The 54,850-nt window shown below is 65.3% G+C and carries 58 protein-coding genes and 1 pseudogene (1 of these 59 cut by a window edge); 38 read left to right on the top strand and 21 right to left on the bottom strand.

From position 1 onward, the window contains the following. Positions 1-828, top strand: the 3' portion of a protein-coding gene (locus tag CK228_RS09110; RefSeq protein ID WP_095787625.1) for a PLP-dependent aminotransferase family protein. 618 nt of this gene lie to the left of the window's left edge; 828 of the gene's 1,446 nt are visible here — the last part of the coding sequence; its start codon lies off the left edge, out of view; it ends in the stop codon at positions 826-828. A gap of 214 nt (positions 829-1,042) precedes the next feature. On the opposite strand, the gene CK228_RS09105 is transcribed toward CK228_RS09110, so the two are convergent. Beyond that, on the bottom strand, positions 1,043-1,501 hold the full coding sequence (locus CK228_RS09105) for a hypothetical protein (RefSeq protein ID WP_245437998.1): 459 nt from the start codon (positions 1,499-1,501) through the stop codon (positions 1,043-1,045). Between the two features lie 141 nt (positions 1,502-1,642). Here CK228_RS09105 and CK228_RS09100 point away from each other — a divergent pair, with 141 nt between their 5' ends. Further along, positions 1,643-2,236, top strand: coding sequence for a DUF922 domain-containing protein (locus CK228_RS09100; protein WP_095787822.1), 594 nt, complete (start codon positions 1,643-1,645; stop codon positions 2,234-2,236). Between the two features lie 6 nt (positions 2,237-2,242). Here the strand turns inward: CK228_RS09100 and CK228_RS09095 are convergent, their stop codons facing one another. Continuing rightward, positions 2,243-2,776, bottom strand: a complete 534-nt coding sequence (locus CK228_RS09095; protein ID WP_095787624.1) for an alpha/beta hydrolase — start codon at positions 2,774-2,776, stop codon at positions 2,243-2,245. 108 nt (positions 2,777-2,884) lie between these two features. On the opposite strand from CK228_RS09095, the gene CK228_RS09090 reads away from it, so the two are divergent. From CK228_RS09090 to CK228_RS09080, 3 genes are all read left to right on the top strand, one after another. Beyond that, entirely contained in the window at positions 2,885-3,367 is a 483-nt protein-coding gene (locus tag CK228_RS09090; protein ID WP_095774013.1) for an Lrp/AsnC family transcriptional regulator, read from the top strand. Positions 3,368-3,434: 67 nt separating this feature from the next. Continuing rightward, the gene (locus tag CK228_RS09085; protein ID WP_095787821.1) at positions 3,435-4,715 is read left to right on the top strand and encodes a cytochrome-c peroxidase; all 1,281 of its coding nucleotides are present in this window, start codon (positions 3,435-3,437) and stop codon (positions 4,713-4,715) included. Positions 4,716-4,878: 163 nt separating this feature from the next. Beyond that, positions 4,879-7,314, top strand: coding sequence for an EAL domain-containing protein (locus CK228_RS09080; protein ID WP_245437997.1), 2,436 nt, complete (start codon positions 4,879-4,881; stop codon positions 7,312-7,314). A gap of 38 nt (positions 7,315-7,352) precedes the next feature. On the opposite strand, the gene add is transcribed toward CK228_RS09080, so the two are convergent. Both add and CK228_RS09070 read right to left on the bottom strand, forming a co-directional pair. After that, a complete protein-coding gene (add, locus tag CK228_RS09075; protein ID WP_095787623.1) occupies positions 7,353-8,345 on the bottom strand; it encodes an adenosine deaminase in 993 nt (330 codons plus the stop codon). A 167-nt stretch (positions 8,346-8,512) separates the two neighbouring features. After that, positions 8,513-9,217, bottom strand: coding sequence for an SDR family oxidoreductase (locus tag CK228_RS09070; protein WP_095787622.1), 705 nt, complete (start codon positions 9,215-9,217; stop codon positions 8,513-8,515). Between the two features lie 127 nt (positions 9,218-9,344). Here CK228_RS09070 and gcvA point away from each other — a divergent pair, with 127 nt between their 5' ends. Together gcvA and CK228_RS09060 are read left to right on the top strand one after the other, a co-directional pair. After that, positions 9,345-10,244 (top strand): transcriptional regulator GcvA, encoded by a 900-nt coding sequence (gene gcvA / locus CK228_RS09065; RefSeq protein WP_095787621.1) that lies wholly within the window; start codon positions 9,345-9,347, stop codon positions 10,242-10,244. Positions 10,245-10,409: 165 nt separating this feature from the next. Next, positions 10,410-10,919: a DUF2867 domain-containing protein gene (locus CK228_RS09060; RefSeq protein ID WP_095773767.1), complete on the top strand. Its 510-nt coding sequence runs from the start codon at positions 10,410-10,412 to the stop codon at positions 10,917-10,919. Between the two features lie 89 nt (positions 10,920-11,008). Here CK228_RS09060 and CK228_RS09055 read toward each other — a convergent pair whose 3' ends face one another. After that, on the bottom strand, positions 11,009-11,470 hold the full coding sequence (locus tag CK228_RS09055; protein ID WP_095787620.1) for an Lrp/AsnC ligand binding domain-containing protein: 462 nt from the start codon (positions 11,468-11,470) through the stop codon (positions 11,009-11,011). A 128-nt stretch (positions 11,471-11,598) separates the two neighbouring features. Between CK228_RS09055 and CK228_RS09050 the strand changes: the two genes are divergently transcribed. From CK228_RS09050 to CK228_RS09040, 3 genes and pseudogenes are all read left to right on the top strand, one after another. Then, positions 11,599-12,594, top strand: a complete 996-nt coding sequence (locus CK228_RS09050; protein ID WP_179295859.1) for an ornithine cyclodeaminase family protein — start codon at positions 11,599-11,601, stop codon at positions 12,592-12,594. Positions 12,595-12,742: 148 nt separating this feature from the next. Continuing rightward, on the top strand, positions 12,743-13,876 hold the full coding sequence (locus CK228_RS09045; protein WP_095787619.1) for an FAD-binding oxidoreductase: 1,134 nt from the start codon (positions 12,743-12,745) through the stop codon (positions 13,874-13,876). Continuing rightward, positions 13,873-14,555: pseudogene (locus CK228_RS09040) on the top strand (YoaK family protein). Before CK228_RS09045 ends, CK228_RS09040 begins: the two are co-directional and overlap by 4 nt. Before the next feature lie 7 nt (positions 14,556-14,562). Here CK228_RS09040 and CK228_RS09035 read toward each other — a convergent pair. Further along, the gene (locus CK228_RS09035; RefSeq protein ID WP_095787618.1) at positions 14,563-15,027 is read right to left on the bottom strand and encodes a MarR family transcriptional regulator; all 465 of its coding nucleotides are present in this window, start codon (positions 15,025-15,027) and stop codon (positions 14,563-14,565) included. 122 nt (positions 15,028-15,149) lie between these two features. Here CK228_RS09035 and CK228_RS09030 point away from each other — a divergent pair, with 122 nt between their 5' ends. Together CK228_RS09030 and CK228_RS09025 are read left to right on the top strand one after the other, a co-directional pair. After that, positions 15,150-15,965 (top strand): p-hydroxycinnamoyl CoA hydratase/lyase, encoded by an 816-nt coding sequence (locus CK228_RS09030; RefSeq protein ID WP_095773762.1) that lies wholly within the window; start codon positions 15,150-15,152, stop codon positions 15,963-15,965. 38 nt (positions 15,966-16,003) lie between these two features. Continuing rightward, complete coding sequence (locus tag CK228_RS09025; protein WP_245437996.1) at positions 16,004-17,518, top strand: AMP-binding protein; 1,515 nt, start codon at positions 16,004-16,006, stop codon at positions 17,516-17,518. Between the two features lie 13 nt (positions 17,519-17,531). Here the strand turns inward: CK228_RS09025 and CK228_RS09020 are convergent, their stop codons facing one another. Then, complete coding sequence (locus CK228_RS09020) at positions 17,532-18,257, bottom strand: 3-keto-5-aminohexanoate cleavage protein (protein ID WP_095787616.1); 726 nt, start codon at positions 18,255-18,257, stop codon at positions 17,532-17,534. 189 nt (positions 18,258-18,446) lie between these two features. Here CK228_RS09020 and CK228_RS09015 point away from each other — a divergent pair, with 189 nt between their 5' ends. Next, a complete protein-coding gene (locus CK228_RS09015; protein ID WP_179295858.1) occupies positions 18,447-18,638 on the top strand; it encodes a hypothetical protein in 192 nt (63 codons plus the stop codon). On the opposite strand, the gene CK228_RS09010 is transcribed toward CK228_RS09015, so the two are convergent. Then, positions 18,639-20,738: an EAL domain-containing protein gene (locus CK228_RS09010; RefSeq protein ID WP_095787615.1), complete on the bottom strand. Its 2,100-nt coding sequence runs from the start codon at positions 20,736-20,738 to the stop codon at positions 18,639-18,641. Positions 20,739-20,967: 229 nt separating this feature from the next. Here CK228_RS09010 and CK228_RS09005 point away from each other — a divergent pair, with 229 nt between their 5' ends. Both CK228_RS09005 and CK228_RS09000 read left to right on the top strand, forming a co-directional pair. Continuing rightward, complete coding sequence (locus CK228_RS09005) at positions 20,968-21,417, top strand: ester cyclase (RefSeq protein WP_095773758.1); 450 nt, start codon at positions 20,968-20,970, stop codon at positions 21,415-21,417. Positions 21,418-21,769: 352 nt separating this feature from the next. Then, entirely contained in the window at positions 21,770-22,753 is a 984-nt protein-coding gene (locus tag CK228_RS09000; protein WP_245437995.1) for a phosphatase PAP2 family protein, read from the top strand. Between the two features lie 83 nt (positions 22,754-22,836). On the opposite strand, the gene CK228_RS08995 is transcribed toward CK228_RS09000, so the two are convergent. Then, a complete protein-coding gene (locus CK228_RS08995) occupies positions 22,837-23,373 on the bottom strand; it encodes a hypothetical protein (protein WP_179295857.1) in 537 nt (178 codons plus the stop codon). 121 nt (positions 23,374-23,494) lie between these two features. Continuing rightward, on the bottom strand, positions 23,495-23,821 hold the full coding sequence (locus CK228_RS08990) for a DUF1330 domain-containing protein (protein WP_095774007.1): 327 nt from the start codon (positions 23,819-23,821) through the stop codon (positions 23,495-23,497). A 175-nt stretch (positions 23,822-23,996) separates the two neighbouring features. On the opposite strand from CK228_RS08990, the gene CK228_RS08985 reads away from it, so the two are divergent. After that, positions 23,997-24,689 carry a helix-turn-helix domain-containing protein gene (locus CK228_RS08985; protein WP_095773756.1) on the top strand — a complete coding sequence of 231 codons (693 nt, stop codon included), beginning with the start codon at positions 23,997-23,999 and terminating at the stop codon, positions 24,687-24,689. Between the two features lie 65 nt (positions 24,690-24,754). Here CK228_RS08985 and CK228_RS08980 read toward each other — a convergent pair whose 3' ends face one another. Then, the gene (locus tag CK228_RS08980) at positions 24,755-24,976 is read right to left on the bottom strand and encodes a transcriptional regulator (RefSeq protein WP_095773755.1); all 222 of its coding nucleotides are present in this window, start codon (positions 24,974-24,976) and stop codon (positions 24,755-24,757) included. 85 nt (positions 24,977-25,061) lie between these two features. Between CK228_RS08980 and ada the strand changes: the two genes are divergently transcribed. The 4 genes from ada (at position 25,062) to CK228_RS08960 (ending at position 27,854) form a co-directional block, all read left to right on the top strand. Next, positions 25,062-26,189: a bifunctional DNA-binding transcriptional regulator/O6-methylguanine-DNA methyltransferase Ada gene (ada, locus tag CK228_RS08975; protein ID WP_095787614.1), complete on the top strand. Its 1,128-nt coding sequence runs from the start codon at positions 25,062-25,064 to the stop codon at positions 26,187-26,189. Positions 26,190-26,207: 18 nt separating this feature from the next. Then, on the top strand, positions 26,208-26,417 hold the full coding sequence (locus CK228_RS08970; RefSeq protein WP_245437606.1) for a hypothetical protein: 210 nt from the start codon (positions 26,208-26,210) through the stop codon (positions 26,415-26,417). A gap of 145 nt (positions 26,418-26,562) precedes the next feature. Then, positions 26,563-27,114, top strand: a complete 552-nt coding sequence (locus CK228_RS08965; protein WP_095787612.1) for a methylated-DNA--[protein]-cysteine S-methyltransferase — start codon at positions 26,563-26,565, stop codon at positions 27,112-27,114. Continuing rightward, complete coding sequence (locus CK228_RS08960) at positions 27,111-27,854, top strand: 2OG-Fe(II) oxygenase (RefSeq protein WP_095787611.1); 744 nt, start codon at positions 27,111-27,113, stop codon at positions 27,852-27,854. Before CK228_RS08965 ends, CK228_RS08960 begins: the two co-directional genes overlap by 4 nt. Before the next feature lie 9 nt (positions 27,855-27,863). On the opposite strand, the gene CK228_RS08955 is transcribed toward CK228_RS08960, so the two are convergent. Next, entirely contained in the window at positions 27,864-28,766 is a 903-nt protein-coding gene (locus tag CK228_RS08955) for a LysR family transcriptional regulator (RefSeq protein WP_095787610.1), read from the bottom strand. Between the two features lie 120 nt (positions 28,767-28,886). Here CK228_RS08955 and CK228_RS08950 point away from each other — a divergent pair, with 120 nt between their 5' ends. Then, positions 28,887-29,801 (top strand): alpha/beta hydrolase, encoded by a 915-nt coding sequence (locus CK228_RS08950; protein WP_095787609.1) that lies wholly within the window; start codon positions 28,887-28,889, stop codon positions 29,799-29,801. A 107-nt stretch (positions 29,802-29,908) separates the two neighbouring features. After that, the gene (locus CK228_RS08945) at positions 29,909-30,670 is read left to right on the top strand and encodes an alpha/beta hydrolase (protein WP_095787608.1); all 762 of its coding nucleotides are present in this window, start codon (positions 29,909-29,911) and stop codon (positions 30,668-30,670) included. Positions 30,671-30,715: 45 nt separating this feature from the next. On the opposite strand, the gene CK228_RS08940 is transcribed toward CK228_RS08945, so the two are convergent. The 5 genes from CK228_RS08940 to CK228_RS08920 all read right to left on the bottom strand — a co-directional run bounded on the left by CK228_RS08940 (position 30,716) and on the right by CK228_RS08920 (position 34,804). Then, the gene (locus CK228_RS08940) at positions 30,716-31,645 is read right to left on the bottom strand and encodes a sigma-70 family RNA polymerase sigma factor (protein WP_095787607.1); all 930 of its coding nucleotides are present in this window, start codon (positions 31,643-31,645) and stop codon (positions 30,716-30,718) included. Next, positions 31,642-32,172 (bottom strand): dihydrofolate reductase family protein, encoded by a 531-nt coding sequence (locus CK228_RS08935; protein ID WP_095773747.1) that lies wholly within the window; start codon positions 32,170-32,172, stop codon positions 31,642-31,644. Before CK228_RS08935 ends, CK228_RS08940 begins: the two co-directional genes overlap by 4 nt. Before the next feature lie 2 nt (positions 32,173-32,174). Then, positions 32,175-33,107: an alpha/beta hydrolase gene (locus tag CK228_RS08930; RefSeq protein ID WP_095787606.1), complete on the bottom strand. Its 933-nt coding sequence runs from the start codon at positions 33,105-33,107 to the stop codon at positions 32,175-32,177. Positions 33,108-33,212: 105 nt separating this feature from the next. Further along, positions 33,213-34,094, bottom strand: coding sequence for an SDR family oxidoreductase (locus CK228_RS08925; RefSeq protein ID WP_095787817.1), 882 nt, complete (start codon positions 34,092-34,094; stop codon positions 33,213-33,215). A 122-nt stretch (positions 34,095-34,216) separates the two neighbouring features. Beyond that, positions 34,217-34,804 carry a dihydrofolate reductase family protein gene (locus CK228_RS08920; RefSeq protein WP_095787605.1) on the bottom strand — a complete coding sequence of 196 codons (588 nt, stop codon included), beginning with the start codon at positions 34,802-34,804 and terminating at the stop codon, positions 34,217-34,219. A gap of 110 nt (positions 34,805-34,914) precedes the next feature. Between CK228_RS08920 and CK228_RS08915 the strand changes: the two genes are divergently transcribed. Continuing rightward, positions 34,915-35,337: a helix-turn-helix domain-containing protein gene (locus CK228_RS08915; RefSeq protein ID WP_095787604.1), complete on the top strand. Its 423-nt coding sequence runs from the start codon at positions 34,915-34,917 to the stop codon at positions 35,335-35,337. 67 nt (positions 35,338-35,404) lie between these two features. Here the strand turns inward: CK228_RS08915 and CK228_RS08910 are convergent, their stop codons facing one another. Further along, a complete protein-coding gene (locus tag CK228_RS08910; RefSeq protein WP_179295856.1) occupies positions 35,405-36,118 on the bottom strand; it encodes a thioredoxin family protein in 714 nt (237 codons plus the stop codon). Positions 36,119-36,326: 208 nt separating this feature from the next. On the opposite strand from CK228_RS08910, the gene dinB reads away from it, so the two are divergent. Then, entirely contained in the window at positions 36,327-37,574 is a 1,248-nt protein-coding gene (dinB, locus tag CK228_RS08905; RefSeq protein WP_095787602.1) for a DNA polymerase IV, read from the top strand. A gap of 1 nt (position 37,575) precedes the next feature. Here the strand turns inward: dinB and CK228_RS08900 are convergent, their stop codons facing one another. Further along, positions 37,576-37,908, bottom strand: a complete 333-nt coding sequence (locus CK228_RS08900) for an excalibur calcium-binding domain-containing protein (RefSeq protein WP_095787601.1) — start codon at positions 37,906-37,908, stop codon at positions 37,576-37,578. Positions 37,909-38,091: 183 nt separating this feature from the next. Between CK228_RS08900 and rsgA the strand changes: the two genes are divergently transcribed. After that, positions 38,092-39,132: a ribosome small subunit-dependent GTPase A gene (gene rsgA / locus CK228_RS08895; protein ID WP_095787600.1), complete on the top strand. Its 1,041-nt coding sequence runs from the start codon at positions 38,092-38,094 to the stop codon at positions 39,130-39,132. Between the two features lie 18 nt (positions 39,133-39,150). Here the strand turns inward: rsgA and CK228_RS08890 are convergent, their stop codons facing one another. Further along, positions 39,151-39,681 carry a sterol desaturase family protein gene (locus CK228_RS08890; RefSeq protein ID WP_095776186.1) on the bottom strand — a complete coding sequence of 177 codons (531 nt, stop codon included), beginning with the start codon at positions 39,679-39,681 and terminating at the stop codon, positions 39,151-39,153. A 186-nt stretch (positions 39,682-39,867) separates the two neighbouring features. Here CK228_RS08890 and CK228_RS08885 point away from each other — a divergent pair, with 186 nt between their 5' ends. Beyond that, positions 39,868-40,338: an NUDIX domain-containing protein gene (locus CK228_RS08885; RefSeq protein ID WP_095787816.1), complete on the top strand. Its 471-nt coding sequence runs from the start codon at positions 39,868-39,870 to the stop codon at positions 40,336-40,338. A gap of 45 nt (positions 40,339-40,383) precedes the next feature. Here the strand turns inward: CK228_RS08885 and CK228_RS08880 are convergent, their stop codons facing one another. After that, a complete protein-coding gene (locus CK228_RS08880) occupies positions 40,384-41,571 on the bottom strand; it encodes a Gfo/Idh/MocA family oxidoreductase (RefSeq protein ID WP_095787599.1) in 1,188 nt (395 codons plus the stop codon). A 118-nt stretch (positions 41,572-41,689) separates the two neighbouring features. Between CK228_RS08880 and CK228_RS08875 the strand changes: the two genes are divergently transcribed. From CK228_RS08875 to CK228_RS08820, 12 genes are all read left to right on the top strand, one after another. Further along, complete coding sequence (locus CK228_RS08875; protein ID WP_095787598.1) at positions 41,690-42,583, top strand: MurR/RpiR family transcriptional regulator; 894 nt, start codon at positions 41,690-41,692, stop codon at positions 42,581-42,583. A gap of 78 nt (positions 42,584-42,661) precedes the next feature. Continuing rightward, a complete protein-coding gene (locus CK228_RS08870) occupies positions 42,662-43,444 on the top strand; it encodes an SDR family oxidoreductase (protein WP_095776184.1) in 783 nt (260 codons plus the stop codon). Then, the gene (locus tag CK228_RS08865; protein WP_095787597.1) at positions 43,441-44,976 is read left to right on the top strand and encodes a mannitol dehydrogenase family protein; all 1,536 of its coding nucleotides are present in this window, start codon (positions 43,441-43,443) and stop codon (positions 44,974-44,976) included. Before CK228_RS08870 ends, CK228_RS08865 begins: the two co-directional genes overlap by 4 nt. Before the next feature lie 140 nt (positions 44,977-45,116). Further along, positions 45,117-46,031: a sugar phosphate isomerase/epimerase gene (locus tag CK228_RS08860; RefSeq protein WP_095787815.1), complete on the top strand. Its 915-nt coding sequence runs from the start codon at positions 45,117-45,119 to the stop codon at positions 46,029-46,031. Between the two features lie 128 nt (positions 46,032-46,159). After that, entirely contained in the window at positions 46,160-47,194 is a 1,035-nt protein-coding gene (locus CK228_RS08855) for an ABC transporter substrate-binding protein (RefSeq protein ID WP_044548142.1), read from the top strand. 248 nt (positions 47,195-47,442) lie between these two features. Beyond that, positions 47,443-49,002, top strand: coding sequence for a sugar ABC transporter ATP-binding protein (locus tag CK228_RS08850; RefSeq protein WP_095787596.1), 1,560 nt, complete (start codon positions 47,443-47,445; stop codon positions 49,000-49,002). Continuing rightward, positions 48,999-49,967: an ABC transporter permease gene (locus CK228_RS08845; protein WP_095787595.1), complete on the top strand. Its 969-nt coding sequence runs from the start codon at positions 48,999-49,001 to the stop codon at positions 49,965-49,967. The genes CK228_RS08850 and CK228_RS08845 overlap by 4 nt, the downstream gene beginning before the upstream one ends. Positions 49,968-50,055: 88 nt before the next feature. Then, entirely contained in the window at positions 50,056-51,036 is a 981-nt protein-coding gene (locus tag CK228_RS08840) for an ABC transporter permease (protein ID WP_095787594.1), read from the top strand. Positions 51,037-51,272: 236 nt separating this feature from the next. Then, positions 51,273-52,277, top strand: a complete 1,005-nt coding sequence (locus tag CK228_RS08835; protein ID WP_095776194.1) for a LacI family DNA-binding transcriptional regulator — start codon at positions 51,273-51,275, stop codon at positions 52,275-52,277. Positions 52,278-52,350: 73 nt separating this feature from the next. Beyond that, positions 52,351-53,142, top strand: coding sequence for a 3-methyl-2-oxobutanoate hydroxymethyltransferase (locus tag CK228_RS08830; protein WP_095776195.1), 792 nt, complete (start codon positions 52,351-52,353; stop codon positions 53,140-53,142). Positions 53,143-53,150: 8 nt separating this feature from the next. Further along, positions 53,151-54,161 carry a sterol desaturase family protein gene (locus CK228_RS08825; RefSeq protein WP_095787814.1) on the top strand — a complete coding sequence of 337 codons (1,011 nt, stop codon included), beginning with the start codon at positions 53,151-53,153 and terminating at the stop codon, positions 54,159-54,161. Positions 54,162-54,338: 177 nt separating this feature from the next. Beyond that, entirely contained in the window at positions 54,339-54,665 is a 327-nt protein-coding gene (locus CK228_RS08820; protein WP_095776197.1) for a MocE family 2Fe-2S type ferredoxin, read from the top strand. The last annotated feature ends 185 nt before the right edge of the window (positions 54,666-54,850 follow it).

Raw genomic sequence — 54,850 nt, 5'->3', positions numbered from 1 at the left:
CCCGGCGATGCCGTGTGGCTGGAAAACCCCTGCTATCCCATGGCGCACGCCGCGCTGGCCGGCAGCGGCGCCAGCATCGTCGCCGTGCCGGTCGACGCCGAAGGGCTCGATCCCGAGATCGGCGAACGTCTCTGCCCAAAGGCACGCGCGGCCTATGTCACGCCCTCGCACCAATATCCGCTCGGCGTGACCATGACGATGCGCCGTCGCCTCGCCTTGCTCGACTGGGCGCGGCGCAACGATGCCTGGATCATCGAGGACGACTATGACAGCGAGTTCCGCTATGCCGGCCCGCCGCTGACCTCGCTGCAAGGCATGGATGGCGCGGGCCGCGTCGCCTATCTCGGCACCTTCTCCAAGGTCCTCTTCCCCGGCCTGCGCATCGGCTATGTCGTGGTGCCGGAACCGTTGCTCGATGCCGTCATGGCGATCAGGGCGCGCTCGGACCGTTACCCTTCGACGCTGGCCGAGGGCGCGCTGACCGACCTGTTGAACGAAGGCCACTTCGCCGCGCATCTCAGGCGCGTGCGCCGCCGCGTGCAAGCCGCGCGCGACGTGCTGGTGGCGGGGCTACAGGCGCATTGCGGCGACAGGCTCGATGTGACGGTGCCCGAACAGGGGCTGCACCTGATGGCGATGCTCAGGGGCAACGGGCCGGACACGGCGATCGTCGAGGCGGCGAAGGCGGTGGGCGTCGGCGCGCGAGCGCTGTCCGCGATGTTCATCGACGGCGCGCCGAAGCATGGGCTGGTGCTGGGTTTTTCCGGGTTTTCGGATGAGGAGTTGACGGGAGCGACGGCGAGGCTGGGCGGGGTGATGCGGCATTGAGTGATAACAGGCGAGCACAGTGCTGCCCCTCATCCGCCTGCCGGCACCTTCTCCCGTATAGTGACGGGGAGAAGGATGCTGTCACGGCCCTACGCGCCTTTTCAGCAACGCCGACAATTTGGCGAAATCATTCGTCGGAGCGTCTTTCTCCCCGTCTCTATACGGGGAGAAATGTCCGGCAGGACAATGAGGGGCCGGCGCAACCCTTTGAGGTTTAATCCGCATCAGCGGCAGGCTTCGCCTTCCCGCACTGCGCCAGCACCTTGCCGATGGCTCCCTTCGAACCTTTCAGCGGAAAACTGCTCGAACCATATTTGGCCGAACTGACAGACACATCCCCCTTCCCCCGCAGCAGATCGAGCAGCGGATCGGCTTTGGCCAGGTCCACCACGAAGTAATTGTACATGGCCTCCAGCTGCAGCGTCCTGGTCACCGTCTTGCCGTCGGCCTTGAAGTCGAACGCGCCGCTGATGCCGGGCTCGAGTTGCTGGCCGCTGGCACCGAGGTCTAAGCTCAGCACCGGCTTGTCGAAACAGGCCAGCATCAGATGCGCGTCGCCTTTTGGTCCGCCGCAGACCGAGGCGGTCAGCACGCTGCCGCCCTCGTCCTCCTCCATCTTGGCGCCCCAGCCGCTGCACGACGCGGCAAAAGCCGGCTGCGCGGCCTGCAGCATAGCCACGGCACCGGCGACGACGAGATATCCAGCTCTCATGAGTTCCCCCTGACAATTGCGGCGTCCGCCGGCAGCATATAGGAAAAGCGAGCCGGTGGCATTGCCCGTTGTGGCAAGGTCGGTCCCGCCTTGGAGAGCGTTGTGTTGAGAGTTCGCCTGTGTCTTCTGCTGGCCGCATTGGTGGCCTTGCCTGTCACCGCCCATGCGCAGTGGAAGCCGGTCGAGAAGGTCGAGACCTACGCCATTTCGGGCCAGTCCGGGCCGGAACTCTATCGCTCGATCGGCGAGAACGGGCCGAATGTCGGCGTCGCCCGCGCCATCGCCCACACCAATTTCAAGCTCACCTGGACCAGGGACTATCAGGCGCGGGCCGGAGCCTGCGTGCTGGTGTCGGCGAAGCCGAAATTGATCATCACCTACACCTTGCCCAGCCCCTCCGCGCCGCTGCCGCCTGCCATCCAGAAGAACTGGGAGGTTTTCCTCGCCGGCGTCAGCGCCCATGAGAAGGTGCATGGCGCCACCATTGTCGACATGGTGCGCAAGATCGAGGCCGCGACCGTCGGCCTGACGGTCGCCGACGACGCCAAATGCAGCAAGATCCGCGCCGAGATGACCAAGCGCCTGTCCGCGCTCTCGCAGGCGCAGCGCCAGGCCAGCCGCGATTTCGACCGTGTCGAACTCGGCCCGGGCGGCAATCTGCAGAAGCTTATCCTTGCCTTGGTGAATGGCGGCTGAGCGCCCTCAAGCCTCGCAAACCAGACCGTCGAGAAGTTTGAGACCTTCCGGCCAGTCGCCCAGGCCGCTTTCGGCATTGATGTGGCCGAGCGGCCCGATCACGGCCAGGCGGCTGCCCCATTGCGTCGCCCGCGCCTCGGCATACTCCTGCGAGCCATAGGGGTCGTTGGTGCTGGTCACCACCAGCGAGGCAAAGCGCAGCCTGCCCTGCGGAATCCGCGCGAAGGCCATGCCATATCCGGGAAAGACCGCCGACGCCGGATCGGGAACGCCGACCAGCAAGGTCGCCTTCACGGGCCTTTGCGAAATCTTCTGCCAATGCGCGACAAGCAGGCAGGACAGGCTGTGCGCGACCAAGACAGGTGGCTCGGGCGCCGCGATCACGGCAGCCTCCAGCGCCGCCAGCCAGTCGGTGAAATCGGGCAGGTCCCAGCTTGAGGGCTGGAAGCGCCGCATCGCCGGATCGGCGTCTTCCCAGCGCGATTGCCAATGCGCCGGGCCGGAACCGCCGCTGCCCGGCAGGATGATGAAATACGTCATGTCGCCTTGCTCCTATCGATTGCGGCTGCATGGTGGCGGCTTGCGCTGGCATCGGGAATGGGAAATCATCGGAAAAGTCATTTCCTCGCCGATGGATTCAAGGTGACCATGAAGACCAGCGATGAGCGCGCGCCGCTCGACCCGACCGACATCGCCATCATCGAGGCCATGCAGGAGAACGGCCGCATCGGCATATCCGAGCTCGGCCGCCGGGTCGGCCTGTCGCAGCCTGCAACCTCCGAGCGCGTGAAACGGCTGGAGGAGCGCGGCGTCATTGCCGGCTACACCGCGGTGATCGATCCGGCGGCCCTTGGCCTCGGCATGATGGCCATCATCCGCGTGCGCACCACGCATGAGCACATCCGTCCCTGCCTGAAGCAGTTCGCCGAAATGCCCGAGATTACCGAGGTGCACCGCCTGACCGGCGAGGACTGCTTCATCCTGAAAGTGGTGGTGCCCTCGCCCGCCCACCTTGAAACCATCGTCGACGCCGTGGCGCGCCATGGCGCCGTCACCACGGCGCTGGTGCTGCGCAGCGAGACGCCAAAGCCGATCGGCCGCGAGCTGATCCGCGCGAACACGGTTTCGTGAGGGCCGAACCAGTCATCAATCCGTTGCAGTGCGAACCTAACTGCCGAGCGAAATGGACCTGGAATTCATGACGACAGGACGAGGCAAACGCCTGATGATCGCGGCCGCCGCCGCATCGTTGTTCGGCCTTGCCATCGCTTTGCCGGCAAGCCTTGTCCGCGCCGGACCAGGCAGCGTCCACCCCGGCCCGCTATCGCGCGCCGACGCCTTCGCCCGAGCCGAGGCGCTGACCGCGCTTGGCCGGAAGATGTTCTTCGACCCCGCTCTCTCGGCCTCCGGCAGGCAGGCCTGCTCGTCCTGCCATGACCCGCGCCATGCCTTCGGTCCGGCGTCTGCGGCACCCGTCGAGATGGGCGGTCCAAACCTCGACCGGCCGGGCGTGCGCGCCGTGCCGTCGCTGCGCTATCTCCAGGCGGCGCCAGCCTTCACCGAGCATTTCTACGATTCCGAGGATGAGGGCGACGAGAGCGTCGACAATGGCCCGACCGGCGGCCTGACCTGGGACGGCCGCGCCGACCACGGCAAGGACCAGGCGAAAATCCCCCTGCTCTCGCCCTTCGAGATGGCCAACAAGGATGAGGCCGCCGTCGCCGCGGCCTTGCGCAAGGCGGCCTATGCCGGCGACTTCAAGGCGGCCTTCGGCGACGACGTGTTCGACCGCGCGCGCGATGCCTTCGACGCCGCCGCCGAGGCGCTCGGCACCTTCGAGCAGAGCGCTGCCGATTTCTATCCCTATTCCAGCCGCTACGACGCCTTCCTCGCCGGCAAGGCTGAACTGACGGTGCAGGAACTGCGTGGCCGGACGCTGTTCGAGGACGAGACCAAGGGCAATTGCGCAAGCTGCCACTTGAGCGAACCGGCCAAAGACGGCGAGCCGCCGCAATTCACCGATTTCGGCCTGATCGCCATCGCCGTGCCGCGCAACGCCGCCATTCCGGCCAATGCCGACCCGGCCTATGCCGATCTCGGCCTGTGCGGCCCGCTGCGCACCGACTTCAAGGCGCGGACGGAATATTGCGGCCTGTTCAGGACGCCGACCCTGCGCAACGTCGCGCTGCGCAAGAGCTTCTTTCACAATGGCGCCTTCCACACGCTGCGCGACGCGGTCGCCTTCTACGCCAGCCGCGACACCGATCCCGGCCATTGGTACCCCAGGAACGTCGACGGCACGGTCAGGAAATATGACGATCTGCCAAAGGCTTACTGGGGAAACTTGAATCAGGATCCGCCCTTCGACGGCAAAAAGCCCGGCGACAGACCGGCGCTCAACGACGCCGAGATCGACGACATCGTCGCCTTCCTGGGCACGCTCACCGACGCCGACCAGCGGGCGGGGCCAGCGAACTGAACCGCCTTGCCCGGTTTGGCCTGTACGCCGGTGAAAAGAAGGTGCCTCGATCTTGCCGGATTGGATGCGCCGCAATGCCTGGGACCGCTAAAGAAAGACACATCCCATTAGCGCTTCCTAAACCGCCTTGCGGTATTCCTCATCACTCGATGGTGGGACGCAGATGAACGCATTCAGGCGAGCGGCCGGATTTGTTGTGATCCTGTTGACCGGGGCGGCGACGCTGGCGGCGTTGCACATCGATGCCCAGAGAAACTTCGCGCTGGCCAAGGAGCGCTATGTCGAGAACTCCCAGGCAGCTTCCAGAGCGGCCGCCAAGACCGTCGAAGACGCCTTGCGGGCCGTCTACGAGAATGTGCGCACCCTGAGCTATCTGCCGAGCGTGCGGAACCTCGACCGGCATGGCACGAACCTTGGCGATGAGGGCCGCGCGACGATCCAGCAGATTTACAACAACCTCGCCAACAACGTCTCGATTTCCGAGGTCTACTTCCTGCCGCTGGATTTCGATCCGGACCGCTTCGATGCCGCGACCGGCAAGCCCGAGGAGCCGATCCTCCAGTTCGACCAGTTGATCGTGAATGCCAAGGCGAGATCTGATGCCGCTGGCGGCGCCAAACAGGCGAAGCTGGACGAGAATGCCCTGATCCGCCCCCCGGAAGAGGTCGAGACCTATGAATACCATGAGCTGGCCAAACAGCTCGCCTGGCTGAAGACGAACTATCCGAATTCGAGCGCCATCGACGGGTTGAACGTGCCGATCATCGGCACGAAGGAGCTCATCACCTGCGACAACACCGATTTCATCCACACCGGCAATGATGCCGACCGCTCAGGCTTCATCCTTTCGGTCCCTGTCTTCGGCCAGGATGGCAGCCTGCGCGGCTCCGTTTCGGCGATCATGCTTACCTCGGCGCTGCGGAAACTATTGCCGGGCAGTGACTATGTCATCGTCAATTCAGGCTACGGCTTTGAATCCGACCAGCACAAGATGTCGACAGCCCTGGCGGCGGATTCCCGTGCCTTCACGGCGGCCGACCCCAATCTGATCTATTCCGAAGTCATCCCGCTCTCGCTCAACGATCCCAGGAGCGCATGGCGTCTTTGGGCCGGGTTCCCCAACAGCCGCTTCGACGACAACCTGGACGTCCAGTCCGTGCGTGAATTCGAGCTGGCCGGTTATGCGGCGGTCGCGGTGGTCACGCTGCTGGCGCTGGCCTGCTGGTACGCGATCGGGCGCACGATGACGATGCAGGTCGAGGCCGCCGAGACCCTTGAGCGTCGGGTCGAGCAACGCACCGCCCAGATTCAGCATCTCGCCACGCACGATATTCTCACCGGCCTGCCCAACCGGGGCCTCCTGGCCGACACGATGGACGAGGCATTGCGAAGCCTCAGGGACGACGAGAAGCTGGCCGTCCATTGCGTCGATCTCGACCGTTTCAAGCCGGTCAACGACACGCTCGGCCATCCGGTCGGCGACGAGCTGCTCGGGGCGGTAGCGAAGCGGTTGAAACACCATGCCGGCGAAACCGCCATGGTGGCCAGAATTGGCGGGGACGAGTTCGTCATCCTTCAGCTCCTGCTCGACGGCAACGACGAGGCCGGCGTGCTGGCAAGCCGCGTCATTCATGCCCTGTCCGACGAATTCTCCATCCAGGGCCACAAGATCAACATCGGCGGCAGCATCGGCATCGCCGTTTTTCCCGACGACGGGCGAAATTCGGAAACCCTTATCCGCAATGCCGACCTTGCCTTGTACAAGGCCAAGATGGAGGGCCGCGGCACCTGCAGGTCGTTCGAGCCGGGAATGGACGCGAGACTGCAGGAGCGGCGCCAACTCGAATCCGAACTGTCGCTCGGCGTGAAGAAGGAACAGTTCGTCCTGCATTATCAACCGCTGCACGACGCAAAGACCTCGCAGCTCACCGGCTTCGAAGCGCTGGTGCGATGGAACCATCCGCGCCTCGGCCTGCTGGCGCCGTCGGAGTTCGTCCAATTGGCCGAGGAGACAGGCGCCATCGACGCGCTTGGCGAGTGGATCTTGCGGCGTGCCTGCGCCGACGCCGCGAAATGGCCCCAGCCCGTCAAGGTTGCGGTCAATCTTTCGCCGGCCCAGTTCAAACAGCAGGGGCTGTCGCTTCAGGTTGCCGCGGCGCTCGCCGCGTCAGGCCTGCTGCCGTCACGGCTCGAACTGGAGATCACCGAGTCGGTGCTGTTGGCCAACAACGAAAACACTCTGAACACGCTACACAGCCTGCGCGACCTCGGCATCTCCATCGCCATGGACGATTTCGGCACCGGCTACTCCTCATTGAGCTATCTCAGATCGTTCCCGTTCAACCGCATCAAGATCGACCGCAGCTTCGTCAGCCTGATGTGCGAGAGCAGCGAAAGCCGGGCGATCGTCAAGGCCGTCGCCGAACTCGGCACAACGCTCGGCATGACGACGACCGCCGAAGGCGTCGAGACCGAGGACCAGTACAGGCTGGTCAAGGAGAATGGCTGCACGGATGTCCAGGGCTGGTATTTTGGCCGCCCTATGCCGGTCTCCGAGCTTCATGCGCTTTTCGACCAGCCGGAAGCCCTGACCGCGTAATTTGCCAGACGGCACGATGGCGAAATCGGCAGCGGCCCCTAGCTCCGCCAGGCCGCCAGATCGGTCAGGATCCGCGCCTTGAGCGCCGGGTCGGCATAGCTCGCCTGCACCGATGTCGCGGCGAGCTGGCGGATGGTTTCGTCGTCCCAGGCGAAAGCCTCTGCACAGGCCGCGTAGGAGGCTTCGAGCGTGGTGCCGAGCAGCGACGGATCGTCGGTGTTGATCGAGACCGGGACACCGGCCTTGCGCAAGGCATCGATCGGATGTTGCGCAAGCGAGGGATAGACGCCGAGCGCCAGATTGGAGACCGGACAGATGCCCAGCGGAATCTGCCTCTGCGCCAGCAAGTCGATGAGTTCCGGGTCCTCGATCGCCCGCACCCCATGGTCGATGCGGTCGGCGCCCAGCAGATCGATGGCGTCGCGAACACCTTCCGGGCCGCTCGACTCACCGGCATGAACGGTGCGCCGCAAACCCGCCGCGCCGGCCCGGCGAAACGCCTCGGCAAAGCGCGGGCCGGTGCGGCCGGCAGCCGCTTCGTTGCCGTCGATCGACAGGGCGACGACGCGCCTGTGCCTGATCCTGCTCAGCAGCTCCACCAGCTCGATCGCCTCCGCCGCCGACTGGGTGCGAAGCAGGCTGACGCAAAGCCCGACCGGCGGGTGCCCATCCTGTTCGGCGGCCGCGAAACCGGCGTCGAACGCGTCGATCATCCCCGCAATGTCCTTGTGCCAGTGCGGCCAGTGCGTCGGATTGACGATGACGTCGGCGTAGCGCACGCCGCTTCGGCCCATGCGCTGCGCGAACTTGTAGGCCGTGGTGGCGAGCTGCTCGCGCGTACGAAAAGTCCCGCACAGCCAGTCGAGCATCTCGAGGAAGCTCTTGAGATCATGGGCTTCGAAAAGCTTGTCGCGCGGCGCGCGCAGCGGAATGCCGGCTTGCTGGCAGTTCCTGATCACATCGTCGGCCTCGAAACAGCCCTCGATGTGGATGTGCACCTCGGCTTTCGGCAGTCCGATGAAGTCGGTCAATGACGCCTCCCCCTCTTGGCCGGATCATCAAACCATGAAACGGCTGGTGCCGGCTTCAAGAAATGATTGAAAGAATTGCGCATCGGCCGCGAGAGTGGCAGCGCCTCCCCGAACCTGGTTCCTCGCCCACTTCCGTGGGGGCGAGGAACCCAAGCCCGGTCGACGCTTCACAGCGCCCGGATAACACCGCCATCGACGCGGATGTTCTGGCCGGTGATATAGCCCGCCCCCTCCGACGCCAGGAACGCAATCGTCGCGGCGACCTCCTCCATCGTGCCGTAGCGCTGCATCGGCACGCTGTCGCGGCGCTCTTCGACGGTCGGCAGGCTGTCGATCCAGCCGGGCAGCACATTGTTCATGCGCACATTGTCGGATGCATAAGTGTTGGCGAAGATCTTGGTGTAGGCGGTCACTCCGGCGCGGAACACGGCCGAAGTCGGGAACATCGCGTTCGGCTCGGCGACCCAGGCCGTCGAGATGTTGATGATAGCGCCGCCCTTCTGCTTGACCATTTGCGGCGCCACGATGCGCACCGGCCGGATGACGTTCATCAGATAGACGTCCATGCCGGTGCGCCACTGCTCGTCCGTGATCTCCAGGATCGGCGCGCGCGGCCCGTGGCCGCCGCTGTTGACCAGCACGTCGATGCGGCCAAAATGCTCCAGCGTCAGGTCGACGAGGCGCTGCAGGTCGTCATTCGACTGGTTGGAGCCGGTGACGCCGAGCCCGCCCAACTCGTTGGCCAGCGCCTCGCCCTTGCCCGAGGAGGACAGGATGGCGACCTTGAACCCATCCGCCGCCAGGCGCTTGGCCGCCGCCGCCCCCATGCCGCTGCCGCCGGCCACGACAACAGCCACTTTTTCTACACTCATCGGATTTTCCTCTCAGGGTTGGCAGGCACCGCAACCGGTGTTTTCGGGATTTGAACGGTGATATAGCTGGTTCTGCCGCTCGGTTCGAACCAGAATGCCTGAAATCAACCAGTAGAAAAACTCCTGCATGCCTGAAGCCTTCCTGAGCCTGCCGCCGCTGAATGCGTTGCGCGCCTTCGAGGCCTCGGCGCGCCATCTCAACTTCCGCGTCGCCGCCGAGGAGTTGAACGTGACCCAAGGCGCGGTGGCCCAGCATATTCGCGGCCTGGAGACCCATCTCGGCACGAAACTGTTCGAGCGGCTGCCGCGCGGCCTGGCGCTGACCGATCAGGGCCGCGCCTATGTGCCCAACATCCGCCGCGCCTTCGACCTGATCTCGGAGGCAACCTTGCTGCTGCGTCCCGCGCCGGCACGCCTGACGATCAGCGTGACGCCGAGTTTCGCCACCAAATGGCTGATCCCAAGGCTGCAGGATTTCATGGCCGACAATCCGCTGGTCGACCTGCGCGTGCTGGCCAGCGAGAGCCTGTCGAGTTTCCAGTCCGACGGCGTCGACATCGCGGTGCGGCAAGGCCGCCCGCCCTTCGGCGCCGGCTTGATCGTCGACCTGTTGTTTCCCCAGCAGATCGTGGCAATCTGCAGCCCGGCCCTGCTGCCGGCCGGCGCAACCGAAATCGCCGCGGCCGAAATCCAGCATCATGTCCTGCTGCACGACGCGCACAATCTGTGGCCCGAATTCATGGAAAAGGCAGTCGGCCTGAAGATGACGGCCGAGCTCAAGCGCATGCGCTTCAACCAGACCAGCCTCGCCATCGACGCGGCCATCGCCGGCCAGGGCATAGCACTGGCCAGCCGCTTCCTCGTCGCCGCCGACCTCGCCGCCGGCCGCCTGGTCCAGCCGGTCAGCTGCGAAATGCGCGGCACGCAGGATTTTCATATCGTGATGCCGCGAAAGCAGCGCCACCCCGAACCGACACAGGCCGTGCGGCAATGGCTGCTGGACGCGGGGGAACGGCCGCCGGTCTAGGGCGTGTACTCACTTAGCAGCTTGCCGACCGCGGAAGAGCGGACGTTGCCCGAGGTCGCGGAAGGGTCAACAGCAGAAGTTCCTTGATACGTTTGATGGAGAGCCCGTTCGTGCTATTGCAGTGCACCACCTCTTCGCTTCCATTCAGTCCGGAGCGGACCATCCATGACGCGCGTTGCTCGAGTCGATTTGCCGCAACATTCCGCGCTTAGGCCGCTCTATGCCGAGGCAGGCTTCGCTGACGCATTCGCGATCGATCTGCCGAGCCATGCGACGGGCGACGCCGAACGCCTCGCCGCCCATATGCTGATGGGTCAGGCGCGGTGGGTTGGCTGGCTGATAGCTCTCAGGGACACTTTGGTTGCGGGGTTTGGTCTTAAGACATCGTCTGAGTTGCGCGATGACGTTGCGACCGACAGGATTGATTTCTTTCGGGTCTACGATCGGCGGCGTCATGAGATTATTCTTGGCGAGGATGATCGCCATCTCGACTTCCGTTTGTCCGTCTTGGTTGAAGAGTCCGCTTTGTGCCGCCGGCTTGTCGCCACAACGGTCGTGACCTTCAATCATTTGGGAGGGCGGGCCTATATCGCGGGAATTGCGCCTTTCCATCGCCTGATCGTAAAATCGTCCTTGCGTCGAGCCGAGCGATCGGGCTGGCCAGCCGAGCTGTGAGGTCGCGCCGCCGGCCGGACCAGATTCGCTACGTCTGCTTTCGGGCGTATGGCGTCCAGGCTACGGTTCGGCGCCAATAAGTCCACGTCCTAGATCGGCAGCAACGCGTCCGGCTTCACATTGGCGATCGAGGCGTAGGTGTGCGTCTCCCTGACGCCGGGCAGCGGCAGGATCACCCGCTGCAGGAAATCCTGGAACATCGCCATATCGGCGATGCGCGCCTTGACCAGATAATCGAAGCCGCCGACCACCATGTGGCATTCGATGATCTCGGGCGCCCGCATGACCGCCTCGGCGAAACGGTCGAAGACATGCGGCGCCGTATGATCGAGCCGCACTTCGATGAAGACGAGTTGTGCCTGCCCGATCCGGGCCGGGTCGAGAACGGCCCGAACCGCCCGGATGAAGCCTTCGGCGAACAGCCGCTTGATGCGTTGCGCCGCCCCGGTCGGCGACAGGCCGACGCGGCGGGCCAGATCGAGCGTCGTGCGACGGCCATCCTCCTGCAGCAAGCGCAACAGCGAGCGGTCGATGCGGTCGAGATCGTCCATTTGAATTCACACTTTCTGACCACAGATAGCGCGATTATCACGCAAAAATCGCGAAAACAGCATATTTCATCGCACTATCGAGTGGCAATACCGTTGGCGGGCAACGCAACCCGACCAAGGCAAATCCCATGACATCGACCATACGGACCTCCCGCAATGCCCTTACCAAGGGCGACACGGCCGTGCTCATCCTGAGCGAAGGCGAGGTGAGAACATGCATCGACCTGCGTCGGCTTCTCGAGGCGTTGGCGGAGGGCTTCAAGGCATTGTCCCGCGGCGAGATCGTCAATCCGGCGCGGCCACAGCTCGACATTCCGCGGGCCGGCTATTCGCTGGCGATGCCGGCCTGGATGGCGGGCATGCATCTGTCCGTGAAGATCGTCAACGTCTTCGAAGGCAACATAGCCCGGGCGATCCCCAGCCATCTCGCCACCATCCATCTGTTCGACCCGGAAACGGGCATGCCGGTCTGTGTCATGGACGGCACCTATATCACCGCCGTGCGCACCTCCGGCTCCGCCGTGCTCTCGGTGCGGGAACTGGCCCGCCGCGACGCCAGGGTCGCGACGGTGGTCGGCGCCGGCGTGCAGGCCGGCCAGCACTTGCACCTTCTGCCGCTGGTGCGGGACTTCACCGAGATCCGCGTCGCCTCGAAGGAGTTCGCGGACGCGCGGGCGCTGGCAGCGCAGCATCCGGGCGTCGTCGCCGTCAGCGATCTCGAGGCAGCGGTGCGCTCGTCCGATGTCGTGTGCCTGGCAACGCATTCCTACCAGCCGGTGATCTCGGCCGAATGGCTGCGCCCCGGCACGCATGTCTCGTCGGTGGGCGTGGCACCACCCGGCGGCGAGCTGCCGGTCGAGCTTGTCGGCCGGGCCAGCCTGTTCGTCGAGACCAGGGACGCCTTCGCGCCTACTCCGGTCGGCTCTTGCGAACTCGATGGCATCGATCCGCAAACCGGAACCGAGCTTGGCGAGATGCTGCTTGGACTGCGGCCGGGAAGGATAAGCGCCGACCAGATCACCGTCTACAAGGCCATGGGTGTCGCCATGGAGGATCTGGTGGCGGCGGATCTCGCTTATCGCGAGGCGGTGCGGCGAGGACTGGGGCGGACTGTGACCTTGTAGAGGACGCTGTCGATCGTCGGAGCTGGCGCTGCCCTCATTGCCCCACCGGCCATTTCTCCCCCGTAGAACAGGAAGAAATGGCTGCGCGAACGACCGAGGGAAAGTCGCGCCGTTTGACTGGATACGAAATCATTTTTACGACTGCTTGATGCAGTCGAATCCTCCCAGAAAAATTGTCGTCATCGGTGGTGGCATTGCCGGCCTGTCGCTTGCGGCGGCCGTGCGGGATTGGGCCTCCGTTACCGTCCTCGAGCGCGAGCCGCATCTTGGCTACCACGCCAGCGGCCGCTCCGCCGCTTTGTTCACCGAGACCTACGGCAACCGGCTGGTGCGCGCGCTGACGCTGGCCAGCCGGCAGCAAATCGTCGAGGGCGGCTTCGTCGCCCATCGGCGCGGCGCGCTGCATGTCGGCTGGAAAGGCGACGGCGCCGCGATCGACAAGCTGGCCGATGAATTGCAGGCGCTGGTGCCCAGCGTGCGTCGCCTGTCGGCGGCCGAGCTCCACGCGCTGGTTCCCGCCATCGCCACTGAAGCCACTTGCGGCGGCGTCTATGAGCCGGACGCCGTGGATATCGACACCGGCAAGATGCTGGCGGCCTGCGCCTCGGCGCTGAAGGCCGGCGGCGGCGCAATTCGCACCGGCGAGGAGGTGCGCGCCATTTCGCAAGACGGCGGCGGCCTGCGCGTGCAGACAAGCGCCGGTGTCTATCCAGCCGACATCGTCGTCAACGCCGCCGGCGCCTGGGTCGATGTCGTCGCTGGCTTGGCCGGGGTCTCCGGCCTCGGCTTCCAGCCGAAACGCCGCACCGCTTTCCTGTTCGATCCACCCGCCGGCACCGACATCGCCAGCTGGCCGCTGGTGGTCGACCTGCACGAACAATTCTATTTCAAGCCCGATGCCGGCAGGCTGATCGGCTCGCTCGCCGACGAGACCGATTCCGAGCCTTGCGACGCCTGGCCGGAAGACATCGATGTCGCCATCGCCGTCGACCGCATCGAGCAGGCGACGTCGATGCGCATCGGCCGTCCGTCGACGCCATGGGCGGGCCTGCGCACCTTCGCGCCGGACCGCACGCCGGTCGCCGGCTTCGACCCCCGCCTGCCTGGCTTCTTCTGGCTCGGCGGCCAGGGCGGCTATGGTTTCCAGGTGTCGCTGACCTTGGCCAGGCTGGGCGCGGCGCTGATGCGCGGCGAGCCCCTGCCGGAGGATGTCACGGCACTCGGCGTCACCGCCGCGGCGCTGGCGCCCGACCGTTTCCTGGTCCCGGCGACGACGCCATGAAACCAGCACTGCCGCTGCTGCTGAGCCTCAATGGCGGCTATGTCGACACGGCCGGCTTCCTGGCGCTGCAGGGCCTGTTCACCGCGCACGTGACCGGGAATTTCGTCACCCTCGGCGCCTCGCTGGTGCTCGGCATTTCGGGCGTGCTGGCAAAGCTGCTGGCGCTCCCGGTGTTCTGCATCGTCGTCATCCTGACCCGGCTGGCCGGCGAGCATTTGCGCCGGCGCGGACATCAGGCGCTCGGAGTGCTGCTGGCGACCAAACTGGCGCTGCTCGTCGTCGGCGCCGCCTTGGCGATCCGCTTTGGTCCCTTCGCCAGTGTGACGGCGCGGCCGCCATCGTCACCGGCATGGTGCTGGTCGCCGCCATGGCGATCCAGAACGCGGTGCACCGGGTCCATCTGGCGGCCGCCCCGCCTTCGACGCTGATGACCGGCACCACCACCCAGATCATGATCGACCTCGCCGATCTCATCGGCGGCACGGCCCCGGAAGCCCGCCCGGCGCTCATTGCCCGCCTGCGGCGCATGGCGGCGGCGGTCGCCGTCTTCGCCGCCGGCTGCGCGGCAGCCGCCCTCGGCTTTGCCTATGCCAATGTCTGGTGCTTCATCGTCCCGCCGGTGATCGCGCTGCTCGCCCTCTTGCTGCGGCTTTCCGCGCCGGACGGCGAAGCCAAATAGGCAGCCCTCAACCTTCGTCCGTCCAGATCAGGCGCAGCAGGCGCAGCAGCGTCGCCCGCTCCTTCTTCGTCAGCCTTTGCAGAAACCTGTCTTCGTGCCGGCAAACCTGTCGCCGCCAGCCCGGCATCGCCTGTCTGGCCGCCGGCGTCAGGGTCAGCATCCGCACGCGCCTGTCCTCGGCATGGTCGTCGCGCTCGACCAGCCCGCGCTCTTCCAGTTCGGCCAGCAGCGGCGCCATGTTGGCGCTCCTCATGCCCAGGAGACGGCACAGTTCCGCGGCGCGGATGCCTGGCCGCTCATCGATCAGCGCAAGCATGCCATAGGTGACCGGGCGCAGGCCCGCTTCGGTCAGCTCCACCGCGAAATCATTGAGCGCGAAAGCCGAGGCGCGCTTGAGATTGTAGCCGATCTGCGCATCGAGCGCGTCGTCGGACATCATTCCTGGCACGGTGTGAGGCTGGTTTTCGTCCATGCCAACCGATCGCCGCGATGCCGGCTCTTGTCAAGCGAAAAAGACTATGCGACATAGCAATCAATATAGCTATGCCCCATAGCAATTTTCCATAGCAGTGGTGGAACGGGAGGAGACCGACCATGACCGATGAGACCGTTGCCTTCGACGTCGAGAACGGCATCGCCTGGGTGCGCTTCAACCGGCCGGACAAGCGCAATTGCATGAACCCGACGCTCAACCGGCGCATGATGGAGGTTCTCGACGAACTCGAATACCGCGACGATGTCGGCGTGCTGGTGCTGTCGGGCGAAGGCAGCGCCTGGTCGGCGGGCATGGACCTCAAGGAGTATTTCCGCGAGACCGAAGCCAAGGGGCTCGGCGCCGTCCGCAAGGCGCAATCCGAAGCCTATGGCTGGTGGCGGCGCCTGCGGTGGTACGGCAAGCCGACCATCGCCATGGTCAATGGCTGGTGCTTCGGCGGCGGCTATGGCCCGCTCTTCGCCTGCGATCTCGCCTTCGCCGCCGACGAGGCGCAGTTCGCCCTGTCCGAGATCAACTGGGGCATCCTGCCCGGCGGCGGCGCCACCAAGGTGGTTGTCGACCTGCTGTCGATGCGTGACGCCATGTATCACGCACTGACCGGCGAACTGATCGACGGCAGGAAGGCCGCCGCCTGGAAGCTGGTCAATGAAAGCCTGCCGCTGGCTGAGTTGAAGACACGGGTCACCGAGGTTGCCAACATCCTTCTGAAGAAGAACCCGATCGCGCTGAAGGCAACCAAGGACGCCATCCGCCGCGTGAGCGAAATGACCTACGACAATGCCGAGGACTATCTGGTCCGCGCCCAGGAGGCGGCCAACTCCCACGACAATGAGGGCCGCAAGGAAGGCATCCGCCAGTTCATCGACGAAAAGAGCTACAAGCCCGGCCTCGGCGCTTACGACAAGGCCAGATGACGCGATAAGCCAACGATGCAATCTGGGAGGAGATGCGCATGCCGGCCTTGACGATTTCAGACCCCGTGGCCCTGCATGCCGGCGCGCAGCCGGATCGTGTTGCCTGCGTCGACCTGGCCTCCGGCCGGCGCTGGACCTATGCCGCGCTTGACGAAGCCATCCAGCGCACTGGGCGCGTTCTCGAAACCGGCTACGGCGTCAAGCCCGGACAACGGATCGCCACGCTTGCCCGCAACAGCGCCGATCTCCTGATCCTGCAGCAGGCCGCAATGCGGCTCGGCGCCATCTTCGTGCCGGTCAACTGGCGGCTTGCCAGTGCCGAACAGCAGACAATCCTTGCCGATTGCGATCCGGTGCTGCTGTTGCATGACGCCGTCCTGCAGGCAGCATTGCCCGGGCGCTGCATCCCTGTCGATGTCGCCGCCTTCGCGATGGCGGTCGAGGCAGAGACGCCGGCGCCGCGCCGTCCCCTGCCCGCTGACGATGCGCCCTCGGTCATCCTCTACACGTCGGGCACGTCGGGCCGGCCAAAGGGCGTCATCGTCACCGAGCGCAACGCTTTCGCCACGGCGGTCAATTTCGGCGTGCTGGGCCGCGTCGGCAATGCCAGCGTCTTCCTCTGCGACGCGCCGATGTTTCATGTCATCGGCCTCATCACCAGCCTGCGTCCGACGCTGCTTCAGGGTGGCACCGTGCTGATCTCCCCCGGCTTCGATGCCGGCGCCACCAATCGCCGCCTCGCCGATCCGGCTCTTGGCGTCACCCATTATTTCTGCGTGCCGCAGATGGCCAGGATGCTGCGTGAACATCCCGACTTCACGCCGTCGCGCTGGACCGCGCTCACCGCCATCTTCACCGGCGGCGCGCCCAACCCGGCCACGGATATCAGATGGTGGCTGGCCCAGGGCGTGCGCATGGCCGACGGCTTCGGCATGACCGAGGCAGGCACGGTGCTTGGCATGCCGGTCGAGGCCGACCGCATCGCCGGCAAGGCAGGCTCGTCCGGCCTGCCGGCGCCGACGATCGGCCTGCGCCTCGTCGACGACGATGGCCGCGACGTCGCGGCCGGCGAGCCCGGCGAGATATGGCTTTCCGGCCCCTCGATCACGCCAGGCTATTGGAACCGGCCGGAAGAGACGGAGCGCGCCTTCACCGCCGATGGCTGGTTCCGCACCGGCGACATCGCGCGGCGCGACGAGGAAGGCTTCGTCACCCTCGTCGACCGTCGCAAGGACATGTTCATTTCCGGCGGCGAAAACATCTATCCCGTCGAAATCGAAACCGTGTTGCTCGACCATCCCGGCATCGCCGAAGCCGCCGTGATCGGCGTCGCTGACGCGCGCTGGGGCGAAGTCGGGCGCGCCTTCGTCGTGGTGAAACCCGGATGCGTCGTCGATCCGGCCGATCTGGCAAACCATTGCGGCGCGCGCATCGCCCGCTTCAAGGTGCCGAAAGAGTTCCTGCTCACCGATACGCTGCCGCGCACCGCATCCGGCAAGATCCAGAAACACATTTTGCGCGCGTGGACGGCACCGGCCCGCCGGCAGAGCTGAGGCAGACCGCGGGTCAGCTGGCGGACGCGGAGCGGAAAACCGCCACCGCCGCCGCGACGATTTCCGCATTGTCCTTGGCCACGGTTCCATCGGCGAGCGTCTTGCCGTCTTCCAGCCCGACCCTCGTCGACCACCGCTTTTGGCGCGCCAGCTCGACGAATGGCCAGACGGTGGCGTCCACGCCATGCAGCAGGATCGGCCGCCGCACTTCGGCGTGCTCAAGCACGGCGGCGATGCCGTTTGCCTCGGCGAGTGACGCTACAAGGTCCGGTATGTCGATTTCGATCAGGATGCGCAGCACCCGGTCGTGATCGGCGAGCGCCACGAACCGCTCGGCGTCTTCTATCGTGGCGAGCCCGGCCTCGATGCCGACGCCGCGCTGGCGCAGCAGCTCCATCACGGCGGGCGCGTCGGCCTCGGAGAGATTGACCGAGGCATAGTCGGGCAGCTCGCGCCAGCCGGCGATCGCCGCGCGGGTGCGCGCGACATCGTTCTCGATCCACGCGCCGGTCGACACACCGACCAGCGTGCCTGGGCAGGCTCCGCGCACGGCCAGCACCGTCGCATCGACGGCGGCCAGGCTTTCGTGCCCGTCGGCGCCCCGCGGATGGATGTGCAGTTCGCCGGCACCGGCCGCGACGCAGGCAGCCGCATCGCTGGCCATGGCCTGCGCCGTCATCGGCAGCTTCGGATGAAAGTCGCGCGGACGCGCGCCGTTGATGCAGGCCTGGACGATCATCAATACCACCTCGGACAAGGAGGTGGCAGTCTAGCCGCCCGACAAGGCAGGGCAAAGCGCTGCGCGCTGCCTCTCCTGACAGCGCGGCCAAGATCAATCGGCATTTGAATAAAAACCGCCTGTGGATATTTACCCCACATTCCGCCGGGCCGGCCAAGATAAATTAGGGCGGGATCATGGAGGGAACCATTGACCAGCGATTTTTCAGCCGCCCGCATCCATCTCGAACGCGCTTATCATTATCTGCGCGGCAATGACGAGACGAGCCGCTCGGCATGCGAGGCCCTCGACCTCCTGATCGAGACGGTGGCGGAAGCCCAGCACAGGCGACCCGAGACCGCTGTGCTGGAATTTCCGCAAGCGATGGTGCGGCAAATCTGATTAGGACGCCTTGCGGGCCGGTGCTGCGGTTACCGGCCCGATGGCGGGCGCGACGATCCGCTCCAGCGGCTCGGGCCGGTGCAGCAGGAAACCCTGGCCGAAATCGACGCCCATCGCCTGCAGCATGACGAGCGTCTCGGCTTGCTCGATCTTCTCGGCCACGACGGCGCAGCCGACGCTGCGGGCAATGCCTGATATGGCCGAGACGATCTCGCGATCGAAGCGGCTCTCGGCCATGTGCTCGATGAAGGAGCCATCGATCTTGATGGCATCGACCGGAAAGCGCCTGAGATATTCGAACGAACTCATGCCAGCGCCGAAATCGTCGAGGCTGACCTTGCAGCGCCGCTCGCGCGCCTTGCGCACGAACGTCTCGGCGGCATCGAAATTGGTGACGGCGGCGGTTTCGGTGATCTCGAAGCCGATACCGGAATGCGGCGCCCCAGTCTCCTCGATGATGCTGTCGACGAAGTCCCACAGTCCCGGATCGCTCAGCGTCTGCGCCGACAGGTTGAAGCCGAGCGCGATCGCGCCGGACTTCATCGCCGCGCCATGCCGCGACAGCGCGGTGCGGATAATCCAGCGATCGAGCCTGGCGGCTATGCCGAAACGCTCCGCCGCCGGGATGAATTCGCTAGGCGGAATCAGCTTGCCGCCGCGCCCGACAAGCCGCGCCAGCACCTCGACATGGCGGTTTTCCTGCCAGGGCCGGCCCAGCCGGTGGATCTCCTGGCCGAACAGTTTCAGCCTTCCGTCCTCCATGGCGTCGACCGTGTCGGCGGCGAGCCGCGCCGCGTTGAGGCCGCCGGTGGCGGCCTCGGCCGAAAACACCGCGAAGCGATCGCGCCCGGCGGCCTTGGCCGCGTAGCAGGCATCGTCGGCGCAGGCCAGCGCATCGGCGACTGTGGTCACCCGGTCGTTGACGATGGCGATGCCGATGCTTGCCGCGAGCCGCCGCGCGGCCGCGGCAGAGCCCAGATCGGCGCCGCGCACGGCCGCCAGTATGGCCCCAGCCAGCCGCTCGGCCTGCGCTGCGTCGCAATGCGGCACCAGCAGCGCGAATTCGTCGCCGCCGAGCCGCGCCGCATGCGCCGATGGCTGCAGGCAGGCGCGGATGCCGGCGGCAACGCTCTTCAGTGCCATGTCGCCGGCGGCGTGGCCGGCAAAATCGTTGAGCGCCTTGAAGTAGTCGAGATCGACATAGAACACCGCCAGCGGCGCACCCGCCGCGATATGCTCGGCGAGCAGCCGGTCGAAGGCGGCGCGGTTCCACAGGCCGGTCAGCGCGTCGTGGCGGGCGGCAAACGCCAGCTCCTGTTCGCGCAGCTTGTCCTCGGTGATGTCGCGCACCGTGCCGAGGATCTGGCCGGCGGCACCCACGGCGGCGATGAAGCGGACCAGCGATTCGACGTGGCGGATCTCGCCGTCGCGCTTGATGATGCGGTATTGCGAGGCGGTTACGCCGCTTGAGCCAGGCGGCGGCTGGTGGGCGCGCTCGGTGGCTTCCTTGTCGTCGGGATGCAGATAGGTGTGCCAAAGGTCGGCCGTCACCTCGTCGGTGTCGGCAACGAGGCCGAATATGTCCCTGGTGCGGGTGTCCCAATAGCTCTTGTGGGTGGCGATGTCGTGGTGCCAGATGCCGGTGCCGCTGGCGGCGAGCGCCAGGCGGAAGCGCACATTGACCTGTTCGAGCTCGGCTTCGGCCGTCTTCTGTTTGGTGATGTCGGTCTGCACGCCCATCAGCCGCAGCGGCTTCCCGTCCGCGTTGCGCTCAACGATGCCGCCGCGGTCGAGCACCCACACCCAGTGGCCCAGCTTGTGCTTCAGCCGCAGTTCCGTCTCGATGGCGTCGGTCTGTCCGGCAATGTGGCGTTCGCCGCTGGCCAGCGCCCGCTCGCGATCGTCGGGATGGGTCAGCCGCAGCCACAGGTCGCTGGTGTTGGCAAGCTCCCTTTCATCATAACCCAGCATCCGCGCCCAGGTCGCGGAATAGAAGCACTCGCCGGTCGCAAGATCCCAATCCCAGACGCCAAGATGGGCCCGCTCCAGGGCCGTGGCCCAGAACGTTTCATTGCGGCTTTTCTTGTCCTGACCCGTCATCGTTTGTTTTCGCCTGCTCCACCTGCGGGCAATCTGCGACAAAACCAGAGAAGAAACAGTTACCGGGACGCGGCAGGCATGCCTTCCCGCCTGCAATATTTCGTGGCGCCCCGTCTTTCGATTGGCCGGCAAGAACCGGAGTTTTGCGCTCCCCCGATGGGCCTAGGGATGGCCAAGGTCATCAGCGACACCGCGGATGACCCCAGCCAAACACGAAAGGACGCTCCCAATGACCAAACAGGAAGACAACAAGGCCGTCGTCGTCAGATGGTTCACCGACTTCTGGGGTGAAACCTGCGACCTGTCCGTCGTCGACGACATCGCCGCGCCCGACATGCTGCTCAAATATTCGCTGCACGAGCCGCGCCGGGGCCGCGACGACATCAAGGCCTTCATGACCGATTTCCGCGCCGCCTTCCCGGATCTCAACTTCTGGGCCACCGCCGATCTCATCGCCGAGGGCGACTACGTCGTCGGCCAGTGGGAGGGCGGCGGCACGCATACCGGCCCGGCTTTCGGCGATTTCCTCGCCGGTTCGCTGCCTGCCGCTACCGGCCGCGCCATGCGCTTCACCGGCACCACGGTGCTGAAAGTGATCGACGGCAGGATCGTCGAGGAGATCGGCCTCGACGACGGCGTCGCCGCGCTGACCCATCTCGGCCTGATCAGGGCCGCCTGATCCGCAGGGCCATCGCCGGCCAGGCGGTGGCCCGCTTCGACTGCGGCCGAAGCCCGGCAACCTTTCGGGTTTGGACACCGCTTCGGCGCGGTCGCTCCTTCTGCATTCGACGATGACATCTTCGTCAACGAATCCTTGACGGAAAGGGAAGAAATATAACCATCCAATATTTGTATTTTTTATCAACCCAAAGTGTAATTGAATAGTAATACTTCATCGGCGAAATACCCCTGTTAATGCTTGGGCAGTTGGCGGGTTTTCCTCAATGAGTGCGCACACCGCGCAGCGGAACGGCGAGCGCCGGCCGCTTGGCGTTTTTGACCTGGACATCGCCGCGACCAGGAGCGGGTGGATGCTGACCGCCCTGTGCCTGGCCTATGCTCTGGCCGCGCTTTGCCTGCAGCCGGGCCGCTATCTGCACCTGGCGCAATCCTACGCGGAGCCATTCGTCGTCTTCCTGCCTATGCTTCTTGCGGCCGGCCTCGGCGTGATGGCGCTGACATTTGCCAGGCATAGCCCGACGCGGTTCATGCTCGACATGCTCAGGCAGCGCTGGCTGGGCGCCGCACCGGTGATCCTGCTGTCCTTTCTCGGCATTACCGCCTTCACTGCCTTCAAGATTGCCATCCCCGACATCGTGCCATTCTATGCCGACCGCATACTGGCGGAGCTTGATGTTGGGCTGCATGGCGCCGATCCCTGGACATGGGTGCACCGCGTCGTCCCCGAACGCATTTCGGCTGTCATCTTCATCGGCTACGGATATGGCTGGCACGTGCAATGGTTCGGCACCTTGCTGTTCGTCGCCTTCTGGAACAACCCGGCAGCGCGTTTGCGTTATCTGTGGGCGCTCGCGCTGACCACGATCCTGTGCGGCACCGTTCTGGCCATGGCGCTGTCTTCCGCCGGCCCGATATTTCACGACCAGTTCTACGGTGGCGACCGGTTTGCCGGGTTGCAGACCGCCCTGGCGCGGAACGGCTACGCCGCACCGGTCCATATGTATGCCAGCTATCTGCTCACAGCCTACACAAGCGGCCGCCCCGAACTGGGCGGCGGCATTTCAGCCATGCCAAGCATGCATGTCGCCTTCGTCACGCTCAACGCGTTGTTCCTGAGCGGCTTCGGCCGCCGCTGGACCGTCGCCGGCTGGTCCTTCGCCGCACTCATCCTGTTCGGCTCGGTCTACACCGGCTGGCACTATGCCGTGGACGGCTACCTTTCGATCCTTGTCGTATCCTTAATCTGGTACCTGACCGGGCGTTTCGTTCTGCCCGAGGCGAGTCGCGATACCGTCGGGACGCGCCTGCCTCTGCCCGAACCGGCACCGCAATGACCGGGCCTGGCCGAGGCCAGGCGAACCACCCGGCCGTCTCTCGGTAGAGGTCAGGCGGCATTGCCGCCGCCTGACCTTGCCGGCTACTGGCTCGGTGCCATCGTGTGTTCGCACGACACTTTCGGGTTCATGTCGGCGAAGGTGCCGGTCGGGTTGCCCTTCCAGGCCCAGACATGCAGCTCGTAGAATTCACCCAGGCCATAGCGGTTGGGGGCGCTGTTGAAGTTGAACAGCTGGCCGTCCAGCGACGCCGGCCCCTTCGAGGTGATGTATTCGACCGCCACCAGCTTGAGCGTTCCGTCGGCCATCGGCTCGTACATCACGGCCTCGGGACGGGCGATGTCGATCTTGTCGTCCTTCAGGTATTGGCCGTTGACGTAGTGGATGCCCATGGCGCCACCGGTGATGCCGCTGGCGCAGGGTATGGGCGCGTAGCCCTCGGCCGTCGCCGCCTTGACGTCGAGGAACCGGCTGTTGGCGGCCCGCACCTTGTCGGCCAGTGGATTGGGGCCGGACGCGGCTCCGGCCGCTTCCTGATGCGCCTGTGCGAAGGAGGCGCAGACGGCCAGCATGGCCCCCGCCATGACGAGCCTGTTGCGAAGAGTTGATATCATGTCCATTCCATTCTTCTTGAAAAAGCACAGCTGGCCGGCCGCCGAAAATACGGCGGCCCGGCAGGCAAGCGCTGTGGCTGTTGCTGCTTGGAGGTCCCGAAATCGATGTGACGACTGCCGGGAAGCATCATCCCTTCGGCAGATACGGGATCGTTCCGGCCAGATCGGTATCGTCGATCAGCTGGAAGCGGCTGTCGCTGCCGCCCTGACGCGCCGAAACGAAAGGCGCATAGGCCGGATCGTTGGTGAACGCGCGTGCCGCCGCTTCCGACGGGAACGCCATCAGGGCGATCAGCGTGGTGTCGAGCGGCTTGCCTTCAAGCGTCTTCACATTGCCGCTGCGCGACAGATATTTGCCGCCATGCTTGTGGACGATGTCGTGCACCGAGGCCGCGTAGCCCGGCACCCATTTCGGATCCTTCATCTTGATGTCCGCGATAACGTAAGCAGTCATGGTCGTCTCCTGGTTGCGGCGCACAGGGCTATCCCGTGCGACCGGCCAAAGGGCTCGCATGGCCGGCCCCTCGCCAACCAGTCCGCGATCTGTACTGGGCGGTACAGTTTCCGTACTGGCCGCTTCATTCATGAAGGCCTAATGTTCGGCCAGCTTCGAGGGAGGTGCACCGATCATGGCCCAGCACGGATACAAGCAGTTCTGCCCGCTATCGATGGCCGCCGAGGTGCTGTGCACCCGCTGGACGATGGTGCTGATGCGCGAATTGGTGGCGGGTTCGACCCGCTTCAACGACCTGCGCCGCGGCGTCCCCAAAATGTCGCCGACCCTTCTGTCGCAACGGTTGAAGGAACTCGAGCTGGCGGGGATCGTCGAGCGCAAGGAGGTGCCGGGCGAGAAAGCGATCTTCGACTACCGGCTGACCGAGGCCGGCCGCGATTTGCGCCCTGTCGTCGAGGCAATGGGTTTTTGGGGACAGAAATGGGTCGAGTCCCGGCTGTCGCTCAAGAACCTCGATCCGTCGCTGCTGATGTGGGACATGCGGCGCAACCTGAACCCCTCGCCGCTCCCCGAAGGACGCACGGTGATACAATTTCTGTATCTGGATCTCCCGGCGTCCAAACGCTCGTGGTGGCTGATCGTCGAAAAGCACGGCGAGGTCGATCTGTGCTGGTACGATCCGGGCTTCGATGTCGACCTCTACGTCTCCACCGACCTGCACACGATGACGGCGATCTGGATGGGGTTGCTGACCGTCGAGAAGGCGGGCGCGAAGGTTTCCCTGACCGGCGACCAGGCTATCGGCAAGAAGATGCAGACCTGGCTCGGGCTCAGCCCGTTCGCGGTGGAACCCAAGAGGGCGGCGTAGGAGAACCGGTTCATGCCGCCCACAAAACGCGCATCGGTTTTGGGGCATGCCGCGAAAACAAAGGCTTACAGCGAGTCTTTGAATCCGGCTGGACGCGACCCGTCAACGGGATCGGATGCCTCAATCAGGTAGCGCTTGTTCTCATATGCCTCGATCAGGGTCGCGAGAACATCGAAGCGATCACCATCGAGCGAGCCGACCTCCGGCTCGTTGTCGAAATATCTTGTGATTTCGGCGATCGCCCAATCGTAATCGGCTTCGGTCTTAAGGGATCGAATGTTTTCCATCGCACCTCCTCCGGGTCGATCTTGTCATATTCTTTGTTGGCAGGAAACGGGTGGCGGGGCCGTCTTCCAGCGGCTTCAATGCGGCATGTTCATCACTCTCGCCAAAGACCTCAAATCGACGCCGCTGCCGGTCGCTGATGACCCGCGCTGGGCGCGCATCGTCGTGCGCGACAAATCGGCGGACGGGCAATTCTGGTATTCGGTGGCGACGACCGGCGTCTATTGCCGGCCCTCCTGCCCGTCGCGCCGCGCCAATCCCGTCAATGTCCAGTTGCACGACACGCTGGCCCAGGCGAAGGCGACCGGCTTTCGCGCCTGCCGGCGCTGCAGTCCGGATGGCCCTTCGCTGGAGGCCGGCAATGCCGCGATGGTCGCCGGTGCCTGCCGCAGGATCGAACAGAGCGAGGAAGAGCCATCGCTGGCTGAACTGGCTGAAGCCGCCGGGCGCAGCGCCGGCTATTTCCACCGCGTCTTCAAGGCGATCACCGGGCTGACGCCGAAGGACTATGCCGCCGCGCATCGTGCCGCCCGGGTCCGCCAGGGTCTCGCGGACGGCGCCAGCGTCACGGTGGCGATCTACGATGCCGGCTTCAATTCGAGCGGGCGCTTCTACGAGAAATCCACCGGCATGCTCGGCATGACGCCGACGCGCTACCGCGCGGGCGGCGCCAATGAGGACATACGCTTCGCCGTCGGCGAGACCTCGCTCGGCGCCATACTGGTCGCGTCGAGCCGCAGGGGCGTCGCCTCGATCCTGCTCGGCGACGATCCAGACGCGCTGGTGCGCGACCTGCAGGACCGTTTCCCCAAGGCGCGGCTGATCGGCGGCGACCGCGACTACGAGGCGCTGGTTGCCCGCGTCGTCGGCTTCGTCGAGGCCCCACGGCTCGGCCTCGACCTGCCGCTCGACGTGCGCGGCACCGCCTTCCAGCAGCGCGTCTGGCAAGCCCTGCAGGACATCCCGGTCGGCGGCACGGTTTCCTATGCCGAGATCGCCGAGCGCATCAGCGCGCCCAGGGCAACCCGCGCCGTCGCCGCCGCCTGCGCCGCCAACGCCCATGCGGTCGCGATTCCCTGCCACCGCGTGATCCGCAAGGACGGCGCCCTGTCCGGCTACGCCTGGGGCGCCGAACGCAAGCGCGCGCTGCTCGACCGCGAGGCCGGCGGATCGGCGAAGGCCGCCGACAGGGCCTACCGGTCTTCGCGGGCGTAACGACCGGCGATGCGCACGATGGCAAGGTCTTCCGCCGCCGGTGCGAACATCGAGATCGCCAACGGCGCCGCCGTCGACGCGAAGTCACAGGTCTTGGCCGCCATCGGCAAGCTGGTCGATGCCGGTAAGGCCGAATGGGGCCGTACTGCGAGTGGCGAGATCGAGCTGCGGCTGTTGTCAGGCGAGGTGTTTTTGCTCGGCGAACTCTTCGTCATTCGTGTCGCGTGACATGTAGACTGTTCAAAAGTCAGCGCTCTACGGAAGGCGACGACGGAGGTCTTCACACAGGCGATTTGAATTTGAAAGCAAGCACCGGAGTGAGCGAGGAAAGCCGCCTCTGTAGGTTTCCGGCACAGACAAAGGAGTCAGGGCAATGAACCTCTTGCAAACCCAAATAACCACACCGGCGGCGATAGCCACCCTCGACACCATCGCCTACGCCGTCGGCCAATCCGCGATCGGCAAGATCCTGGCGGCGCGCAGCCCGATCGGCGTCTGCGCCATCCTGATCGGCTCCGACGCCGACGCGCTGGAGCAGGACCTCGCCGACCGCTTTCCCGGCAAGGTGCTGGTCGAAGACAAGGGCGCTCTCGACGATGATCTCGCGGCGATAGCCCGCTTCATCGAAACGCCCAGCGCCGGCCTCGACCTGCCGCTCGACATGCGCCACGGCACGCCGTTCCAGCAAAGGGTGTGGGAGGTGCTGCGCGCCATCCCTTGCGGCGCCACCATCACCTACACCGCGCTTGCCCGGCGCCTTGGCCGGCCGAACGGCGCGCGCGCCGTGGCAACCGCCTGTGCCGCCAACGCCATCGCGCTCGGCATTCCCTGCCACCGCGTTGTCGGCGTCGACGGCACGCTGTCGGGCTACCGCTGGGGCATCGAACGCAAGCGCGCTCTGCTCGACAGGGAGGCCGCGATATGAACGCCCACGCCAAGGTTGCCACTTCGGTGGTCGAGGCCGCCGAGGTGCGCGTTGCCGCATACGACTGGCCGGCACTGGCCGCCGAACTCGACGGCTTCGGCTGCGCGGTGATGGAAAAGCTGCTCTCGCCCGAAGAGTGCCGGCAGATCGCCGGCCTCTACCCCCAGGAACAGCATTTCCGCAGCCACATCCACATGGCCAGGCACGGTTTCGGCAGGGGCGAATACCGCTACTTCCGCTATCCCTTGCCGGACCTGCTCGGCGGCCTGCGCAGCGCGCTCTATCCCAGGCTGGCCGAGGTCGCCAACCGCTGGAACGAGCGCATGGCGATCCCCCTGCGCTACCCCGCCAGGCATGCCGAATTTCTCGAACAATGCCATGCCGCCGGCCAGGTCAGGCCGACGCCGCTTCTGCTGCAATATGTCCCCGGCGACTTCAACTGCCTGCACCAGGACCTCTATGGCGATCTCGCCTTTCCCCTGCAGGTGGCGATCCTGCTCTCCGAACCCGGCGAGGATTTCACCGGCGGCGAATTCGCGCTGACCGAACAGCGGCCGCGCATGCAGAGCCGGGTCGAGGTGGTGCCCTTGCGCCAGGGCGACGCGGTGGCCTTCGCCGTCCACAACCGGCCGGTGCAGGGAACGAAAGGCACCTACCGCGTCAACCTGCGCCACGGAGTCAGCCGCCTGCGCTCAGGCATGCGCCACACGGTCGGCATCATCTTTCACGATGCGAAGTGAGGTGCCGGTTCACGCCTCCCAATAGGGCGGATCGCCAAAGGCATCGCGAAGCCATGCGGTGAGCGCACGCAGTTTGGCGGATCCGCGCCGGTCCTCGGGACAGGCGATATAGATGGTGGCCCCTTCAGGTTCGGCGCCGACATCGATGACCGTCAATCGCTTGTCGGCGATCTCGGTCCGGATGAAATAGGCAGGGAGCAGCGCCAGGCCGAGGCCAGCAAGCGCGGCGTCGCGCATCAAGATCCCGTTGTTGACGCGCAGCGCGGTTTGCGGGCGGATCGTCACCAGCCGCCGCGAAATCTTGAACCGCCAGTCGGCGGCACCGCGGATGGAATAGATGACGCCCTTGTGGCGTTTCAGGTCGTCGGTGGTCGCGGGCAGTCCGAACCGCCCGATATAGTCCGGTGACGCCACCAGGAAGCGACGGCTGGAAGCCAGCTTCTTGACGATGACCGGCCCGCCATCGACGACCGGCCCGTGACGCACAATGGCATCGTAGCCATCGGCCACCATGCTGACGAAACGATCGTCGACATCAAGCGTCAGTTCGATCCCCGGGTGCCTGGCCAGGAAGCCATACAGCGCCGGGCCGAGATGGAGGATGCCGAAACTGGTCGGCGCCGATATCCTGAACGGTCCGGCGAGTTCGCCGCGATCTTCGGCGATCTCGGCTCTCGCATCGGCCACCTCCTGCATGATGCGCCTGGCGCGCTCGTAAAAACCGCGCCCCGCTTCGGTGATGAAGAGCTTGCGGGTGGTGCGGTCCAGCAGCCTTGTGCCGAGGCTGCGCTCGAGTTCCGACAGCCGCTCGCTGACGACGGACTTGGACAGGCCCATGCGCCTGGCCGCCTCGCTGATCGAGCCGGATTCCGTGACGGCGACAAATGCGGCGGCGGCTTCAAGCTTTAGCATTGTTCGGCTTTCCCGAATTCACAATCAGGCGACCGACGCCTAACGAAACCAAGGGCATGGTGCCATAGTCGGAAAGACCGCGAAACATGTGGCGGCGGCAAAAGCTCGGGGTAATGCATCATGTTTCGTCCTTTGGTTATCGTCCTTGGTCTGCTGTCACTCGCCGCTCCGGCCTCGGCGCGCGTGATCCCGTTTCCGACCGTCTTCAAGACGCAGACGATCCAGACTAACGGCACCAGCCTGCATGTACGCGTCGGCGGACAAGGGCCCGCGGTGGTGCTGCTGCACGGCTTCGGCGACACCGGCGACATGTGGGCGCCGGTCGCGATAAAGCTGATGAAGGATCACACGGTGGTTGTGCCGGACCTGCGCGGCATGGGCCTTTCGGCGCATCCAGACAGCGGCTACACCAAGAAGAACCAGGCGCTCGACATCGCCGGCGTGATGGATGCGCTGAAGATCGACAAGGCCGAGCTGGTGACGCACGATATCGGCAACATGGTCGGCTATGCGCTGGCCGCGCAATATCCCAAGCGCATCACCAAATGGGTCGTCATCGACGCACCGCTGCCGGGCATAGGTGACTGGGACAAGATCAAGCAAAGCCCGCTGCTCTGGCACTTCAACTTCCGCGGCCCCGACATGGAGCGCCTGGTCGCGGGGCGCGAGCGCATCTACCTCGACCGCTTCTACAACGAACTGTCGGCCGACCCGAAGAAGATCGACGAGGCGACGCGCGTCCACTATGCAAAACTCTACGCGCGGCCGCATGCCATGCATGACGCCTTCGAACAGTTCAAGGCATTCGACCAGGACGCCATCGACAACCAGGCGATGCTTTCCACCGGCGGCAAATTGCCCATGCCGGTGCTGGCAGCCGGCGCGGAGAAATCGGCGGGCACGACACAGGCCGATACACTGCGTTTCGTCGCGTCGGACGTGACGGGAGCCATCGTGCCGGCATCCGGCCATTGGATCATGGAAGAAAACCCGGATGCCACGGTCAAGCTCATCACCGATTTCCTCTCCAGGTAACAACCGCCCGGCGCCACCATTTCGGGCCTGCTGAAACCGATCTCGTGAAACGAAGCCGATGGGTTGTCCCTCCCAGACCGCCCGTCACGACAAAATGGAGCCATTCTATGTCGCTGTCGCATCTTCTCTTGTCGGGAACCGCCGTCCTCATGGCGATGGCTACACCGGCTTCGGCCGCCGGCGTGCCGAAGAAAACGGTCGTGCTGGTGCATGGCGCCTTTGCCGACGGCTCGAGCTGGAACAAGGTCATTCCCTTGCTGGAGGCCAAAGGACTCAATGTGGTGGCGGTGCAAAATCCGCTGAGCTCGCTTGCCGCCGATGTCGATGCAACCAGGCGCGTCATCGAGGCCCAGCCGGGACCGGTCATCCTGGTCGGCCATTCCTGGGGCGGTGTCGTCATCAGCCAGGCGGGCGTGGACGACAAGGTCAAGGCGCTGGTCTACGTCGCCGCCTTCGCGCTGCCGAAGGGCCTGTCGGTGAACGATCTTGGCAAGGGGCAACCGGCGCTGCCCTGGGCAAGCGCCCTGCAACCCGACAGCGGCGGCTATGTCAGGCTAAGCGCCGAAGGCGTCGCCAAATATTTCGCGCAGGACCTGCCGCCGCAGGAGATCAGCGTGATCGCAGCCACGCAAGGTCCGCCCTTTGCCGGTATTTTCGATGAGAAGCTCGCCGTGGCGGCCTACGAGACCAAGCCGAGCTTTTACATCGTCGCCAAGCATGACGGGATGATACCGCCGGCTGCTGAAGCAGCGATGGCCAAGGCGATCGGCGCCAAGGTGACCGAGCTTGCGACCAGCCATGTCCCCATGCTCTCCAAACCGCGCGAAGTGGCCGATGTCATTCTGGCGGCCGCGGACTCGGTGAAATAAGCGGGAAAGCCGATCCCAGCGAGAAGACACTGCCGGACAAATCCATCATCCTTCGGCAGCCACCATCTCCAGGATCCACGGGCAGGCATAATAGTCGGCGATGCGGTCAATGACACCGCCGTCGGCATGGATGCGCACGAAATAGGCTGGCCGCCAGAGCTCGCCATGGAGCCTGTCGACGACCAGCACTGCCTCCTCCTGGACCACAGCCGGCCGCATGCGCCAGGGCTCGCCACGCTCATACTCGACGAAATAGGGCGAGTCGGAGAGCAGGCCATTGTAGCAGTCCGAAACCCGCAGCCGGGCGTCGGCGCTGGTCAGCGCCCGCACCCCGTCCCAGTCCCTTGCATTGAAGAGCTCGACATAGCGGCTCAGCAGCCGCTCCAGTTCGGGGTCGTGCCTGGGTGCCGCGACCGGTTGCGCCGGCAAGGCGGCGAGCTTGGCCCGGCCGCGATTGAGCGCCGACTTGACGCCACCCGATGTCGAGCCGACCAGGCCGGCAATCTCCTCCAGCGAATGGTCGAAGACATCCTTGAGCAGCACGCAGGCGCGCTCCTTCGGCGGCAGGTGCACCACCAGCCGTTCGACGGCGCGGCCGGCGCCCGCACCGGCGGGTTCGACGGGCAGCACGATCTCATCGCTGGCATAGCCTGCTTCGGCCTTGAGCCGCGTGCGGCGGGTGCGGATAAAGTCGATGCACCTGTTGTGCGCGATGCGGAACAGCCACGGCCGCAGCGCCTGCGCATCGTCGAGCAGCGCGATCTTGCGATAGGCCTCGAACAGCGCCTCCTGCATGATGTCCTCGCCGTCGAGAGCCGAGCCGGTCATGCGAGCGCAATAGCGGTGGAGACGGACGCGCAGATGCGAGACCGTCTCCAGGAACGCCCGGTAGCGAAGGTCGAACAGGCCTTCGGGGTCAAGCCGCAGCTCGATGCCTTGCCTCGTCTCAGCGGGATTGCGGATCTGCTGGTTCATCGCGGCACATAGGTCAGGGTCACCACGCCATTGTCGAAGCGATGCGTGCCGGCCAGATCGAGGCTGATCGAGCCGACATCCTCGAAGGCACGCTTGCCGTGCCCGACGCGGGTCGGCACGATCGACAGATGATACTCGTCGACCAGCCCGGCGCAAAGCAGCGTGCGGTCAAGTTGCGACACTCCGTATTTCAAGATGTCGCCGCCCGGCTGCCGCTTCAGCGCGGCGAGTGATTCGGCGACGTCGCCGTCAAGCAGCGTGGCATTCCAGCCTACCGATTTCAGCGTCGTCGAGGCGACCAGCTTCTTCATGCCGTTGATGCGGTCCATGTAGGGCCCCTTGAGGTCAGGCCAGCGCGCCGAGAACATCTCGTAGGTGACGCGGCCGAGCAGGAAGAAGTCGACGCAGGACAACGCCTGCAAGGCGTGCGCCTGGTTCTGCCCGTCGAAGAAGGGCGACGCCCACACCATCGGTCCTTCAACGACACCGTCCAGCGAGACAAAACTCGATACGACCAGCCGCCGCATGCTCACGCCGCCTTTTCGCCGGTCTTCCCGGCAGCCGGCAACCCCAACCTCGGCCGCACCCAGGCGGCGAGGCGGCCGATCGCGTCGTCGGCTTCCGGCGCCCGGCCGGCCATCATCTGGAAGGAATGCAGCATGTCGTCGAAGACGTCGAGCCGCGTCTCGACGCCAGCCTGCCGCGCGCGCTCGGCGAACATGCGGCTTTCGTCGACCAGCGTCTCATCGGCGCCGGCCTGCAGGAAGACGGGCGGAAAGCCGCTCAAATCGGCATAGAGCGGGCTGACCTCCGGATCCAGCCGGTCGCGGTCGCCGATGAAGTTGGTCACCAGCCAGTCGACGCCGCCCTTGGCGAAGAAAGGATCCTTTTCGCGGTTGGTTTCATAGCTGGCAGCGGTCAGCGCCATGTCGAACCAGCCGGAGATGATCAGCGTGGCGGCCGGCAGCGGCCGCCCTTGCGCGCGCAACCGCTGCAGGACGCCATAGGTCAGCACCGCGCCGCAGGAATCCGCGGCAAGCACGATCCGCCTGGTGTCGAAGCCCTGGTCGATGAGCCAGTTCCAGGCGGCCATCGCCGCATCGAGCTGGGCCGGATACTTGGCCTGGCTGGCCAGCGGATAGCCATAGAGCAAGGCCCGGCAGCCGACGGCCTTGGCCAGATGGCCGACCAGCTTGCGATGAGTGTAGATCGAGCCGCCGACGAAGCCGCCGCCATGCGCATAAAACAGCACGCGCCGCTCGTCGGCGCCCTTCGGCACAGCCCACAACGCAGGCACGCCGCCGGCATCCACCTCGATATAGTCGACGCCGCCGGGTTCTCCGGTCAGCGCCGTCCAACTGGCATCGTTGAACTCGACGAACGCCTGCGGACCCATTTTGCCGGCATTGGCGGCGATCGCCGCGTAGTGGTTCCTGTTTGCCTCGCTCTCGATGCTCGCCATGATGGTCTCCTGGTTACGGATCGCGGACCGCGCGACCTTTCGAGAAGCAAAGACGGATGGGCCGACAAAAAGGATACGTCGCCGCGGACGATTTTTCCGCCCCGGCTAGCCCTCACCCCGAAACATCGCGGCGTGGCGTTGGGCAAATTCAAGGAATGGCGTCGGCCGCACGCCGAACATGTCGTGCGTCGCCAGGTGCACCCGCGATTTCGGCCGCTGTAACCGCTCGGCCAGTTGTTCGTCCAGCGCATCGGCGAAGCCGGCCGGAACGCCGCTGGCCAGCAGGTTGCGCCGCCGCTCTGCGGGGCTGACGTCGACATAGCGAACCGGCTTGCCGATCGCCTGCGATATGAGCACGGCGATATCGCTCATCGTCAGCGCCTGCGGCCCGGTCATGTCGAGGCTCTCACCTTCATGGCCACCATCGCGCAGCAGCCGGAAGGCCACCTTGGCGATATCCTCGACATCGACCGGCGACAGTTCGGTCTCGCCGAGCGCGAGATGGAATGCGCCCTCGGCGGCAATGGTCGGCGCGTCGCGCAGGTACACCTGCATGAACTGGCTGGGGCGCAGATGCGTCCATGCCATGCCGGCCCCTTCCAGATAGCGCTCGACCTCCTCATGCATGCGGGTGAAGCGGAACTTCGTCGCGTCGTAGCCGATGTTGGATTCGGCGCCCGAGAACTTCACCACATGCGCGACACCGGCCTGCCTGCAGGAATCGATGAAGCGGCACTGCGTTTCCGTCATGTCGTCGGCCGCGGTCGAAATCATCAGCACGCGGTCGATGTCATCAAGTGCCGCGCCCAGCGTTTCCGCCCGGCGCATGTCGCCCGCGACCAGTTCGACGCCGGCAAGTCCGCCGAGCCCTGCCGCTGACGCCCGGTCGGGATCGCGCACCAGCGCCCTCACCTCATGCCCTTGCCGCGCGAACTCGCGCATGATCGCCTTGCCGTTCAGCCCCGTGGCGCCTGTCACCAGGATCATCGTCATCTCCGTCTGGAATTGAAGCGGCCGCCACGCCGGCGACCGCACCTTGAAGACGAAGAGACGAGGGCAAAGGATTCTGCCCAAACGGTTTTTTGACAGGAACCTTCGCCGTGCTCCACTCACTGCGCCGGGGCGTAGCGGTTGACCACCATGCCGCAGGCATAGGCTTTCGAGCCGAGCAGCCGGAGGCTACGAAAACCGCCCTGGTCGAAGATGCGGCGGCCGGCGCCCAGCACGGCCGGATTGATGAACAGCTGGAACTCGTCGACCAGCCCGGCGGCGATCAGCGACGAGGCGAAGCCGGCGCCGCCGAAAACGGCGATATCAGCCCCCTCGCCCGCCTTCAGCGCGTTGACCTCCCGCGGCAGGTCGCCGCTCACCACCGTCGTGCGCCCCCATCGCGAGGTTTTCAGCCTGTCGCTCGGCACCACCTTCAGGGCCTCCACGATGCGCTGGGCGAAGGCGTAGAAAGGATCGCGCGGAAACCTCTTCGCCGCATTGCCCCAATGGCTGAGATAGCCCTCCTCGGCCATCTTGCGGCTGAGCAGGATGGTGTCGATGCCGGCGAAGACGGTGTTGAAATCGCGCTTCAGCTCTTCGTCCCAGCCGATGTCGTCGCCCCATTCCCAGAGCTGCCAGCGATGGTCCTCGTTCGCCCCGACAAAACCGTCGACCGACATCTGCATCTGCAAGATGAGCTTCCTCATCGTCGTCTCCTCATTTGTTCCGCTCAAAGGAATTGCTTTACTTTTGGAACCATTGACGCGAGGCAAAAACGATGTCAAGAGTAAAGTGGTTTAAAAATGGAACCATAGGCATGTCGACGCGCGAAAGGTCCGGCTGCCCGATCAGCCTGTCGCTGGAACTGCTTGGCGATCGCTGGACGCTGCTCATCATCCGCGACCTGGTCTTCGCCGGGAAAAGGCATTTTCGCGAATTCCTGCAATCGGATGAAGGCATCTCCTCGCGCACGCTGGCCGAGCGGCTGCAGACGCTCCAGCACGAAGGCATCCTCACCCGCAGCGACGATCCGAGCCACGGGCTGAAGGCGATCTACCGGCTGACGGAAGCCGGCATCGACCTGTTGCCGGTGCTGGCCACGCTCGGCGCCTGGGGCAGCAAGCACCGCAAGGCCGACGATCAGCTCGCCCGCATCGCCGACGAACTGGCGGCCGGCGGCGAACCGGCGCTGGAACGGATGAAGGCGACGTTGCGGGCCGAGCATCTGGCCAACACATGATCGCCGAAGCTCTTGATGGACGCCGCAAGGCCGAGGCGGGGCTTAACGGCGCGGCGATATCGGTTCATCATCGGCCATCATACTCGTCGTGAAGGCGGACCCAATCGCCCAGCGTATGCGATGGCCCGTTTTCATTGCGGCCGATGGGTGTGAGGTCGAGATAGCTATAAGTCCCGATCAGGTTCTCGCCGCCCCGGCTCCGCACCTGGAAAGTGCAGTAGATCGTGCCATCGTCATCCCTGTAGAAAACGGTCGCGCCAGCGCGATCCCGGCCTTTCATCACGACCTCTTCGAAATTGAACAGCACCTTGCCCGCTTTGATCTGGTCCTCGGTGAACGACACCTGGAAGTCGAAATTGAAATCGCTGCCGAATGACGAAGCCCAATCGAACTGCCAATTCATCCGCGCCTTGAAATCCATGAGTTCGGCCAGAGGCGCGCGCGCGCAGACGACCAGGGAGACGTCGTGATGCCTGAGATGCTGGTTGGCGGCGTCGATGTGGTCGCAAAGGAATGAACAGCCGGTGCAGCGATAGTCCGCATTGGGCGGAAACATGAAGTGATAAATGATCAACTGGCTGCGACCCTCGAAGAGATCGGCCAGCGATTTCCTCCCCTGGGTCGTGTCGAACTCGTAGAGCTTGTCGATGCGCAGCCACGGCAGTGCGCGCCGCTCCGCCGCGAGTTGTTGACGCTGGCGCGTCAGCGCCTTCTCTTTTGCGAGATGCGATTTGTGCGCTTCAAACCAGTCCGAGTAAGGCGCGATGATGTGATCGGTCATGTCGTGCTCCTTCCGCATTCAGCCATGCTGACAGGCCCGTTTGCCCGTCTCTAGGACGTTGTTGAAAACCGCGACCCGACATTGGCTGTGCCATTTTCGCGGGAAGAGCACAGGCGATGCAGCCGGGCGCGGACATGACGCTTGACAGATGTACATGTTATGTTCTCTATTTGTTCCGGTCCATCAGCAACCGTGGATATGCAGCCGGATGGAAACGACAGCCACCATCCTGCATGCCGATCTCGATGCTTTCTATGCCTCGGTCGAGCAGCTGCTCGACCCGTCGCTGCGCGGCAAGCCGATCGCGGTCGGCGGCGGCGTGGTGCTCGCCGCCTCCTATGAAGCGCGCGCCTTCGGCGTGCGCGGCGGCATGCCGGGGCGCAAGGCGCGCGAGCTTTGCCCGCAACTGATCTTCGTCGGCGGCAATTTCAGCCACTACCAGCGGCTGGGGGATGCGGCGATCAAGGTGCTCGACGATTTCACGCCGGTGGTCGAGCGCATCTCCATCGACGAGGCCTTCGCCGATGTCGCAGGCTGCACGCATCTGTTCGGGCAACCGCGGGAGATCGCCACGGCGATCCGCCGCCGCGTGCGGGCCGAACTCGGCCTGCCGATTTCGATCGGCGTCGCCCGCACCAAGCATCTGGCCAAGATCGCCTCGCAGGTCGCCAAGCCCGACGGGCTGGTGGTCGTCGATCCCGGCACCGAACTGGCCTTCCTGCACGACCTGCCGGTCTCGCTGATGTGGGGCGTCGGTCCGGCGACCAAGGCAAGGCTGGCGGAAATCGGCGTCGAGACCATCGGCCAATTGGCGAGGACCCACAGCGGCGCGCTGACGCGGCTGCTTGGTCCCGCCGCCGGCGAAAAGCTCGCCGCTCTGTCATGGAACCGCGACCCGAGGAAACTGGAGACCAGGCGCCGGGCGCATTCGGCCGGCGCGCAATCCGCCCTTGGCCAGAAACCCGCCGTGGCGCGGGTGATCGTGCCCACCTTGCTGCATCTGGCCGACCGCGTCGCCAGCCGGCTGCGCGCCAAGGCGCGGCCGGGCCGCACGGTGACGGTGCGCGTGCGCTTTGCCGATCTCAGCGCCGTCACGCGCTCGATCACGCTCGACCAGCCGATCTCGGCGACCACCATGCTGGCCGAGATTGCCGGCGACCTGGTGCGCGGCGTGCTCGGCGACCATCCACGCGAAAAGACCATCTCGCTGCTGGCGATCTCGGTCTCGCACCTGGAGGAGAGCGCGGAGCTGCAGCTCGACCTGCCGCTCGGCCTCGCCGACGAGAAGCGCCGCCCCGGTAGCAAAAAAGGCCTCGCCCGCTTCGGCGCCGACCGCGCCATCGACAAGATCCGCGAACGCTTCGGCAAGCAGGCCGTCGGCTACGGCACGGTGGCGCTGGAAGCGGCACGCTCCGTGCCCGACGAGTTCAGGGAACTGGCGGAAAAGGAATTGTGAGCTATCTGCCTGTCCGCGAATAGCGATGCACTCTGACGCCGCTACCGCTTCCCCCATGCCAAGGTTCACAGGCGATACCGTCCCTGTCGGCATCATGCGTCGGCCAATAGCCCGGCTGTCCCTTGCGCGCGGGGGCAAGCCCGACGGCGCGGGCGGCAGCACAGTTGGGGAACGCGGCAAAGTGCCTTAAGGCGGCGAGCGGCGAGTCAATCTGGATGCCGACAAAGCCGTAGGCGATGTAGCCGGACAAGAGGATGAACGGCGCGAAAAGAGCCAGGTATTTCAGCCTGCTGTGGCGAAGAGTTGCAGGCCAATGCAAGAATGGCAGAAGCATTCCCGGCGCACCCCCAGCTTCAGGCCCGACACAAATCTATCTTCACCGGGCTGCCGCGACAACCGGCAACGCTTGCCAAACCTCGCCGTGCCGCCCATACAGCGGCGTGGGCGGATCGCCCGTTCCGAGGGGTCGGCGCCTCTCCTATCTTTCCCGAGGATACTGTCCGATGTCAGCGACGCCATGCCCTCGGTCGAAGCCGTGACGGCCTCCTCCTGCGCCCCATCCCTATCGCTTGCCGGCCTTGGATGGTCGGAGTTCTTCGGCGACCAGCTCGAGCCAGGCGATGCAGACCTCGTCCCGACCCGCATTGCCATGGTGCATCGAGACCGGCTGAGCGGCCTGTCCCAGACGGGACATACCGATCTGTCCCTGGCGCCGCAGGCCACCACCGGCGACTACGCCGTCGGCGACTGGGTGCTGGTCGAGTCGCATAGCCACCTCGTGCGGCGTCGCCTGACCCGCAAGACGGTTCTGGAGCGCCGCGTCCAGGGCGGCAGGGGGCCACAGCTGGCCGCGGCCAATGTCGACACGCTGTTCATCGTCACGTCATGCAATGCCGATTTCAACATCGCCCGGCTCGAACGCTATCTGGCGCTGGCCAACGAGGCCGGAACGACACCCGTGATCCTGTTGACCAAGGCCGATACGGCCGAGGACGCCGAGGCGTACCAAAGCCAGGCCGCCGCGCTGCAGCGCGGATTGGCCGTCGTGACGCTGAACCCGCGCATATCGGGCGCCGCGAGCGCACTCGCTGCCTGGTGCGGCGGGGGGCAGACGGTGGCGCTGATCGGTTCCTCCGGCGTTGGCAAATCGACACTGGTCAATAGTTTGGCCGGATCGGCGCAGCAGACCGGAGCCATTCGCGAACACGATGCCAAGGGACGCCACACCACCACGGCGCGGTCGCTGCACGCCATTGCCGGTGGCGGCTGGGTGATCGACACGCCGGGCATGCGCACGCTGCAAGTCTGCGACGCCGCCTACGGCATCGACACGCTGTTTGCCGAAATCACCGAGCTGGCGCCGCTCTGCAAGTTCCGCGACTGCATGCATGTGCACGAGCCGGGCTGCGCGGTGCAGGCAGCGTTAAAGGCCGGCACGCTCGATCCGGAACGCCTGGCCCGCTGGCGCAAACTGTCCGACGAAAACCAGCGCAACACGCCAGTGCTGACAGGACCTCGCGGCGCCAAGTCTCCCGCCGGCCGCGGCAAGCGGCGCTGAACGGCTGCCCTACTGCCCTCAAAGCCGCGCCGTGCCGAAAATCCGGTCCCAGAACAGCGACGTCACGCCGAAATTGGCGTTGTCGTCGATATGGTGGTGCACCGCGTGGCGGCGCTTGAGCGTGTAGAGATAGCTGGGATGGGCGGGGTGCCAATGATGGATCATGTGGTGGACGCTGATGTACCAGAGATAGCCCAGCATCAGCCCGCAGCCGACCGCGCTGGCGGTCGCGAAATCCGAGAGCAGCCAGATGGGTAGCGCGATCAGCGCATGCACGCCCAGGCTGAGCCAGGTCGGCGTGCCCACCGGACTGCGCTCCTCGATATGATGACGGTCGTGCAGATCCCTGATGTAGGGGACGTGATGCAGGACGAAGCGGTGCAGGACGTATTCGATCAACGTCCACAGGCCGAGACAGATCAGCACCGTGCCGATCCAGTCCGGCGCGCTCTCTTCCCCGGCCTCGATCAGCCCGGCCACGCCCAACAGGGCGATCGCCAGCGGATAGACCACGAAATCGCTGTAGTAACCGATCAGACCGAGTTGCATACCGGACGCCCCATCTGATTTCGACGCCGCCCCAGAATCGATGCTATCAGATTGCCGAACTCGCGGACGAGGTGCAATGCAGATGCATCTGACATAGCGTCGCAATTTCCCGGTGCAAGTTCAGCACGCATGATCGACTCAAGAATCGGCAAACCTCGCACCGGCGCTGCAAACGGACATGCAAAAATGGCAAAACGCAGTGCGGGCCTGCTGATTTATCGTCGAAGCGACGGGGATATCCAGGTGCTTCTGGTTCATCCAGGCGGCCCGTTCTGGGCAAGGAAGGATGAAGGCGCCTGGTCGATCCCGAAAGGCCTCATCGACGAGGACGAGGACGAACTGAAGGCAGCGCAACGCGAGGCCGGGGAAGAGCTCGGCATCGCGGTCGACGGCTCCTTCGCGCGCCTCGGCGACTACAAGCAACCAGGCGGCAAGATCGTCATTGCCTGGTCGGTCGAGGCCAGCACCGAGATCGATGTGGCCGCCATCAAGAGCAACAGCTTCACCATGGAATGGCCGCCAAGGTCCGGGTCGATGAAAGAATTTCCTGAGGTCGACAGGGCCGGCTGGTTCAGCCTGCCCGAGGCGGCGCCAAAAATTCTGCAGGGCCAGCGCCCGATGCTGTCGGATCTGGCGAAGCGGCTGGGGACCGGGTGATTGCCGGTGGCAAAACTGGCGATCTCCTCGTGTGGAGATCGGCTGTCACCCCGCAAACCGTGCCGCCGTCCACGCACCGCCCGCCGCGTTCGACGCCACCGCCGCGGCGACGAATTTCACGCCGCGCGCACCGTCGACCACATCCGGCACCCGCGCCGCGCGCGCGGCATCGACCACGCCACCGGAGCGATGCGCGCGGATGATGTCGGCGGCGTCGCGGTAGAAATTGGCGAAGGCCTCGATATAGCCTTCCGGGTGCGCCGCCGGCATGCGCGACACGCGCCGGCTTTCTTCGGTCGAACCATGGCCGCCGCGCACCAGCGTGCGGGTTTCCTCGCCATAGACGGAAAAACGCAGTTCCTCCGGCCGGCCGCCCGACCATTCGAGCCCGGCTTTGTCGCCATAGATGCGCACGGACAGATCATTGTAGTGGCCGGGCGATGTCTGGCTGGCCAGGATCGTGCCGCGCGCTCCATCGGTCCAGCGCACCATGACATGCGCATTGTCGTCGAGCCGGCGTCCCGGCACCGCGGTGAACAGGTCCGCCGACACCGCCTCGGCCTCGCAGCCTGAGATATAGCTCGCCAGGTTGAAGGCATGCACGCCGATATCGGCCAGCACCGCCGATTGCCCCGCCCGCGCCGGATCGGTGCGCCACTCCGCCTGCTTCTGCCCTTCGGCGTCGATCGGCCTGGTCAGCCAGTCCTGGACGTAGGCGCCATGCACCGAGACGATGCGGCCGAGTTCGCCCGCCGCCACCATTTCGCGCGCCTGGCGGACCATGGCGTAGCCGGTGTTGTTCAGCGTGACGACGAAGCGGCGTTTTTTGGCGCGCGCCAGCGTCACCAGCGCTTCGGCGTCGCCGAGCGTGGTCGACAGCGGCTTGTCGCAGATGACGTCGATGCCGGCCTCGAGGAAGGCGGTGGCGATCGGCGCGTGCAGATGGTTGGGCGTGACAATGACGACCGCCTCGATGCCGTCAGGCCGGGCGGCTTCCGCCAGCGCCATGGCGTGAAAATCGGCATAGCTGCGCTCCGGCGCGATGCCGATCTCGGCGGCCGAGGCGGCGGCATTTTCAGGGTCCGACGACAGCGCGCCGGCCACCAGCACGATCTGGTCGTCGAGGCGCATGGCCAGTCGATGCACGGCGCCGATGAAGGCATTGCGGCCGCCGCCGACCATACCGACCCTCAGCCGCTTGCCCGCCGACCCATCCGATGTTGCGTAGACCATGTTTTCTCCTCCGAGCAGATCCTTGGCGACGCGCCAAGCCTCTAGTCCGGCTACCACTTTCGAACACAATTTCCAATTTCCGTATTGTAATACGATTGTGCCACGTTAGCCTGAGATCATGAGTGGGGCGGGCAAATCTTCGGGACGATCTCTTGCCGACGAGGCGGCGACGCGCAAGCGCGGGCGCTCGCTGGCGGCGTTGGGCTATACCCAGCCGCAGACCTACGAGGAACTGCGCGCGGTGCTTTCCTCCGGCACAGTGCATTTTCCCAAGCGGCTGCGCCAGGTAGCGATCTTCATGTGGCAGCATCCGAGCGATGTCGCGCTCGGCACCATCGCGCAGGTGGCCGCGCAGGCCGGCGTACAGCCCTCGACGCTGGTGCGCTTTGCCCAGATCTTCGGCTATTCCGGCTTTTCCGATTTCCAGGGCCTGTTCAAGGAGCACGTCAAGGGTTCGTGGCCGGAAGCGCGCGGCGAGCCGCGCACCGAGGCGGAGCCGAATGCCGCCATGCATTTCCTGCACGGCATGGTCGGCGCCTCGCAGGCCTCGCTCGGACGCATCGAGGCGGGCTTCGACGTCGAGAGATTCGAAAAGATGGTGGCCCTGCTCGCGGCCGCCGAGCTGATCTATGTCATCGGCTCCAAGCGCGCCTTCCCGGTCACCGCCTATCTGTCGCTGACCTTGTCGCAGCAAGGCGTGCGCAATGTGCTGGTCGACAATGTCGGCTCCTCGGCACTCGACCAGGTCGGCTGCATCGGCAGGCAGGATGCGGTGCTGGCCGTCTCCTTCAGCCCCTACAATTCGATTACGCCCGACCTGGTCGCGGTGGCGCATGAGCGCAATGCCCGCATCGTCACCATCACCGACAGCACCTTCAGCCCGCTGATCGCTTTGTCGGACAGCTGGCTGGAAGTGGTGGAATCCGACTTCGCCGGCTTCCGCTCGCTGGCGGCATCGCTGGCGGTCGGCATGGCGCTGGTCCAAGGCGTCGCGGCAAAACGCGGCGCATGAGGCGCCGCTGGCACAATTGACTATCGGGAATTACCGTTCCATATTTTAAAAAATAGAAACTTTGTTCCGGGAGGAGGAATGGAGCTTCATCTCCAAGGCAAGGTCGTGCTGGTCACCGGCGCGACGCAAGGCATCGGCCGCGCCATCGCCGAGACGCTGGCGCGGGCCGGCGCCGGCGGGCTGCTGATCACCGGACGCGACGGCACACGCGGCGGAGCCGTGGCGGCGGAACTGTCGGCCATCGGTACGCCGACCATCTTCGTCGCCGCCGACCTTGGAGACGCGCAGACCCCTGTCTTGCTGGCGCAGGCCTGCATTGACCGTTTCGGCCGCATCGATGGCCTCGTCAACGCGGCCGGGCTGACCGACCGCGCTTCCTTCCTCGATGCCAGCCTCGATGACTGGGCCTCGCTGTTCGCCGTCAATGCGCGGGCGCCGTTCTTCCTGATGCAGGCTGCCATCGCCGACATGAGGAAGCGCCGGGAGCCCGGCGCCATCGTAAACATCCTGTCGATCAACGCCCATTGCGGCTCGCCGGAACTCGCCGTCTATTCAGCGACCAAGGGTGCGCTTGCGACGCTGACCAAGAACGCCGCCAACGCCCACCGTTTCGACCGCATCCGCGTCAACGGCATCAATGTCGGCTGGACCAACACGCCGGCCGAACGCGTCATGCAGGCCGAGACGCTGGGCCATGGCCCAGGCTGGCTCGACGCCGCCAATGCCGCGCAGCCTTTCGGCAGGCTGCTCGAGCCGGACGACATCGCCAACCTTGCCGTCTTCCTGCTGTCCGACGCGGCCGGGCCGATGACCGGCGCCGTGATCGACCAGGAGCAGTCGGTGATCGGGGCAAACCGGTGAACGCCGCTTCGACAGCGCCGGAAATGCTGGGGCCGGCCTTGCTGGACCAGCTTCCGGCAGCTGTCCGGACGCCTGGATATGAGCGGACAACCCTTGCCCCCGGCATGGCCCATCTCGGCGTCGGCGCGTTCCACCGCTGCCACCAGGCCGAATACACCGATGACCTGCTGGCACGTCAGTTCGACCGCTGGGGCGTTGTCGGGATCAACATCCGTCCGCCCACCCTTGCCGACACGCTCGGCCGGCAGGGCGGCCTCTATACAAGGCTGATCCGAGAAAACAGCCACATCGAGGCCCGCATCATCGGCAGCATCGTGAAGTTGGTCGACAGCCAGGCAAGCGCCGCACCGGCGCTCACGGTGCTGTCCTCGCGCGATATCGACCTGGTGACGATGACGGTGACGGAGAAAGGCTATTGCCACATCCCGTCGAGCGGCGCGCTCGATCTCGATCATCCCGACATCCTCCATGATCTCGCCAACCCTCATGCGCCGCGCAGCGTGCCCGGCATCCTCGCGCGGGCGCTGGAACTGCGCCGGGCCACGCATGGCCGGCCCCTGACTCTGCTCTCCTGCGACAACATTCCGACCAACGGCGTCATCCTGGAAACCGTCGTGCGGCGCTTTGCCGAACGGCGGGGCGATGGCCTTGCCGACTGGATCGCCCTCAACGCCGCCTTCCCCTCGGCCATGGTCGACCGCATCGCGCCGGCGGTGACGCAGGACGATCTCGACAGCGTCGAGCAATGGTTCGGCTACCGCGACGCCGCCGTCGCCGTCGGCGAGCCGTTCCGGCAATGGGTGATCGAGCAGAAATTCGCCGGCCGCGTGCCGCGCTGGGACCTGGTCGGCGCGACCTTCGTCGACGATGTCACGCCGTTCGAGCATCTCAAGATGCGGGTGCTGAACGGCGCCCAGACGACGCTCGCCACACTCGGCGTGCTGGCCGGGCTGGAGCATACATCGGACGCCATCGCCGACCCGCTGCTGTCCACCTTCGTCAGGCGCATGCTGGTCGAGGAAACGCTGCCGACGCTGATGCCGGTGCCCGGCATGGATCCATCGGCCTATGTCGAGCAGAGCCTCGGCCGGCTGAAGAACACGGCGATCCGCCACCGCAACCACCAGATCGCCACCGACGGATCGCAGAAGATCGTGCAGCGCCTGCTCAACCCGATCCGCGACCGCCTCGCCATGGGCCATACCATCGGCCTGCTGTCGGTGCCGGTCGCCGGCTGGATGGCCTATCTCATCCAGGCCTCGGACCGCTTCGGCAAACGCTGGCCGGTATCGGACCCCTATGCCGGCAAGGTTGCCGGGATCGCCGACGCCACCGGGCGCGATGCGCCGGCTCTGGCCTCGGCCATACTCGCCATCGACACGATATTCGATCCCGGCCTTGCCGCGAACGAGACGTTCCGCGCGGCCGTCACGTCGGCGCTGGGCGAGCTGCTCTCGGGAGATCCGATGGCGGCTGTCCGGCACAGTCTCGAACAGGATGAGGTCGCAAGGTTGAAACGATCCAAACTATAGGCATTATGAACATCGGCCGTGAAGACACGACAAAAGCAATTCCAGGAAAAGTGTGAAACGGTTTTCCGTCCGGAATTGCGCGAAAAAGGAAGAGCTCTTCAGCGTTTCCGCGAAACGATGAAGAGATCTGGGGAGGCATGATGAAACTTGGACTGCTCACCGCACCCTTCGCGGAGACGCCGCTTGCCGATGTCGCCGGCTGGGCCAGCTCCGCCGGCTTCGAGGCGCTGGAAATCGCCTGCTGGCCGAAAACCTCCGGTGCGACGCGGCGCTATGCCGGTACCAGCCACATCGACGCCGCCTCCACCGCGCCCGCGCAGGCGAAGGAAATCGCCGCCTCGCTGGCGGAAAGGCACCTGACCATCTCAGGCCTCGGCTACTATCCCAATCCGCTGCATCCCGACGCGGCGCACCGTGAGGCGGTCATTGGCCATCTGAAGAGGGTGATCGTGCTGGCCGCCAATATGGGCGTGCCCGTCGTCAACACTTTCTGCGGCGGCGATGCCGCCAAGACCGTCGACGTCAACTGGCAGGACGCGCTGAAAATCTGGCCCGAAATCGTCGCCTATGCGCGCGGCCATGGCGTCAAGCTCGCCTTCGAGAACTGCCCGATGATCTTCAGCCATGACGAGTGGCCGGGCGGGCACAACATCGCCTATTCGCCACTGGTCTGGCGCCGCATCCTGGAAAGCTGGGGCGGCGATGTCGGCATGAATTTCGACCCTTCGCACCTGGTCTGGCAGATGATCGACCAGGCCCGCTTCATCAGGGAATTCGGCCCCTACATGCTGCATGTCCACGCCAAGGATTTGATGATTGATCATGATGGTTTGTACGAGCGCGGAATCCTCTCGGCCGGGATAGGCTGGCAGGTGCCGCGCATGCCGGGGCTGGGCGATGTCGACTGGAGCGGCTTCTTTTCCGGCCTCTACCGCGCCGGCTATGACGGGTCGGTCATCATCGAACACGAGGACAGGCGGTTTGAAGGCGGTGACGAGCAGGTGAAGCGCGGTTTTCTGCTCGCCCGCGACGTTCTGCGTCCCCTGGTCAAGTGAGGAAGAAGCATGTCGGCAACGACATGCGGAGGACAACGAGTTGAAGCGGGCCGCCTGAATCTCTTTCCGAGCGACTTGGTTCAACGACTTGGAACTGAAACTGAAAAACAATGTGGAGGAAGACTGAAATGAAGAAAATCCTGACCATGGTCCCGCTGCTTGCGGGCGCTGCCTTGCTGGCCTCGGTCGGCGTCTCGTCGGCCGCCGGCAAATACACGATCGGCATTTCCAACACCGTGCAGGGCAATGGCTGGCGCGAGGAGATGGTGTGCGCCATGAAGGCGCAGGCGCTGGCTTCCGGCGAGGTGGCAAAGCTCAACATCGCCCACCGCAACACCGATGCCGCCGGCCAGTTGGAAGACATCCGCAACCTGATCAGCGCCAAGGTCGACGCCATCGTCGTCAACCCGGCCGATCCGGCCGGCATCAAGGCGGGTCTGGAAGAAGCCACCAAGGCTGGCATCGTCGTCGTCGCCGTCGACCAGGCGGTCACCGAGCCGTCGGCCTACATCATCTCCAACAACCAGGAAGAATACGCCTATCTCGGCGCCAAATGGCTGTTCCAGCAGATGGGCGGCAAGGGCGAAGTGTTTTACATGCGCGGCGCCGCCGGCGCTTCGGCCGATAGCGATCGCGACAAGGGCTTCAAGAAGGCATTGGCCGAATTCCCCGACGTGAAGGTGGCGCAGGAAGTCTTCACCGGCTGGCAGCAGGACCAGGCCAAGCAGCAGATCCTCTCCTTCCTGTCGACGGGAACGCCGATCAACGGCATCTGGACCTCAGGCATCGACAACGTCATCGTCGACGCGCTGGTGGAATCGCAGGCGCCGCTGGTGCCGATCGTCGGTGCCGACAATGCCGGCTTCGTCGGCCAGTTGAGCTCGGTCAAGGGCCTCGTCGGCGCCGCCGTCACCAACCCCGGCTCGATCGGCGGCGCGGGTGTAACGCTGGCGCTGCAGATCCTCGACGGCAAGAAGCCGGCCCAGCAGACCGTGCTGGTGCAGCCGCAGCTCTGGGAAAACGCCACCGAGGAAGGCAAGGCCAAGCTGAAGGCCGCCGCCGACCCCTCGCTCAGCCCCGAATGGCCGGTCTCGATCTCGATCCCGGACTGGACGACGTACACGAAGGACCAGATCGTGGCCTGCAAGGGGCCTGGGGAGTAAGGGCCGGACGCGCTTCTGCCTTCTCCCCTTGCGGGAGAAGGTGGATCGGCGCGCAGCGCTGAGACGGATGAGGGGTGCTCCAGCGGAGCGAGACGCTGGCACTCCCTGGAGCACCCCTCATCCGACCTCGCTTCGCGAGGCCACCTTCTCCCACAAGGGGAGAAGGGATAACCGCCGTTCCGGCCGACATCGTCCGGCTTGCCGCACGCCGCAGAGATCGAGAACAACACGTCTTGACAACAAACCCGTTGCCGCAAAGCCCCCTCCTCGACGCCTCCGGCGTCGCCAAGAACTACGGCGCGGTTGCCGCACTTCGCAACGCGTCGCTCTCCGTGCTGCCGGGCGAGGTGCACGCGCTGATGGGCGCCAATGGCGCCGGCAAGTCGACGCTGGTGAAGATCCTGACAGGCGCCATATCGGCCAATGCCGGGCGCATCCTGATCCGGGGCGAGGCGCGCGACATACGCTCCCCCGCCGCCGCCCGCCGCGCCGGGCTGCTGCCCGTCTACCAGGAGCCGTCGCTGATCCCCGATCTCGACGTTCTCTCCAATTTGCGGCTGACCGGCACGCCGGTCGAGCCGTTCCGCGCCTGGGTGCGCGAACTGGGTATTGCGGACCTCGACCTGCGCGACACCGCGCGCGACATCCCGCTGGCCGTGCTGCGCGTGCTCGACCTGGCCCGTGCGCTCGCCGTCGAGCCCGACGTGCTGCTGCTCGACGAGATGACGGCGGCGCTCCCCGCCAACCTCGCCGAAAAAGTGCTGGAAGTGGTGCGCCGCCAGGGCGATGCCGGCCGCGCCGTGATCTTCATCTCGCACCGCTTCGTCGAAATCTCGGCGCTGTGCGACCGCGCCACCGTGCTGCGCGACGGCGAGACCGTCGGCGTCGTCGACATCGCGCCGGGCGTCGAGGAAAAGATCGTCGAGCTGATGCTCGGCACCCGCATCGTCAAGACCCATGTCGCCGCCCGCAGCGCCGCCGAGAAGGCGGTATCGGCCCCTGCCCGGCCGCGGCTTGCCGTGCGAAACCTGCGCGTCGGCACCAAGCTCAGCGACGTCTCCTTCGATCTCAGGGATGGCGAGGTCGCCGGCGTCGTGGCGCTCGAAGGCCAGGGCCAGGACGAATTGTTCGCCGCCCTTGCCGGCTCGATCCGCCCCTCGGGCGGCACGATCGAGGTCGACGGCCAGCCGGCGAAACTCTCGCATCCGATCGACGCCATCAGAGCCGGGATCGCCTATGTGCCGGGCGACCGCTCCGAGGCGCTCGCCATGCAGCGCTCGGTGCGTGAAAACATCGCGCTTCCCTTCAGCGCGGCGCTGCGCAATTGGGGACCTATCCCCATGCGCCGCGAGCGCGCGAAGGTGCTCGGGGCCATCGAGCGGCTGCAGATCGACACGCGCGCCCAGGGCGAGGTGCAGCGCCTGTCCGGCGGCAACCAGCAGAAGGTGACCATCGCCCGCTGGATCGCGGCGGATGCTCGCACCATCCTGTGCTTCGACCCGACGCGCGGCATCGATGTCGGCACTAAGCAGGAGATCTACAAGCTGCTGCGCGAGCTCGCCGGCCACGGCAAGTCGGTGCTGTTCTACACTTCGGAACTGGAAGAGGTGCAGCGCGTCTGCGACCGCGTCATCGTCATTTTCGGCGGCCGCCTGGTCGACATTTTCCCGGTCGAGGAGGCCGACGAGCCGGCGCTGATGCGCGCCGCCTACGGCCTGCCGCGCGGCGCCAAGGCCGATATCGGCATATTGGCCGACCCCACCGCCTCCGATGCGCCCTCTTCCGACGCCTTGGGGACGAAGCCATGAGCCATTTCCTGCGCCGCCAGGGCTGGGTGTCAGGCCTGTTCGCCCTGCTCATCGTGCTGTTCATCGCCACCAGGATCATCCAGCCCGGCTATGGCAGCGGCGATTTCGGCTCGCTCGCGCGGGCAGTCTTGCCCTATGCCTTCGCCGTCGCCGCGCAGACGGTGGTGGTCATCGCCGGCGGCATCGACCTGTCGGTCGCCGCCATGATGGCGCTGACCAGCGTCACCGCCGCCTCGATGATGGCTGGCGCTTCCGAAGAATACGCGCTGTTCGTAGTGCCCTTCGTGCTGGCCATGGGTCTTGTCCTCGGCGCGCTCAACGGCCTGTTGATCGTCGTCACCCGCGTGCCCGACATCGTCGTCACGCTCGCCATGCTGTTCGTGCTGCAGGGGGCGGCCCTGCTGGTGCTCGACGCGCCGGGCGGCGGCGCCGCCGAATGGCTGAAGGCACTGATCTCGGGCACGGTGCCGATCCCCGGCCTGCCCGACGCCATCGACGCCTGGCTGCCAAAGGCACTGCTGGTGCTCATCTGCCTCTGCGTCATCTGGATACCGCTCAGGCGCTCGCGCCTTGGCCTGTCCATCTACGCCATCGGCTCGAGCGAACTGGCGGCGTTCCGCTCAGGCGTGCCGGTCAAGCGCACCCGCATCATCGCCTATGCGCTGTCGGGCTTGTTCGCCGCCTTTGGCGGCCTGGCGCTGACCATGAGCACCGGCATAGGCGCGCCCATCCCCGGCCCCTATCTGCTCGCCAGCGTCGCCGCCGTGGTGCTGGGCGGCGTCGCGCTCGGCGGCGGCAAGGGCGGCCTGCTCGGCCCCATCGTCGCCGTCTTCGTGCTGCGGCTGGTGCGCACGGACCTCACCCTGCTCGCCATCGACCCCAACGTCACCGCCATCATCGAAGGCGCCATCATGGTCGCGGTCGTGATGTTCGGCGCGTTTATCACGATGCGAGGGCGGCAGTGATGGGTGGGCATAAAATAGCGCGTAGCGCTCGACGGCGCCCCCCTCTGTCCTGCCGGACATCTCCCCCATCGCGAACCGGACCCACCCCATGAGCACGTCAGCGATCACCCCCGTCCCCTTCGGCCGCCGCCTGAAACGCTTCATGGCCGACCGGCCGCTCGTGCCGCTGATCATCCTGCTGGTCATCCTGGTGGTGATCCTGCAGATCCTGCGCCCCGGCATCGTCAACGAGCGCTGGATCGCCAACACGATAAAGTTCGCCATTCCGCTGGCCATCCTCGCCGGCTGCCAGACCATGACCATGCTGACCGGCGGCATAGACCTGTCGGTCGGCACGGTGGCGACGATGAGCGCCTTCATCATGGCCACGCAGATCGTCAACCAGGACCCTGTTATCGCCTTCCTGCTGGCGATGATGCCGGCGGTGTTGATCGGCCTTATCAACGGCATCGGCGTCGGCGTCTTCCGCGTCCACCCACTGATCATGACGCTGGGCACCAGCCTGATCGGCACCGGCTGCCTGCAGGTCTACCAGCGCACGGTGATCGCGTCGGGCGCGAAAATCCCCGACTTCCTCGCCTGGCTCGGCACCGGCGTGACATGGGGCTTCCCCAACGCGCTGCTGCTGTTCATACCGCTGGCCGTGCTCATCGTCTTCACACTGGCCCGCACCGGCTTCGGCCGCCTGCTCTACGCCGTCGGCGACAATGAGCGCGCGACGCGCCTGTCGGGCGTGCAATACTGGCAGGTCATCACGGCGCTCTACGTCACCTCGAGCCTGCTCGCCGGCATCACCGGCCTGCTCTATATCGGCCTGATCAAGGCCCCATCGCTCTCGCTCGCCGAACCCCTGGTCCTGCCCTCGGTGGCGGCGGCCGTCATCGGCGGCACCTCCATCTTCGGCGGCCGCGGCGGCTACACCGGCACCATCATCGGCGCGCTCATCCTGACCGTGCTGACGACGCTGCTGACAATCCTGCAGATGCCGGAGGGGGCAAGGCGCATCCTGTTCGGACTGATCGTGCTGTTCGTGACGGCGGCTTATTTAAGGATCGTGGAGGAGCGGTAGCGGAGCCATGTGGCAGAGCTTCTGATCCAAAGTCGACTATCGCCGCCCGAACTCTGGAGGGCTGATTTGCGCCTCATGTCGGCCACCGAGGCGGCCCTTACCGCACCCCGAAAGCCGACGTTTTGGCTGACTATGCTGAGGGTCGCACACGCGCATTCGATGCCGAAGGGAGGCATGTCTTGGAAAAAGCATGTGCAGCCGGCTAGGCTCCGGCGTACGGACAGCGGAGGATCAAGATTCCTAAGCCCACCTTCCTTGAGATTGCGCGGCGGGCCGGTGTTGGCACGGCCACGGTCGAGCGTGTCCTGAACGGCAGGGGCGGAGTGCGGCCGCAGACCGTCGAGAAGGTGGTGGCGGCGGCGCGTTCGCTCGATTATCCGCGCCGGCTGCCGGAGGCGCATCGCGGCGTCATTCGCATCGAGGTGATACTGGTCAGGCCGGACGCGACCTTCTTCGCCCGTCTTTCCGATGCCTTCGAGCGCATCGCCGCGACGCTCGATCGCTCGATCGCCGTGCACCGTACCTTTCTCGACGAGGCGAAGCCGGCGGCGATCGCCAAACGCATCCTGGAACCCGATCTGCGCCGCGCGGCGCTCGTTCTCGCAGTGCCCGACCATCCGCTGGTCAGCGACGCCTTGCGGAAACTCGAGGCGGAGAACATCCCGACGGTGCAGATCGTCACCCAGATCTCCCGTACCAAGAGCACCTATGTCGGCATCGATAATTACGCCGCTGGCCGCATGGCCGGGCTGCTCATGGCCAAGATGCAGCGGCGGCCGGGCAAGGTGATCGCGATCTGCCATAGTCAGATCTACCGCGTGCACCGCGACCGCGTGCGCGGCTTCTTCGATTATCTGATCGAAGAGGGCAGCGACTTCGAGCCGGTCGCGGCCCTTTTCGGCTTTGACGATGGCGATCGTAATGCCGAGCAGTTGCACGAGGCGTTGAAGCGCTGGCCCGACCTTGCCGGCCTCTACAACGCCGGCGGCGCCAACACCGCGCTGAACAAGGTGCTGCGCAAGCACGGCAGAGGCCGCGATATCTTCTTCGTCGGCCATGAACTCACCGAGCGCAGCACCAAGGCCTTGCGCGAGGGCACGATGGATGTCGTGCTCGACCAGGCGCCAGAAGCGCAGGCGCGCCGCGCCATTGACCTGGTGCTCGCCGCGCTCAACCTGCATGACTTGCCCGTCGAAAACCCGCCGATCCGCTTCATCACCTTCACGGCCGAAAACGTCTGATCTGATTTGATCAAGGAATAAGCGGCGACAGCGAGCACGCGGTGCTATCCCTTGCGAAACGGGAGGATGACCAGTGGCAAGGCGGCTGACGACATACGACCTGCAGAGCGCCAAAGGCAGCCGTAAATGGCTGCAGCTCCATGTCGACACGCCGGCCGAGGCCGCTGCCGCAGCGGCATGCGATATCGTCATCCTCTCCTGTGAGCCCGATCACAATCTGGAAGCCATCCGCCAGGCGGCACCTTACGCGTTCCTCTCCGTCGGCATGCCGCATGGCGCGGTCGCCTCGCCTGAGGAGGCCGTGCGGTTGGGCTTCGCTATGATGAAGCGCGGCGCCGATGCGGTCTATTCATCACACTCGCCGCGCTTTATTGAGGCAATGGCGGCGGAAGGCATTCCCGTCACCGGCCACGTCGGCCTGGTGCCTAACCGCGCGACCTGGACGAATTTCCGCGCCATCGGCCGCACAGCCGAGGAAGCGCTCAACGTGCTGCGCGCGGCGAAGGACCTCGAGAATGCGGGCGCCGCCTGCATCGAGGTCGAGGTCGTACCGGTGCGACTCGCCGATCACATCACGCGCTCGACCCCGCTGATCACCATGGGCATGGGTTGCGGCAGCGCCTGCGACACGCAATACCTGTTCTCCTGCGATGTGCTGGGTACCCACACCGGCCACTATCCGCGCCACGCAAAGCGCTATGCCGACTTCGTCACGCTGGAAGCCGAGCTGCAGGAAAAGCGCATCAGCGCCTTCCGCGCCTTCGCCCGCGACGTCGCCGAAGGCAGCTATCCCGAAGCCAAGCACCAGGTGGACATGGATGATGCCGCCTATGACCGCTTACTCACCCTCTCTCAGTCTCTGTGAGGCCCGTCATGGACGACCTGCAATTCGGCACGCGCAACAAGCGAGGCGACTGGGCTCCGAACGAACCGGCCGGCACCGCGCCGCTGTTCGTCTTTCCGCCGCGCCCGCTGGCGGTGCTGAAATGGCTGCCGAGCTATTTCCTGCCCTATAATCTGCTTTTCGCCGTCTCGGCGGTGGCATGGTGGCGCTTCGTGCTGCCCGACGTCGAGGTGATGAAGACGCTCTCCGCCGGCTGGATCCTGCGCCTGTTCATCGTCAACTGCCTGGCGCTGCTCGTCTTCTTCGGCGCCTTCGAGCTTCGACTCTACATTTTGAAAGCCCAGGGCAACCGCTTCAAATACAACGGAAAATGGCCCTCGGAGCAGAAGAACAGGGCCTTCTTCTTCGAGAACCAGAACATCGACAATATGCTGCGCACCTTCGGCACCGGCATGCCGATCTGGACCGCGATCGAGGTGGCGATCCTCTACGCGTACGCCAATGGCTACGTGCCGTGGCTGACCTTCGCCGAGCACCCGGTTTACCTCTTCCTGCTGGCGCTGGTGGTGCCGGTGATCCACGAGACGCATTTCTTCCTGCTGCACCGCGCTATCCATTGGGGACCGCTTTACAGATGGGTGCATTCGGTGCACCACAATTCAGTCAACCCGTCGCCCTGGTCGTCGCTGTCGATGCACCCGGTGGAGCAGCTCGGCTATCTCGGCGTCGCTTTCTGGCACCTGATCATCCCGTCGAACCCGCTCTTGGCGCTCTACCAGCTCCATTATGCCGGCTTCGGCGCCATTCCTGGCCATGTCGGCTTCGACAAGATCGAGCTTACCGAACGCGCCGGCGTCGATAGCCAGGCCTACATCCATTACCTCCACCACAGATATTTCGAGGTGAACTACGGCGACGGCCTGATTCCGTTCGACCGCTGGTTCGGCACCTTCCACGACGGCAGCAAGGAAGGCGAGGCCCGCATGCAGGCCCGCTACGAGAAGAAGAAAGCACGTGCCAACGCGGCGGCCATCAAATGACATCTGCACGCACAGCCGCGTGCGACGGTGTGGAAGTCAGTACTTCCGCTCACCACAGCGACAAGGTCGGCCAGGTGGCGCCGCCGACTACCAAGAACTGATCCCAAGGCGGGGTCTCCGGGCGGCTATGAAGGCTATGCGGAGGTGCGCCGCGATCGAATTTTACGGATGGGAAAAATGACCAATTGGATCAGGGCTTGCGGCCTCGATGACATCGAACAGGAGGGTGCCCGACGTTTCGACCATGAAGGCCGGACCTACGCCGTCTTCCGCTCGCCCGACGACGAGGTGTTCTGCACTGACGGCCTGTGCACGCATGAGGCCGTCCATATCGCCGATGGGCTAGTCATAGACTACGAGGTCGAATGCCCCAAACATGCTGGCGCCTTCGACTACCGCACCGGCGCGGCCACGCGCCCACCGCCCTGCATAAATCTGCGAACCTATCCTGCAAAGGTGGAAGGCGGCTCCGTCCTGGTTGCGATGCCGGTGGCAGCTGTCTGAAGACTTCGCGGACCGATCCACTTGCGCCTGACTGCCTTGGGTCAGTTCACTGGTAGGCAAGCGGCGTGCCTCATCGTCCGCTTCTGGCTGCTTATACCTCAAAGCTGCCGACCCGCTTGCGGCCCTATCGAGACATTCGAAGGACAATGCCGAGCCTGCGCCACCCCTCACCCACCCCTTACCAT

Origin of the sequence: Mesorhizobium sp. WSM4312 (genome assembly GCF_002294875.1) — a bacterium.
Lineage (GTDB): Bacteria > Pseudomonadota > Alphaproteobacteria > Rhizobiales > Rhizobiaceae > Mesorhizobium.
Note: the sequence above shows the minus strand (reverse complement) of the source record. Positions and strands in the feature narration are given on the sequence as shown.

Coding starts and splice junctions, on each gene's coding strand:
- CK228_RS09105 (WP_245437998.1), bottom strand. CDS start 1,501: ATGCTGCAGGCCGCGCAGCCGGCTTTTGCCGCGTCGTGCAGCGGCTGG.
- CK228_RS09095 (WP_095787624.1), bottom strand. CDS start 2,776: ATGACGTATTTCATCATCCTGCCGGGCAGCGGCGGTTCCGGCCCGGCG.
- CK228_RS09090 (WP_095774013.1), top strand. CDS start 2,885: ATGAAGACCAGCGATGAGCGCGCGCCGCTCGACCCGACCGACATCGCC.
- CK228_RS09085 (WP_095787821.1), top strand. CDS start 3,435: ATGACGACAGGACGAGGCAAACGCCTGATGATCGCGGCCGCCGCCGCA.
- CK228_RS09080 (WP_245437997.1), top strand. CDS start 4,879: ATGAACGCATTCAGGCGAGCGGCCGGATTTGTTGTGATCCTGTTGACC.
- CK228_RS09070 (WP_095787622.1), bottom strand. CDS start 9,217: ATGAGTGTAGAAAAAGTGGCTGTTGTCGTGGCCGGCGGCAGCGGCATG.
- gcvA (WP_095787621.1), top strand. CDS start 9,345: ATGCCTGAAGCCTTCCTGAGCCTGCCGCCGCTGAATGCGTTGCGCGCC.
- CK228_RS09060 (WP_095773767.1), top strand. CDS start 10,410: ATGACGCGCGTTGCTCGAGTCGATTTGCCGCAACATTCCGCGCTTAGG.
- CK228_RS09055 (WP_095787620.1), bottom strand. CDS start 11,470: ATGGACGATCTCGACCGCATCGACCGCTCGCTGTTGCGCTTGCTGCAG.
- CK228_RS09050 (WP_179295859.1), top strand. CDS start 11,599: ATGACATCGACCATACGGACCTCCCGCAATGCCCTTACCAAGGGCGAC.
- CK228_RS09045 (WP_095787619.1), top strand. CDS start 12,743: ATGCAGTCGAATCCTCCCAGAAAAATTGTCGTCATCGGTGGTGGCATT.
- CK228_RS09035 (WP_095787618.1), bottom strand. CDS start 15,027: ATGGACGAAAACCAGCCTCACACCGTGCCAGGAATGATGTCCGACGAC.
- CK228_RS09030 (WP_095773762.1), top strand. CDS start 15,150: ATGACCGATGAGACCGTTGCCTTCGACGTCGAGAACGGCATCGCCTGG.
- CK228_RS09025 (WP_245437996.1), top strand. CDS start 16,004: ATGCCGGCCTTGACGATTTCAGACCCCGTGGCCCTGCATGCCGGCGCG.
- CK228_RS09020 (WP_095787616.1), bottom strand. CDS start 18,257: ATGATCGTCCAGGCCTGCATCAACGGCGCGCGTCCGCGCGACTTTCAT.
- CK228_RS09010 (WP_095787615.1), bottom strand. CDS start 20,738: ATGACGGGTCAGGACAAGAAAAGCCGCAATGAAACGTTCTGGGCCACG.
- CK228_RS09005 (WP_095773758.1), top strand. CDS start 20,968: ATGACCAAACAGGAAGACAACAAGGCCGTCGTCGTCAGATGGTTCACC.
- CK228_RS09000 (WP_245437995.1), top strand. CDS start 21,770: ATGCTGACCGCCCTGTGCCTGGCCTATGCTCTGGCCGCGCTTTGCCTG.
- CK228_RS08995 (WP_179295857.1), bottom strand. CDS start 23,373: ATGGACATGATATCAACTCTTCGCAACAGGCTCGTCATGGCGGGGGCC.
- CK228_RS08990 (WP_095774007.1), bottom strand. CDS start 23,821: ATGACTGCTTACGTTATCGCGGACATCAAGATGAAGGATCCGAAATGG.
- CK228_RS08985 (WP_095773756.1), top strand. CDS start 23,997: ATGGCCCAGCACGGATACAAGCAGTTCTGCCCGCTATCGATGGCCGCC.
- CK228_RS08980 (WP_095773755.1), bottom strand. CDS start 24,976: ATGGAAAACATTCGATCCCTTAAGACCGAAGCCGATTACGATTGGGCG.
- ada (WP_095787614.1), top strand. CDS start 25,062: ATGTTCATCACTCTCGCCAAAGACCTCAAATCGACGCCGCTGCCGGTC.
- CK228_RS08970 (WP_245437606.1), top strand. CDS start 26,208: ATGGCAAGGTCTTCCGCCGCCGGTGCGAACATCGAGATCGCCAACGGC.
- CK228_RS08965 (WP_095787612.1), top strand. CDS start 26,563: ATGAACCTCTTGCAAACCCAAATAACCACACCGGCGGCGATAGCCACC.
- CK228_RS08960 (WP_095787611.1), top strand. CDS start 27,111: ATGAACGCCCACGCCAAGGTTGCCACTTCGGTGGTCGAGGCCGCCGAG.
- CK228_RS08955 (WP_095787610.1), bottom strand. CDS start 28,766: ATGCTAAAGCTTGAAGCCGCCGCCGCATTTGTCGCCGTCACGGAATCC.
- CK228_RS08950 (WP_095787609.1), top strand. CDS start 28,887: ATGTTTCGTCCTTTGGTTATCGTCCTTGGTCTGCTGTCACTCGCCGCT.
- CK228_RS08945 (WP_095787608.1), top strand. CDS start 29,909: ATGTCGCTGTCGCATCTTCTCTTGTCGGGAACCGCCGTCCTCATGGCG.
- CK228_RS08940 (WP_095787607.1), bottom strand. CDS start 31,645: ATGAACCAGCAGATCCGCAATCCCGCTGAGACGAGGCAAGGCATCGAG.
- CK228_RS08935 (WP_095773747.1), bottom strand. CDS start 32,172: ATGCGGCGGCTGGTCGTATCGAGTTTTGTCTCGCTGGACGGTGTCGTT.
- CK228_RS08930 (WP_095787606.1), bottom strand. CDS start 33,107: ATGGCGAGCATCGAGAGCGAGGCAAACAGGAACCACTACGCGGCGATC.
- CK228_RS08925 (WP_095787817.1), bottom strand. CDS start 34,094: ATGATCCTGGTGACAGGCGCCACGGGGCTGAACGGCAAGGCGATCATG.
- CK228_RS08920 (WP_095787605.1), bottom strand. CDS start 34,804: ATGAGGAAGCTCATCTTGCAGATGCAGATGTCGGTCGACGGTTTTGTC.
- CK228_RS08915 (WP_095787604.1), top strand. CDS start 34,915: ATGTCGACGCGCGAAAGGTCCGGCTGCCCGATCAGCCTGTCGCTGGAA.
- CK228_RS08910 (WP_179295856.1), bottom strand. CDS start 36,118: ATGACCGATCACATCATCGCGCCTTACTCGGACTGGTTTGAAGCGCAC.
- dinB (WP_095787602.1), top strand. CDS start 36,327: ATGGAAACGACAGCCACCATCCTGCATGCCGATCTCGATGCTTTCTAT.
- CK228_RS08900 (WP_095787601.1), bottom strand. CDS start 37,908: ATGCTTCTGCCATTCTTGCATTGGCCTGCAACTCTTCGCCACAGCAGG.
- rsgA (WP_095787600.1), top strand. CDS start 38,092: ATGCCCTCGGTCGAAGCCGTGACGGCCTCCTCCTGCGCCCCATCCCTA.
- CK228_RS08890 (WP_095776186.1), bottom strand. CDS start 39,681: ATGCAACTCGGTCTGATCGGTTACTACAGCGATTTCGTGGTCTATCCG.
- CK228_RS08885 (WP_095787816.1), top strand. CDS start 39,868: ATGGCAAAACGCAGTGCGGGCCTGCTGATTTATCGTCGAAGCGACGGG.
- CK228_RS08880 (WP_095787599.1), bottom strand. CDS start 41,571: ATGGTCTACGCAACATCGGATGGGTCGGCGGGCAAGCGGCTGAGGGTC.
- CK228_RS08875 (WP_095787598.1), top strand. CDS start 41,690: ATGAGTGGGGCGGGCAAATCTTCGGGACGATCTCTTGCCGACGAGGCG.
- CK228_RS08870 (WP_095776184.1), top strand. CDS start 42,662: ATGGAGCTTCATCTCCAAGGCAAGGTCGTGCTGGTCACCGGCGCGACG.
- CK228_RS08860 (WP_095787815.1), top strand. CDS start 45,117: ATGAAACTTGGACTGCTCACCGCACCCTTCGCGGAGACGCCGCTTGCC.
- CK228_RS08855 (WP_044548142.1), top strand. CDS start 46,160: ATGAAGAAAATCCTGACCATGGTCCCGCTGCTTGCGGGCGCTGCCTTG.
- CK228_RS08845 (WP_095787595.1), top strand. CDS start 48,999: ATGAGCCATTTCCTGCGCCGCCAGGGCTGGGTGTCAGGCCTGTTCGCC.
- CK228_RS08840 (WP_095787594.1), top strand. CDS start 50,056: ATGAGCACGTCAGCGATCACCCCCGTCCCCTTCGGCCGCCGCCTGAAA.
- CK228_RS08825 (WP_095787814.1), top strand. CDS start 53,151: ATGGACGACCTGCAATTCGGCACGCGCAACAAGCGAGGCGACTGGGCT.
- CK228_RS08820 (WP_095776197.1), top strand. CDS start 54,339: ATGACCAATTGGATCAGGGCTTGCGGCCTCGATGACATCGAACAGGAG.